General features: G+C 65.8%; 41 protein-coding genes and 7 pseudogenes (2 of these 48 cut by a window edge). 15 read left to right on the top strand and 33 right to left on the bottom strand.

Annotation, left to right across the window (positions count from 1 at the left end; translation table 11 throughout):
- Together ilvA and yiaY are read left to right on the top strand one after the other, a co-directional pair.
- Window positions 1–1,512, top strand: the 3' portion of a protein-coding gene (ilvA, locus tag GKC70_RS12730) for a threonine ammonia-lyase, biosynthetic (RefSeq protein ID WP_342648848.1). Its footprint begins 51 nt before the window's first position; 1,512 of the gene's 1,563 nt are visible here — the last part of the coding sequence; its start codon lies beyond the left edge, outside the window; its stop codon occupies window positions 1,510–1,512.
- Window positions 1,513–1,647: 135 nt separating this feature from the next.
- Window positions 1,648–2,796 carry an L-threonine dehydrogenase gene (yiaY, locus tag GKC70_RS12725; RefSeq protein WP_342648847.1) on the top strand — a complete coding sequence of 383 codons (1,149 nt, stop codon included), beginning with the start codon at window positions 1,648–1,650 and terminating at the stop codon, window positions 2,794–2,796.
- Between the two features lie 53 nt (window positions 2,797–2,849).
- Here the strand turns inward: yiaY and GKC70_RS12720 are convergent, their stop codons facing one another.
- From GKC70_RS12720 to GKC70_RS12630, 19 genes and pseudogenes are all read right to left on the bottom strand, one after another.
- Window positions 2,850–4,040 carry a hypothetical protein gene (locus tag GKC70_RS12720; protein WP_342648846.1) on the bottom strand — a complete coding sequence of 397 codons (1,191 nt, stop codon included), beginning with the start codon at window positions 4,038–4,040 and terminating at the stop codon, window positions 2,850–2,852.
- Between the two features lie 76 nt (window positions 4,041–4,116).
- Window positions 4,117–5,735 (bottom strand): annotated as a pseudogene (locus GKC70_RS12715) (NADP-dependent glyceraldehyde-3-phosphate dehydrogenase).
- 174 nt (window positions 5,736–5,909) lie between these two features.
- Window positions 5,910–9,737, bottom strand: a complete 3,828-nt coding sequence (locus GKC70_RS12710; protein WP_342648845.1) for a DUF6543 domain-containing protein — start codon at window positions 9,735–9,737, stop codon at window positions 5,910–5,912.
- A gap of 78 nt (window positions 9,738–9,815) precedes the next feature.
- Window positions 9,816–10,583 carry a ChbG/HpnK family deacetylase gene (locus GKC70_RS12705; protein ID WP_342648844.1) on the bottom strand — a complete coding sequence of 256 codons (768 nt, stop codon included), beginning with the start codon at window positions 10,581–10,583 and terminating at the stop codon, window positions 9,816–9,818.
- Window positions 10,555–11,697: a GNAT family N-acetyltransferase gene (locus GKC70_RS12700; RefSeq protein WP_317870668.1), complete on the bottom strand. Its 1,143-nt coding sequence runs from the start codon at window positions 11,695–11,697 to the stop codon at window positions 10,555–10,557. The genes GKC70_RS12705 and GKC70_RS12700 overlap by 29 nt, the downstream gene beginning before the upstream one ends.
- A gap of 3 nt (window positions 11,698–11,700) precedes the next feature.
- On the bottom strand, window positions 11,701–12,390 hold the full coding sequence (locus tag GKC70_RS12695; RefSeq protein ID WP_295485241.1) for an N-acetyltransferase: 690 nt from the start codon (window positions 12,388–12,390) through the stop codon (window positions 11,701–11,703).
- A 34-nt stretch (window positions 12,391–12,424) separates the two neighbouring features.
- A pseudogene (locus tag GKC70_RS12690) lies at window positions 12,425–14,334 on the bottom strand (hypothetical protein).
- Window positions 14,331–15,635, bottom strand: a complete 1,305-nt coding sequence (locus tag GKC70_RS12685; RefSeq protein WP_317870666.1) for an oligosaccharide flippase family protein — start codon at window positions 15,633–15,635, stop codon at window positions 14,331–14,333. The pseudogene GKC70_RS12690 and the gene GKC70_RS12685 overlap by 4 nt, the downstream one beginning before the upstream one ends.
- Window positions 15,632–16,642 carry a polysaccharide deacetylase family protein gene (locus tag GKC70_RS12680; protein WP_342648843.1) on the bottom strand — a complete coding sequence of 337 codons (1,011 nt, stop codon included), beginning with the start codon at window positions 16,640–16,642 and terminating at the stop codon, window positions 15,632–15,634. The genes GKC70_RS12685 and GKC70_RS12680 overlap by 4 nt, the downstream gene beginning before the upstream one ends.
- A gap of 9 nt (window positions 16,643–16,651) precedes the next feature.
- Window positions 16,652–17,788 (bottom strand): glycosyltransferase, encoded by a 1,137-nt coding sequence (locus GKC70_RS12675; protein WP_342648842.1) that lies wholly within the window; start codon window positions 17,786–17,788, stop codon window positions 16,652–16,654.
- Window positions 17,781–18,746 (bottom strand): glycosyltransferase, encoded by a 966-nt coding sequence (locus GKC70_RS12670; protein WP_342648841.1) that lies wholly within the window; start codon window positions 18,744–18,746, stop codon window positions 17,781–17,783. The genes GKC70_RS12675 and GKC70_RS12670 overlap by 8 nt, the downstream gene beginning before the upstream one ends.
- A pseudogene (locus GKC70_RS12665) lies at window positions 18,743–20,112 on the bottom strand (O-antigen ligase family protein). The gene GKC70_RS12670 and the pseudogene GKC70_RS12665 overlap by 4 nt, the downstream one beginning before the upstream one ends.
- Window positions 20,109–21,227, bottom strand: coding sequence for a glycosyltransferase family 4 protein (locus GKC70_RS12660; RefSeq protein ID WP_342648840.1), 1,119 nt, complete (start codon window positions 21,225–21,227; stop codon window positions 20,109–20,111). The pseudogene GKC70_RS12665 and the gene GKC70_RS12660 overlap by 4 nt, the downstream one beginning before the upstream one ends.
- Window positions 21,224–22,798 carry a lipopolysaccharide biosynthesis protein gene (locus GKC70_RS12655; protein WP_342648839.1) on the bottom strand — a complete coding sequence of 525 codons (1,575 nt, stop codon included), beginning with the start codon at window positions 22,796–22,798 and terminating at the stop codon, window positions 21,224–21,226. The genes GKC70_RS12660 and GKC70_RS12655 overlap by 4 nt, the downstream gene beginning before the upstream one ends.
- 17 nt (window positions 22,799–22,815) lie before the next feature.
- A complete protein-coding gene (locus tag GKC70_RS12650) occupies window positions 22,816–23,883 on the bottom strand; it encodes a polysaccharide biosynthesis/export family protein (protein WP_342648838.1) in 1,068 nt (355 codons plus the stop codon).
- Between the two features lie 13 nt (window positions 23,884–23,896).
- Window positions 23,897–24,544, bottom strand: coding sequence for a CpsD/CapB family tyrosine-protein kinase (locus GKC70_RS12645; protein ID WP_116888151.1), 648 nt, complete (start codon window positions 24,542–24,544; stop codon window positions 23,897–23,899).
- A 1-nt stretch (window position 24,545) separates the two neighbouring features.
- Window positions 24,546–25,292, bottom strand: a complete 747-nt coding sequence (locus tag GKC70_RS12640) for a sugar transferase (RefSeq protein WP_342648837.1) — start codon at window positions 25,290–25,292, stop codon at window positions 24,546–24,548.
- Entirely contained in the window at window positions 25,289–26,353 is a 1,065-nt protein-coding gene (locus GKC70_RS12635; RefSeq protein ID WP_295485221.1) for an NAD-dependent epimerase, read from the bottom strand. Before GKC70_RS12635 ends, GKC70_RS12640 begins: the two co-directional genes overlap by 4 nt.
- The gene (locus GKC70_RS12630) at window positions 26,350–27,714 is read right to left on the bottom strand and encodes a UDP-glucose/GDP-mannose dehydrogenase family protein (RefSeq protein WP_342648836.1); all 1,365 of its coding nucleotides are present in this window, start codon (window positions 27,712–27,714) and stop codon (window positions 26,350–26,352) included. Before GKC70_RS12630 ends, GKC70_RS12635 begins: the two co-directional genes overlap by 4 nt.
- Before the next feature lie 381 nt (window positions 27,715–28,095).
- Here GKC70_RS12630 and GKC70_RS12625 point away from each other — a divergent pair.
- Window positions 28,096–29,795 (top strand): annotated as a pseudogene (locus tag GKC70_RS12625) (sulfatase-like hydrolase/transferase).
- Between the two features lie 43 nt (window positions 29,796–29,838).
- Here the strand turns inward: GKC70_RS12625 and GKC70_RS12620 are convergent.
- On the bottom strand, window positions 29,839–31,158 hold the full coding sequence (locus GKC70_RS12620; protein WP_342648835.1) for an MFS transporter: 1,320 nt from the start codon (window positions 31,156–31,158) through the stop codon (window positions 29,839–29,841).
- 161 nt (window positions 31,159–31,319) lie between these two features.
- On the opposite strand from GKC70_RS12620, the pseudogene GKC70_RS12615 reads away from it, so the two are divergent.
- Window positions 31,320–32,416 (top strand): annotated as a pseudogene (locus tag GKC70_RS12615) (sugar diacid recognition domain-containing protein).
- Between the two features lie 122 nt (window positions 32,417–32,538).
- Window positions 32,539–33,680 (top strand): annotated as a pseudogene (locus GKC70_RS12610) (glycerate kinase).
- A 45-nt stretch (window positions 33,681–33,725) separates the two neighbouring features.
- Here GKC70_RS12610 and GKC70_RS12605 read toward each other — a convergent pair.
- A complete protein-coding gene (locus tag GKC70_RS12605) occupies window positions 33,726–35,870 on the bottom strand; it encodes a methyl-accepting chemotaxis protein (RefSeq protein ID WP_342648834.1) in 2,145 nt (714 codons plus the stop codon).
- A gap of 254 nt (window positions 35,871–36,124) precedes the next feature.
- Between GKC70_RS12605 and GKC70_RS12600 the strand changes: the two genes are divergently transcribed.
- Both GKC70_RS12600 and GKC70_RS12595 read left to right on the top strand, forming a co-directional pair.
- Window positions 36,125–37,444 carry a Na+/H+ antiporter NhaC family protein gene (locus GKC70_RS12600; protein WP_317870655.1) on the top strand — a complete coding sequence of 440 codons (1,320 nt, stop codon included), beginning with the start codon at window positions 36,125–36,127 and terminating at the stop codon, window positions 37,442–37,444.
- Window positions 37,445–37,559: 115 nt separating this feature from the next.
- A complete protein-coding gene (locus GKC70_RS12595; RefSeq protein ID WP_342648833.1) occupies window positions 37,560–38,180 on the top strand; it encodes a pentapeptide repeat-containing protein in 621 nt (206 codons plus the stop codon).
- A 703-nt stretch (window positions 38,181–38,883) separates the two neighbouring features.
- Here the strand turns inward: GKC70_RS12595 and GKC70_RS12590 are convergent.
- Genes GKC70_RS12590 through GKC70_RS12570 form a run of 5 tightly spaced genes read right to left on the bottom strand, consistent with a single transcriptional unit; the run spans window position 38,884 to window position 43,718 of the window.
- Window positions 38,884–39,795: a LysR family transcriptional regulator gene (locus GKC70_RS12590; protein WP_342648832.1), complete on the bottom strand. Its 912-nt coding sequence runs from the start codon at window positions 39,793–39,795 to the stop codon at window positions 38,884–38,886.
- Window positions 39,796–39,848: 53 nt separating this feature from the next.
- Complete coding sequence (locus GKC70_RS12585; protein ID WP_342648831.1) at window positions 39,849–40,817, bottom strand: lysylphosphatidylglycerol synthase domain-containing protein; 969 nt, start codon at window positions 40,815–40,817, stop codon at window positions 39,849–39,851.
- Window positions 40,817–42,022, bottom strand: a complete 1,206-nt coding sequence (clsB, locus tag GKC70_RS12580; protein WP_342648830.1) for a cardiolipin synthase ClsB — start codon at window positions 42,020–42,022, stop codon at window positions 40,817–40,819. Before clsB ends, GKC70_RS12585 begins: the two co-directional genes overlap by 1 nt.
- Window positions 42,019–42,804: an endonuclease/exonuclease/phosphatase family protein gene (locus GKC70_RS12575; RefSeq protein WP_295487223.1), complete on the bottom strand. Its 786-nt coding sequence runs from the start codon at window positions 42,802–42,804 to the stop codon at window positions 42,019–42,021. Before GKC70_RS12575 ends, clsB begins: the two co-directional genes overlap by 4 nt.
- Window positions 42,801–43,718, bottom strand: a complete 918-nt coding sequence (locus GKC70_RS12570; RefSeq protein ID WP_342648829.1) for a DUF72 domain-containing protein — start codon at window positions 43,716–43,718, stop codon at window positions 42,801–42,803. The genes GKC70_RS12575 and GKC70_RS12570 overlap by 4 nt, the downstream gene beginning before the upstream one ends.
- Window positions 43,719–43,921: 203 nt before the next feature.
- On the opposite strand from GKC70_RS12570, the gene GKC70_RS12565 reads away from it, so the two are divergent.
- Window positions 43,922–44,473 carry an ATP-dependent Clp protease proteolytic subunit gene (locus GKC70_RS12565; RefSeq protein WP_039577571.1) on the top strand — a complete coding sequence of 184 codons (552 nt, stop codon included), beginning with the start codon at window positions 43,922–43,924 and terminating at the stop codon, window positions 44,471–44,473.
- A gap of 9 nt (window positions 44,474–44,482) precedes the next feature.
- Here GKC70_RS12565 and GKC70_RS12560 read toward each other — a convergent pair whose 3' ends face one another.
- Window positions 44,483–48,625 (bottom strand): CheR family methyltransferase, encoded by a 4,143-nt coding sequence (locus GKC70_RS12560; RefSeq protein WP_342648828.1) that lies wholly within the window; start codon window positions 48,623–48,625, stop codon window positions 44,483–44,485.
- Window positions 48,626–48,959: 334 nt separating this feature from the next.
- On the opposite strand from GKC70_RS12560, the gene GKC70_RS12555 reads away from it, so the two are divergent.
- From GKC70_RS12555 to GKC70_RS12545, 3 genes are all read left to right on the top strand, one after another.
- On the top strand, window positions 48,960–49,175 hold the full coding sequence (locus tag GKC70_RS12555) for a general stress protein (RefSeq protein ID WP_304484950.1): 216 nt from the start codon (window positions 48,960–48,962) through the stop codon (window positions 49,173–49,175).
- 74 nt (window positions 49,176–49,249) lie between these two features.
- Window positions 49,250–50,473, top strand: a complete 1,224-nt coding sequence (locus GKC70_RS12550; protein ID WP_342648827.1) for a zinc-dependent alcohol dehydrogenase — start codon at window positions 49,250–49,252, stop codon at window positions 50,471–50,473.
- Window positions 50,474–50,568: 95 nt separating this feature from the next.
- Window positions 50,569–50,874: a DUF6555 family protein gene (locus tag GKC70_RS12545; RefSeq protein WP_052192032.1), complete on the top strand. Its 306-nt coding sequence runs from the start codon at window positions 50,569–50,571 to the stop codon at window positions 50,872–50,874.
- A 13-nt stretch (window positions 50,875–50,887) separates the two neighbouring features.
- On the opposite strand, the gene GKC70_RS12540 is transcribed toward GKC70_RS12545, so the two are convergent.
- Window positions 50,888–51,895, bottom strand: coding sequence for an aldo/keto reductase (locus tag GKC70_RS12540; protein WP_342648826.1), 1,008 nt, complete (start codon window positions 51,893–51,895; stop codon window positions 50,888–50,890).
- 158 nt (window positions 51,896–52,053) lie between these two features.
- On the opposite strand from GKC70_RS12540, the gene GKC70_RS12535 reads away from it, so the two are divergent.
- A complete protein-coding gene (locus GKC70_RS12535) occupies window positions 52,054–52,527 on the top strand; it encodes a YbjN domain-containing protein (protein WP_342648825.1) in 474 nt (157 codons plus the stop codon).
- 10 nt (window positions 52,528–52,537) lie between these two features.
- Here GKC70_RS12535 and alkB read toward each other — a convergent pair whose 3' ends face one another.
- Window positions 52,538–53,182 carry a DNA oxidative demethylase AlkB gene (gene alkB, locus GKC70_RS12530; RefSeq protein WP_342648824.1) on the bottom strand — a complete coding sequence of 215 codons (645 nt, stop codon included), beginning with the start codon at window positions 53,180–53,182 and terminating at the stop codon, window positions 52,538–52,540.
- A gap of 274 nt (window positions 53,183–53,456) precedes the next feature.
- Here alkB and GKC70_RS12525 point away from each other — a divergent pair, with 274 nt between their 5' ends.
- Together GKC70_RS12525 and GKC70_RS12520 are read left to right on the top strand one after the other, a co-directional pair.
- Window positions 53,457–54,065, top strand: coding sequence for an SCO family protein (locus GKC70_RS12525; protein WP_029614138.1), 609 nt, complete (start codon window positions 53,457–53,459; stop codon window positions 54,063–54,065).
- Window positions 54,066–54,548 carry a copper chaperone PCu(A)C gene (locus GKC70_RS12520; protein WP_342648823.1) on the top strand — a complete coding sequence of 161 codons (483 nt, stop codon included), beginning with the start codon at window positions 54,066–54,068 and terminating at the stop codon, window positions 54,546–54,548. It begins immediately after the preceding gene.
- Window positions 54,549–54,595: 47 nt separating this feature from the next.
- Here the strand turns inward: GKC70_RS12520 and GKC70_RS12515 are convergent, their stop codons facing one another.
- The 4 genes from GKC70_RS12515 to GKC70_RS12500 form a co-directional block, all read right to left on the bottom strand.
- Complete coding sequence (locus GKC70_RS12515; RefSeq protein ID WP_029614139.1) at window positions 54,596–54,823, bottom strand: hypothetical protein; 228 nt, start codon at window positions 54,821–54,823, stop codon at window positions 54,596–54,598.
- 64 nt (window positions 54,824–54,887) lie between these two features.
- Window positions 54,888–55,721 carry an AraC family transcriptional regulator gene (locus tag GKC70_RS12510; protein WP_342648822.1) on the bottom strand — a complete coding sequence of 278 codons (834 nt, stop codon included), beginning with the start codon at window positions 55,719–55,721 and terminating at the stop codon, window positions 54,888–54,890.
- Window positions 55,718–56,032, bottom strand: a complete 315-nt coding sequence (locus tag GKC70_RS12505) for an AzlD domain-containing protein (protein WP_029614140.1) — start codon at window positions 56,030–56,032, stop codon at window positions 55,718–55,720. Before GKC70_RS12505 ends, GKC70_RS12510 begins: the two co-directional genes overlap by 4 nt.
- A complete protein-coding gene (locus GKC70_RS12500; protein WP_342648821.1) occupies window positions 56,029–56,730 on the bottom strand; it encodes an AzlC family ABC transporter permease in 702 nt (233 codons plus the stop codon). Before GKC70_RS12500 ends, GKC70_RS12505 begins: the two co-directional genes overlap by 4 nt.
- A gap of 156 nt (window positions 56,731–56,886) precedes the next feature.
- Between GKC70_RS12500 and GKC70_RS12495 the strand changes: the two are divergent.
- A pseudogene (locus GKC70_RS12495) lies at window positions 56,887–57,671 on the top strand (hypothetical protein); it runs 77 nt beyond the window's last position.

The following is a 57,671-nucleotide window of genomic DNA, read 5'->3' as shown; positions in this document are numbered from 1 at the left end:
CTGTCGGAGCAGGTGCGGCGCATTCTTGCGGCGCCCGTGTACGACCTGGCCATCGAAACACCGCTGCAGCCCGCCCCGGCGCTCTCGACGCGTCTTGGCAATCAGGTGCTGCTCAAGCGCGAAGATTTGCAACCGACGTTCTCCTTCAAGATCCGCGGTGCCTACACGCGGTTGTCGCGCCTGTCCCAGGCCGAACGCGCGCGTGGCGTGATCACCGCCTCGGCCGGCAACCACGCCCAAGGCGTAGCCCTGGCGGCGGCGCACCTGGGCATGGTCGCGACCATCGTCATGCCCACCACCACGCCGGAGCTGAAAATCGCCGGTGTGCGCGCCCGGGGTGGTGACGTGGTGCTGCACGGCGACAGCTTCCCCCACGCCCTGGCTCACGCCTTGCGCCTGGCCGACGAGCAAGGCGCGACCTTCGTGCCGCCGTTCGACGACCCGGATGTGATCGCCGGGCAGGGCACCGTGGCCATGGAAATCCTGCGCCAGCAGCCGGGTGCGCTGGACGCGATCTTCGTGCCGGTCGGCGGCGGTGGGCTGATCGCGGGCATTGCCGCCTACGTCAAGTACCTGCGCCCGCAGGTCAAGGTGATCGGTGTCGAACCGCATGACGCCAACTGCCTGCAAGCGGCGTTGGCCGCCGGGCAGCGTGTGGTCCTGCCCCAGGTCGGCAGCTTTGCCGACGGCGTGGCGGTGGCCCAGGTCGGTGCCCATTGCTTCGAGTTGTGCCGGCATTTCGTCGACGAGGTGATCAGCGTCAGCAGCGACGAGCTGTGCGCCGCGATCAAGGACATCTACGACGACACCCGCTCGATCACCGAGCCGTCTGGTGCCCTGGCCGTGGCCGGGATCAAGAAATACGTGGCGCGCGAGGGTGCGCGCGGGCAGACCCTGGTGGCCATCGACTCCGGCGCCAACGTCAATTTCGACCGCCTGCGCCATGTGGCCGAGCGCGCCGAACTGGGCGAGCAGCGCGAGGCGGTGATCGCCGTCACCATCCCCGAGCGCCCCGGCAGTTTTCGGGCCTTCTGCCAGGCCCTGGGCCGGCGCCAGGTGACCGAATTCAACTACCGTTGCCAGCCCGGCAAGCCGGCCCGGCTGTTCGTCGGTGTGCAGACCCACCCACAGCGCGACCCGCGCACGGGGTTGCTCGACAGCCTGCGCGAGCAGGGCTACGAGGTGCTCGACCTCACCGACAACGAGTTGGCCAAGCTGCATGTGCGCCATACCGTAGGCGGGCATGCCGCGCCGCAGATCCAGGAGCGGGTGCTGCGCTTCGAGTTCCCCGAGCGCCCTGGCGCACTGCTGGGCTTTCTCGAACGGATGGGCCGGCGCTGGAACATCAGCCTGTTTCACTACCGCAACCACGGTGCAGCCCAGGCGCGGGTGCTGGCGGCGCTCCAGGTGCCGGACGATGAGCAGGCGACCCTGCCGCAGGCGCTGCAGGCCATGGGCTACGCCTATTGGGATGAGACCGACAACCCGGCCTACCGCCTGTTCCTGGGCTGACGCCAGCCGCTCATCGACGCTTCCCAGCGTCGATGACTGGGCAGTCACGGACATTGTCCTGGATCAACATCCGGGCGCGAAAAGCGGAGGATGCTCGCCGCCAGAGAGACAACAACCAGAGAGAGGAACTCGGCCGTGAGCAGCACATTCTTCATTCCAGCGGTGAACATCATGGGACTCGACTGCCTGGGCGAGGCCATGACGGCCATCGCCGGCTACGGCCTGCGCAAGGCGCTGATCGTCACCGACGCCGGCCTGGCCAAGGCCGGGGTGGCCTCGCGCATCGCCAGCCTGCTGGCCGAGCGCGACATCGACTCGACGATTTTCGACGGCGCCAAGCCCAACCCGAGCATTGCCAACGTCGAAGCCGGCCTGGCGCTGCTGCAACGCGAGCGCTGCGACTGCGTGATCTCCCTGGGTGGCGGCTCGCCGCACGACTGCGCCAAGGGCATCGCCCTGTGCGCCACCAACGGCGGCTACATCCGCGACTACGAAGGCGTGGACCGTTCGGCCAAGCCGCAACTGCCGCTGATCGCCATCAACACCACTGCCGGCACCGCCAGCGAGATGACCCGTTTCTGCATCATCACCGACGAAGCACGCCACGTGAAAATGGCCATCGTCGACCGCAACGTCACGCCGATGCTGTCGGTCAACGACCCCGCGCTGATGGTCGGCATGCCCAAGGGCCTGACTGCCGCCACCGGCATGGATGCGCTGACCCACGCCGTCGAAGCCTATGTATCGACCGCTGCCACGCCGATCACCGACGCCTGCGCGCTGAAGGCCGTCACCTTGATCAGCGACAACCTGCGCCAGGCGGTGAACGACGGCCAGGACCTGCAAGCGCGGGAAAACATGGCCTACGCCCAGTTCCTCGCCGGCATGGCGTTCAACAACGCCTCGCTGGGTTACGTGCACGCCATGGCCCACCAACTCGGTGGCTACTACGACCTGCCGCACGGGGTGTGCAACGCGGTGCTGCTGCCCCATGTGCAGCGCTTCAATGCGCAAGTCAGCGCAGCGCGTCTGCGTGACGTGGCCAAGGCGATGGGCGTGAAGGTGTGCGGCATGACCGAGGCGCAGGGCGCCGATGCCGCGATTTCAGCCATCGAGCAACTGTCGGTGGCGGTGGGCATTCCGGCGGGTCTCCAGGAACTGGGCGCCAAGCGTGAAGACGTGCCGGTGTTGGCCAGCAACGCGCTCAAGGACGCCTGCGGCCTGACCAACCCGCGCAGCGCCAGCCAGGCGGAGATCGAGGCGATTTTCGCCGCAGCATTCTGAGACGCTGTTTTCACTGGGGCCGCGTTGCGGCCCCTTTCTCACGGGCGGCCGGATCACCGCTCGCGCATGAAGAACCCTGCAACGTACTTGCGAAACGTCTCCGCGCTCTTGAAGTCGGCGTAGCGCTTGAAATGCTCCATCTCAGGCTCAGGCCCCACGGGCTCTTGCAGCAACGACACCGACAGCACCCGGTCCTGGTCGGACGTGAGCACCAGCTCGTCCATCACCTCGCCGCCGATCACCGGACGGCGCATCAGCACCTTCACACCTTTGCCCGCCATCCAGTCGATCAGCGACACCAGCGCCTTCAACGGCTCGCGCTCTTCATCCCGGTACACCGGAAACAGCTGCCCACGCGACAGCACTGGCACACTGGCGACGTGGATCAGTTCATAGAACTGGCTGCCGGCGGTGGCCGGTGAGTAGAGCGCCAGGGCCAGCAGCGGGCCGCCGGTTTTGCTGCCACCCCAGAGCAGGTGATGGCCTTGGAAATCGAAACCGTCCTCGCTGGCGGCGGTGAACACCTTGCGCCCGGCGATGCGCTCCACGCAGTCGAGCAGCAAGCCATGGCGGCGATGCTCGCCGAACAGGCTGGAATCGCGCAGACGCGCCTTGAGCCGCATCATCGACTTCATGTCCAGCCGCGTTTCCAAGTAGTTGCTCGCTGGCACGCGCGCCAGCAGCGGGTAGCGCGCAGCCACGCCACGCAGTTCAGCGAACTGCGCGGTCAGGTCCTTTTTCAGGTGGGTGGCGTAGACATTCAGTCCGCTGGCTTCGATCCAGCTCAGCAGCAACGACAGCAAGCGCTGTTGTTCGCGCCGCGGCGTGCCATCGCCCAGCGCAGTGCCACTGGCGGCGCTGTCCTGACGAAAATCGCCCAGCAGTCGCAGCGGCGTATCCGGCGCCAGCCAGGCCGCCGGCGCTACCTGAGGCTCGGCGTGGCCGCCCGATTCACGGGCCTCCTTGCTGAATGGGCAGCCTGGCGAATGCTCGGGCGTCTCGGGGTTGTTACGCAGAAACAGCGTGCCGCTATTGCCATTGAGGCTGACATTGAGCACCGGCAGCGCATCGCGCCGACAGTCGCACCCCAACCACTGGTTGGCGCTGCGCACCTTCATCAGCCACTGGTTGGCTTGCAGCAGCCGCGGCCCAACCAGGCTCCCCGTCACGAACCCCACCAGCAGTTCTTCTTCAGCCGCAGTGAGGCTGCGCATCGACGCCCCGTTCTTCTCGATGATTCGCATGAAGCAGCTCCAAGCTGTAAGCGGCAAGCGCCGAGCCAAGCCGCGACTCTAGCAGCTTGCCGCTGACAGCTCACCGCTAAAAGATGTAGTCGGTGGTGAGGAAGCTGGACTGGCGGTTGCGGATGATCTCGCTGATCAAGGTCTTGTTGGCGTCCTGGAACTTGGTGGCGACCAAGGTGCGGATCGAGAATACCCGCAGCGCATCGTGCACCGACAGGGTGCCTTCGGCGCTGTTCTTGCGTCCGTTGAACGGGTAGGTGTCCGGGCCGCGTTGGCACTGGGCGTTGAGGTTGATGCGCCCGACCTGGTTGGCGAAGGTGTCGACCAGCTCGCCGATGGTCTGCGGGTCGTTGCCGAACAGGCTCAACTGCTGGCCATAGTCGGAATCCAGCACGTAGTCGATCACGGTGTGCAGGTCGCGGTACGGCACCACGGGCACGACCGGACCGAACTGTTCTTCATGGTAGACACGCATGGCGGCGGTCACGGGATAGAGCAGGGCGGGATAGAAGAACGAGCCCCGGCTTTGGCCGCCGCCGGGGTTGATCACCTGCGCGCCGTGGGCCTTGGCATCGCTCACCAGGCCATTGAGGTAGTCGACCTTGCCCGGTTCGGGCAGCGGCGTCAGGGCCACGCCTGGCGCCCAGGGCATGCCGGGCTTGAGGGCGGCCAGCTTGTGCTGGAATTTTTCCAGGAAGGGCTCGACCACATCCTCGTGGACGAACAGGATCTTCAGCGCCGTGCAGCGCTGGCCGTTGAACGACAGCGCACCGGTCACGGCCTCGTCCACGGCGTTGTCCAGGTCCACCTGCGGCAGGACGATGCCGGGATTTTTCGCATCAAGGCCCAAGGCCGCACGCAAGCGGTGCGGTCGTGGGTGAAGTTTCTTCAGGTCGCTGGCGGCCTTGTGGGTGCCGATGAAGGCGAAGACATCGACCTTGCCGCTGGCCATCAGCGCGCTGACCGTCTCGCGGCCGCGACCGTAGATGACGTTGATCACCCCGGCGGGAAGCTGTCGCGGAAGGCTTCGAGCAGGGGGCGGATCAGCAGCACGCCGAACTTGGCGGGCTTGAACACCACGGTGTTGCCCATGATCAGCGCTGGAATCAGGGTGGTGAAGGTTTCGTTCAGCGGGTAGTTGTAGGGCCCCATGCACAGCGCCACGCCCAGTGGCGCACGGCGGATCTGGCCGAGGGTGCCCTGTTCGAGTTCGAAGCGGCTGGAGCGACGGTCCAGATCCTTCAAGGCATTGATGGTGTCGACGATGTAGTCGCAGGTGCGGTCGAACTCTTTTTCCGAGTCCTTAAGGTTCTTGCCGATCTCCCACATCAGCAGCTTGACCACCGCGCCGCGCTGCTCGCGCATGCGCGCCAGGAAGCCCTCGACATGCTGGATGCGCTCGGCCACGCGCATGTTCGGCCAGGCGCCGCGGCCTTTGTCGTAGGCCTGCACGGCGGCATCGAGCGCGGTAAGCGCAGTGTCGGCGTCAAGCAAGGGGGCGCTGCCGAGCACCACCTGGCGTTCGCCGTCGCCGTGCTTGAGCCAGACTGGACTGCGGACGGTGGCCAGTGGCCCCTGCCACTGCCTGAGTTCGCCGCCTACGAGGTAGTCGCGTTGTTCCAGCGGCTCGCCCAGGCGCCAGGCGTCGGGAATGTCTTCAGGGGCGGGGAAAAGTGCATCGAGCAGACGGTCCATGGTTATTGCGCCTCACGTAGCTGAGCGAATGAAACGTTTCAGCCGAGCATGCACCGGCTGCCACAAAGTTTCCAGTGTGGTCCAACATCGGTGAAGGCGCGCTGCTGGTGATCACGCGCGGGTGTTCGCGGCGCCGACCTGCTGCCCAGCACGGCAGCAGGTCGGCGTCTGCGATCAGCTTTGCTCGATCGGGCGGTCTAGCAGATTGATCGCCGGTTGGGCCAGGACCCGCCGTCGGTAGTACCGGTCCTGGTCCTGCCGTTCCAGGCGCCGCCAGGTCTCGGTGCGGGTGTGGGGCAGGCCGTCCAGGTAACGGTCGCTTTCGAGCAGTTCGCGCAGATCGCGGCGCCAGGCCAGTGGCAGCCGCGACCAAATGCCCTGCTGGGCATCGTCCGCTTCGGCCAGCAATTCCTCGTAGTCGCTGTCCGGCACCAGCAGGTCGATGCCTGTGGCGCTGTAGAAGGCGTCGATCTGTTCGGCAGCGACCGCGCTGAGGGTTTCGCTTTCCAGGCGCAGGGTGCGCGCGATTCGGTCAGGCAGGGCGAAGGCCGGCGGTAGCGTTTGCAGCGGATTGCGGGAAAAGTCCAGCAGCAGCGGATCGAGCACATGCTGCAAGCCCGTCGGCAGCGTCGACAGCAGGCAGTTGTCCATGTACAGCGTGCGGATCTGTACGTGGCGGGACAGGTCGGGGGCGCGGGTCAGCGGGCAGTCGGAGAAGTCCACCACGCGCAGGTTGAGGTAGCGGTCGAAGTCTGCTTGCTGAGCGGGGTCCCAGGTGATCGGATTGCGGTCCATTTCCAGCCAGACCAGCGCCTCTGGCCGGGTCAGCCGTGGCACGCGGGAGAAGCCGCAACCCCGTAGCTTCAGGCGTTGCAGCGCCGGAAAGCGTTGCAGCCAGTGCTCGGGCAGGCGGCTGAGGGCGGCGCTGTGGGTCAGGTCCAGCTCGGTGATGTGGCGAAAATCGTCCGGCAGGACCAGGCTTTCCAGGCTCGCGTTGTCCAGGCCGATGCCGGAAAGGTCCAGCACGTGCTGGGCAGTACCGTCGATCAGCCTGACGATCGAACTGCCGCGCTGGGCGTCGACGATGCGCTGCATGGCTCGCTGGCGCCGGGCCGAGGTGCCAGCCCAACTGCTCAGTTGCGCCTGCAGGTCGCGCAGGCGGGCCTCCAGGCGCGCCACTTCGATTTCAGGCACACGCAGCGCGGCCTGCCAGTCGCGCAGGGTCCGTTGGGCGTCTTCCAGGCTGGCCAACGGGTACAGCCGCCGCAAGCGTGAGGCCAGCGAGTGGTGGGAGAAATCGTCGGGTCGCTGCGGCGTCGGGTCCAGGCCGCCCAGCAGGCGTAGTCGACTGCGCCAACCTGGGTGCTCCGGGGCGAGCAGACGCTGCCTGAAGGTGCCTCGGGCAGCGCCGATCAGTGTGCGCAAGCGTACACGTAGCGCATCTGCACCGCCTTGGGCGAGCGTCGTGCCCAACTCCTGCGGCAGGGTCCACAGCAACGCTTGGAGCAGGTCGTGGCTGACCCTGCCCGGTGCTGGGCGTTCGCCCAGGTCGGCCTCATAGCCCGCCGCCGACTTGATCAGGCGCAGCCGGCGCGGTGCCAAAGGCACGCCGCACTCGCGCAGCAGCGCACCCTGCGGGCTGGCAGCGCGCAACTCCAGGCGCAGGTCCTGCGGCCAGTCCGGCAGGCGGGTGAGGCTGGCGAACAGCAGGCGCTCGCTGGATTCCCCCGCCAGGATGGGCAGGTGTAAACCTTCCAGGCCACGCGCCAGCGGCAGCTCGCAGCGCAGCCGGTCGAGTGCCTGTCGTAGCGACGGGGGCAGCGTATCGGTTCTGCGCCACAGGGCACGTTCTTCGGCCGGTAGGGTGTTCACCAGCCGCCGCGCCAGGGGTGTAGGCACATCGGGGTAGCGATCCAGCAGACGCGCGCAATCGGTATCGATGGTCACAGCGCCATAGCGCTCCGCGATGGCGTCTACCCAGGCCTGTGCCGTCTGGCCGGGCAGATCGGCTGCCACGTCTCGCGCGATCTTCAGGCGCTCCAGGGTGTCGGCCAGCAACGGCGGTGTTGGCAGGTTGTTGAGGTGGATCTCACGCAACGCAGTGCTGTTCAGCCCGGTAATGTCCAAGGCCATGAGCGCCTCGGCTTCGCTGATATCGGCCAAGGCTGGACCCAGCCGCTGTACCAGCTTGTGTACATCCCACGCCTGCGGCTGTTCATGCTCGACGCGCCAGGCGCCGTCGCCGTTGTGCTCCAACAAGGGGGCGTAGGCGTGCGCGTCGTCTGGGTGGACCAGGCGCCAACGTTGCAGGACCGGGTCCAGGCGCTGCTCGTACAACTGGCCATCGAGGCGGATGAAGTGGCGTCCCTGGTCGACGAACTGACCTCGGGCATTGGCGGTCAGCCCTTGCGGCAGTTCGACCTGACTGCGGTAGCCCGTTAGCTCGGGCAACCACAGGCGTTGCGTGCCATCGGCCAGCTCGACGGGCATCAAGCGTTCCATCAGCGGTGTGCTGGCGAGCTTGCCGGCCACGGCACCCGCAGCGCCGAGTCCGGCGATCAGCGCCAGGTTCAGGCCGGTGGTTTCCAGGTGCTGCAAGGCTTCTCGGCGATCGCCCACGCTCCAGGCCTGGTAACCGGTGTATACCTCGTCGAGCAACTGATACGCGGTGACCAGCAGCATCAGGCCGCCCACTGCCGGGACGAAGAATCCAGCGGCCATCAGCGCGTTGAGGCCCAGGCTCTGCCACAGCGCCAGGTGATGTTTACGCGCCTGCTCGTCGGCTTCGGCGGTGGGCACGGCGAGCAGGCGCGCTTCGGCTTTGAGCCGCGCCACATGGTCGTCGAAGAGGAAGTCGAACAGCGATGTGTCGATGCCCAGCACACGCAGGTGCAGATCGGCGTCGGCGGCCAGGCTCCAGGCCTGGTCCATGCCACTGTGCCCACTGTCGAGGTTCTGCTGTGCGCGGTCGAGCAAAGCGCCCCATTGGGCTTTGTTGACGTAGGCGCTGAACGCCTGGCGTGAGGCCGGTGCCAGCAAGGCCTGTTGCAGGTGCGTGCGCACCGCCTCGAGGCCGTCGAACTGACGCAGCATCGTTTCGTGACCGGGCAGGTAGAGCAGCAGTCCGGCATCGCCCGCATCGATCAGCAATGCCTCGTGCAGCCTCACACCGAACAGCTCCAGTTGCTGGCAGTTGATCCCGTGCTGTCCGTCGATCAGTCGCTGCACGGCGTCCCGTGCAGCGCCGCTGATCTGGTGCCGCACATGAGCCAGCTCGGCGCTGGCGCGCAGGCTGTGCTGGTACAGGGCAATGGCGGCGGGGCGAACCGCGGGTGCAGCGAAGTGGCTGTCCAAGTGCGCCTGATACTGCCCGCCCAGGTCGAGGCGTCGGCACGTGTCGGCGAAATCGGCGGGGGACAAGGGCAATGCCGTGATCTCGAACTGCTCGGAGTGCAACGGGATGTCCACCAGGGTTTCACTGTCGCCCAGGGTGGTTTTACCGATGACCGTGATCGGCCGGCATGTGGCATGGCCTTCGAGGGCCAGGGCGCTGTCAGCGCTGAAGCTGACGTCGGCGGCGAAATTATGCAGCGCCGCTTCCAGCAGCGAACGGCGCTCATGGGTGGTGACGTAGACGTCGTGGGTGAACAGATGATGCAGCCAGATCAGTTCCGTGCTGCGCAAAGGGGCCGCGAACTGGTGTTCCTCGCGCAGACGCTCGCCGAGTCGAGGTTCGGCGAAGGCGCTGATCTGCTCCAGGCCGGTCAACGCTTCGGCCAGTCGATGGCGCGCAGCGTCCAGTCGCGACTGGCTTGACAGCAGCGCTTCGCGCAAAGCAGGCGCTGCGTTGGCGAACCAGTCGGCCTCGGCGCCAGGTTCGCCCTGGGGCGGTGTGAGGCATGCGCCCAGGGCCTGCCAGTGGGCCGCGTGCAGCGTCGCGGCCCAGGCGGGCAGCCGGGCGGCGAGGAAGTGTTGGTGGGGATGGGTAGCGCTCGAAGGCATGGGCCGGTCTCCTGTTCGGGAAGGCCACAGGAGACGCCACGCCCAGCGACGCGCGGTGGTAGATAGAGGGCACCCGCCTCAGCGATCCCCCAGCCCGGCGTAGCCCACTCGCTCGACGCCTGACAGGTGCTGGTCCAGCAGTTGCACCAGCGATTCGCCCGGTGGCAGATAGGCGTCGCCGAAGTCATGCTTGTCCAGCGCACTGGGATGCGCCACCACCTCCAGCACGCCGTGGCTCGGCGCCAGACCGTGCTTGAGGTCCAGTGGCGTGCAGACATGGTCGGCGGTCACCGCGCACAGCTGTTTCAGGCGGCGGTTGAGCAGGGTCTTGAACACCCGCTTGAGCGGGCCGATGTTGGCGCCGATGTTGCGCGCCAGGCGCACTGGCACGCCCTGCTCGCGGGCGAAGCGCGCCACCACGTCGCCGACCGGCCAGATATTGTGCACGTGCTGGTGCGAATCCAGGTGGCTGGGCCTGACACCATGGGCCAGGCAGCGTTGCCACTGGGCATCGAGCTCCTGGCGCACGGCCTCGCGCTCACCGGGTGACAGGCGCAGGGTGCGCTGGCGCAGTTGCAGGTCGAACCCGCCCTGGGCATCGCACAGCCGCCGTTCGGCGCGAATCGCCCGGCTCAACGGCGAGCCATAGGTGAGGTTGACGTGCAGGCCGATGCGCCCGGCGAGCGTCGGTTGTTGCGCCAGTTCGCACGCCGCCTCGAAGGCCGGCATGTTGGCCATCAGCGTCGCCGAACTGATCAGCCCGGTCTGGAAGGCCCGGACGATGACGGCGTTGACTTCGTCGTCCAGGCCGAAATCGTCAGCGTTGACTATGACCCGCAATGGCATCGGCGCGCTCCTGTGCTGGGGGGGAAGGGGTGTCGGGTTTACGCCGGCGCTTGAGCCAGCGCCAGGCGCGCAGGGCCAGGCCCAAGGCGATGCCGTCGAGGCGCCAGCTGTAGCAGCTCAGGCGCCATTGCTCGAGTTGTCCGGTCTGGCGTTCGTGCAGTTGGTGGCTGGAGTTCTCCAGGCTCACCCGCGACGCGTCGACCCAGCTCCAGCCGTCGTCCAGGCCCCAGTGAATCCACTCTTCGAGCAGCACCCGGCCGCTGCCCAGGTCGCGCTGTTCGGGGACGAAGGCCAGGTTGTAGTCATACACCCGGCCCCGTTCGAGCAGGCCCAGGCGATAGCTGATGCAGCGCCCGTCCAGCTCCAGCAGCACCAAGCACACCAGGCCCTCGGCGGCCAGCGCCGTGAAGGCCTGGTACATCCATTGGCGGCGCAGGGGGCCACTGAAGATGCCCACCTCGTCATCGCCTTTCCAACTGGCCGCCTCGACGGCGCTCACCGCATCGAGCCAGTGCTCGATGTCAGCGCGCGTCGGCATGATCCGGCGTACCTGTGCGCCGCAGGCGGCGATGCGCTTGCGCGCACGGCGCAGCTTGTAACGCGGGTCGCCGCTGACTTCCTGGCGGTCGGCCTGGCTGATACGGTGCACCGGCACGCGGCAGGTCAGGCGGCGCTCGAAGGTCGAGCTGGCGGCGGCCCACTGTTGCAGCCAGTCGCTGTCGCCGTCGGGCACTTCGCTCAGTTGCAGCAGGGCGTGCGGCAGCCTGCCACGGATGGCCTTGAGTACCGCACCGGCGTGGCTGACCGGCAGGTCCAGCAGCAGGGCGATCCGGTCGCTCAGCGGATGGCCCAGGTGGCGCACCACCGGCACGTTCAACGGCCCCAGCGGCTGGCGTTCGCGTACCAGGGGCAGGCACAGGCACAGGCGTCCGTCCAAGTGGCCAAGCAACACCTGCAACTGCTGACCCGGCTGCAACGCCGCTTCGGCGGCGCGCAGCCAGCCCAGGTGATTGAAGGGCGTGCTGGCGGCCACGCGCTGACGCAGCGCTTCGTAGCCGGCCGCCGGAAAGCTCGGGGTGCACAGCGAGGCGCACCAACTCAATTGCAGGGCCACGGTTCAGGACGCCGTGGCCGTGGTGTGTTGCGCGGCGTGCTTGCGCAGCGGCGCCAGGCGCGAGTCGCGATAGCGGCTTTCGCGGAAGAACTTCCAGCGCCCGAACAGGCAATAGACATGCATGATGCGACCTTGCTCCTGATAGCCCATGCGCAGGTGCAGCTTGAGCGCCGGGATGTTGTGTTGTTCGCAGACGTCCACCACGGTCGTGCAGCCCTGCGCGGCCATGGCTTGCCACAGCGCCACCTGCAGGTCCACCGACAGTCGCGTGCCCCAGTAACGACGGATCAGTTCGCCGCCGAACTCGAAGAACTCGCCCGGGCCTACCGGGAACCAGCAGCCGTAGTAATGGCGGTCGTGGTAATGCCGGGCGCTGCCCCAGATGAAGGCGACCGCATCGCCTTCGTCGTCGAGGAACATCAGCCCGGTATGGCCTTCGCCGGCCAGTTCGCGCATGGTCTCGACGCGGTCGCCGAAATACCGGGCGAAAGCCCTGACGTTGGTCATGCTGATGTTTTCCAGGCGCAGTGGCGGGTAGGGCTTGAGCCGGTGCGGCGGCACGGGAGCCTGCAGGTCGCGCTGCATCCACAACAGTTCCCAATGATAGAAAACGTAGCGCCGCCAGGCGCTGGCCAGGGTGTTGCGCAGGCCCTTGCGCTGGATGCGTTCGCGGATCTTGCTCAGTGCACGCATGCTTCCTCCGGTGGGTGACGGCTCGTCCAGCGTCTTACGACGCGTTCCAGGTCAGGGCGAACAGCGTCTGCCCTGGCAGTTGAAAACTCAGGCGCCCCTGGCGGCAGTCGAAACGGCCGACGCGTGGGCGGTTGTCGGGGCCGAACAGCTCCAACTGCCCGCTGGGACAGCGCTCCAGGGACAGTTCGACCTGTTGCTGCCGGTCGGCCTTGTTTACCCCAGCAGGCTGCGCTGGCGACCGTCGGCCATGGCCAGGGCGTCGACCTCGAAGGCGTCGTTGTCCAAGGCCAGCACCTGGGTCAGCCAATGGCGCTGGATGAACTGTTGGGCCAGGCCCACCGGCTTGAGCTCGAAGCGCGTTTCACCGAGCACACGGACCATGCCCTTGGGCCACTGCGGCTCGTCGGCGACGTGAAACCAGTTGAGCATGTCCAGCAGGCCGTCGGACGAGGCGTTGATCACCACCGAGGCCCACCACAGGCCGGCGTAGTGGGTGTTCTGCTCGTAGGGGCTGAGGGTCGAGCCGCTGGACAGGTTGGTCTGGTCGATCAGTAGCGCCTTGCGCGGTCGACCCTGGGCGTCGAGGCCGACCAGGTCGGCGGCCTGGCGCACACTGTCGCGGTAGCTGCGGGTGGCCAGCAGATCGCGCACCATCCACTCATGCCAGGCCAGGGCGTCGATCTGCGCGCCCTGTTCCTCCAGCAGGCGGCGCGCCCAGTCCAGGCCGCGGCGCTGCTGACTGGCGCGGGTGAACGGCCCGCCGATCAGGCGCGAGGAGGCGGGCATGGCGATGCGCACGCCTGCTTCGCGAGCGCCAGGCCAGGCGCGCACGCGTGCGGCCATGGCGCTGAAGAAATCGCGGTAGCTGGCGTAGTCGCGATAGTTGAGGTTGGGCTCGTCGGCGAAGGCCAGGTAGTGCAGGCCCTTGCCGCCCAGCCGCGCGGTGGCGGCCAGCCAGGCCTGCAAACCGTCGTGGCTGGTGCGGTCGGCCGCCAGGTCGGCGCGCCGGCCGGTACCGGCCAGCAGGGTGATGTCCTGGCCGATGGCGAAACGCTCTTGATACAGGCGCCGCCAGGCGTCCTCGTAATCGGGCTGGCGCGCCAGCACGTCCATGAAACTGTAGTAGCCGGCCGCCTGCGGGCGCAGCGCATCGAGCACGGCGAAACTGGACGGCGGTGGCAGGACATAGGGCAGGTTCAGCCCCAGCAGCGGCGTGCGTCCGATCACCTTGGCCTGTAGGCGCAGGTGCACTTGACCGGGCAGGTCGGGCACGTCGCTCAGGTCCTCGGTGCGCTGGGCGAACAGGTTGGCGCTGCCGTCGAGCCAGAACGCCGTCTTACCGCGCCCTTGCAGGCGCAAGCGCCAGGTTTCGTCGCGGCGACTGCTCGGCAGCGCGTGCTGGTCGAACTGCCAGTAGGCCGGGTAAGGCTTGAGCGTCAGGTTCACCTGCTGGCCATCGCTCAGGCGCTGGGCCCAGAGGCCGCGCACGCCGCCGTGATACTTGCCGGCCAGGGTGGCCCGTTCGCCCGCCTTGACCCGGAAGTACAGGGTCACATCCGGCCCGACCTCGGCGCTGAAGTGCACCTTGGCCGGGGCGAACTGCGCGCCGGTGCTGTCCGCGTGCTCGGCCTGGTAATCGCGAAAACTGTAGCCCGGCACTTCCAGACGGTATGGTCCGGCGCCGGGCGTCAGCGGCCAGCGCTGCTCGCCACGCACCTCGGCGGCGACGATGCGGCGCTCGCCGCGCAGTTGCCCGTGGCCGTCGAGCAGGTACAGGTGCTCGCTGTTGGCATCGGCCTGCCAGGCTGGGCGCCAGCGCACCAGCAGGGTGTCTTCGGCGCTCGGTTGCAGGTACAGGCTGCCGTCGCGGATGTCGCCCCATTGCAGCTCGGCGGCCTGGAGCCATGGCGCACCCAGGACCATCAGCAGCAGCCAGCGCTTCATGCCGGCCTCCGTTGCAGCAACTGGCGCAATGGGATGCAGTCGCTGGGCAGCATGATCAGCGTGTGCCACAGCGGCACGCCGCTGAGCCGGCAGTACAGCACCAGCATGGCCAGGGTCACCGCCAGGTAGGCGATGGAGGACGCCGCGGCCGCGCCGACGATGCCCCAGTGAGGAATCAGCAGCAGGTTGAGCAGCAGGTTGAGCGCAGCGCCGGCCGCCATCATCAGCGACACCGCGCCAGGGCGGTTCTTGCCCAGCAGGTCCAGGCGCAGGATGCTCGCGTAGCACAGCCCCAGCAGGCCCGGCAGCAAGGCCAGCAGCGCCGGATAAGCCGGCTGGTAGGCGATGCCGAACAAGGTGACGATCAGCCAGTCGCCGATCAGCGCCATGCCCAGGCAGGCACCGAGCATCACCGTGGCGGTCAGGCGCAGGGCCAGCGGCGTCAGCTTTTCCATGCCGGCGTCCTGTTGCAGCAGGCGTTTCATCAGTGGCGTGGTGACCGCCTCGGGCACGATCAACAGCAGTTCGGCAGCGGCGCTGGCCATGGCGTAATGGCCCAGTGCGGTGCTGCCGAGCAGGGCGCCGATGAACAGGTAGTCGGCGCGCAGGATCAGTTGCTGACAGAGCAGGTCCGGGTGGCTCTTGGCGCTGTAGGCGAGCAGTTCGCGCTGGCCGCTGCGGTCCCAGCGCAGGCGCAAGGGATGCTGGCGGCGCAGCCACCACAGGCCGAGCACCAGCACCAGCGCGAGGCCGGCCAGCCAGCTGATCAGCGCCGCCTCGAGCGCCTGTTCGCGCCACATCCAGAACAGCCCGAGAAACAGCAGCAGCGGCGCCAGCGATTCGCTCAGGCGCAGCAGGTTGAAGGCGCCGACGTCGCCGCTGGCGTTGTGCAGGGTCAGCAGCCCGCTCTTGAGCACCGTCATCGGCACCGCCAGCAGCAACAGCCAGGCCAGCAGGCCCAGTTGCAGGGTGATGTCCAGCTCGCCGCCGAAGGTGCGCACCAGCGCCACGCAGGCCAAGGTCAGCAGGCCGGCCAGCAGGCAGCCGTAGATCAGCACCTGGGCCAGCAGCAGGCCCATGTCGCGCTGCTTGGCCGCCTGGTAGCCGAGGGCACTGTTCAAGCCGCCGCTGGTGGCGGCGCTGATCAGGTCGGGCAGGGTGCTGAGCAGGGCGAACAGGCCGCGCTCGCTGGGGCCGAGGATCCGCGCCAGCAACACATTGCGCAGCAGACGCAGGGCGATCATCGCCAGCTTGGTGCCCATGCTCAGCGCCAGGTGGCGCAGGTAGTGGTTGCGGCTCATGGGCGGCTGCCCCGGGCGATACGCCAGCCCAGCAGCGAAGGGTGGCTGGCGCTGCGCTGACTGACGCCGATGCGTGGCAGCGCCAGGGCATCGTCCTGGCCCTGGCAGATGCCGGGGCGGGTGCTCAGGGCGAAGGGGTAGTGGTGGGCGGCGATGCGCGCGCGTACGCGTGGGTCATGGTCGCCATTGGGGTAGCAGTACACCGGCAGCGGCTGGCGACAGCCTTGCTGCAAGGCGTGGTGGCTGCGCTGGATCTCCGCGTCCAGGCCGTTGTCGTCCAGGCCCGGCAGCAGCGCATGGCTGGCTCCGTGGGGGCCGAAGCGCACCAGGCCGGACGCTTCCAGTTGGCGTACTTGATGCCAGTCCATGGCCTGGGGCAGGGCGTCTGCGGGGCAGGCGTCGGTCAACTGCAGCAGGGTCGCTGAATCGAGGGTCTTGAGGCTTTGCAGGTAATGCGCCAGGGCCAGGCTGCGCGCGGGCGTCTGCTCGGCCAGCGCCGCAGCGGGCGGCAGCGGGCGGCCGAGATCGTGCAACGCGTCGATGAGGGCGCGTCGGGCGGGTTCGCCATGGCTGCCCCACAGGGTTTCGCCGACGCTCTCCCACCAGAAGCGCTGGCGGCTGCCGATGTAGTCGGTGGACAGGAAGATGCTCGCCGGGGTCTGGTACTGGTGCAGCAAGGCGAAGGCGTGGCTGGCGTTGTCGCGCCAGCCGTCATCGAAGGTCAGGGCGAGTTTAGGGCGCTGGTCGTCGCGTGGGCGGCCGTGAGGCTGCAGCAGGTCCATGAGCCCGACGCAGTCGAAGTGCCGTGGCAGCCAGCGCAGCAGGCGCTCGAAGGCGCGCGGGCCGACGCACAGCTCGTTGCGGTGAGGCAGCGCCGCACTGGCGTCATCGGCCAGCACCCGGTGCAGCATCAGGATCACCCCAGCGCCGCGCAATTCGGCGCGCCCTTGGGGCGATCTGAGGTAGAGCCAGCCACTGGCCTGTTTGATCCGGGTCTTGATCGGCATGTCCATCGCTCATCGATTCTGGTCGGGGTTCCACTGCGTGTAGCTGTGCCCGCGCAGGAATTGCCACAGGCCCACGCACATGCCGGCCAGGGTCACCAGTACGAACGCCGCCAGGCGCAGCACTTTGGGTGGGCGCGCCGCGGGGTACAGCAGGCCCGCCAGTGCCGCGCCGTAGCCCAGCACCTGCAGCGCGAGGGTCAGTTGGTAGAAGGGCGATTGGCCGATCAGGCACAGGTTGGCCAGCAGCAGCGGCAGCAGCAACACCGGCGCCAGGCGGCGGATCAGCTTGTGGCTGATCAGGGCGATGGCGTACAGGCCGTGGCGCAGGGGATTGAGCAGTTCGCGGCGCGCAGCCAGGCTCTGCAGACCGCCGACGGTGACCCGCTGGCGACGGCGGAACTGTTTGTCGGCCTCGTCGACGCCCTGGTCGAGGACGATCGCCTGCGCCACGTAGACGATGCGTTTGCCCGCCACCGGCGCACAGGTGCTGATGTGGAAGTCGTCGTTGACCTGCGGCGGGATCGGTTGGAACAGCGCGCGACGCAGGGCCAGCAGTGCGCCGTCGGCCGAAACCATGCAGCCGGTGCGGTTTTCCACCTGACGCACCCACGCCTCGTAGTGGCGGTACAGGCTGTCGCCCAGGCTCAGGCCTTTGCCGGGGTCGGGGATGATCATGTGCCCGGCGCTGGCACCTACGTCAGCATCGGCGAAGGGCGCCAGCAGCAGGCCCAGGGTGTTGCCGGCCCATTGATTGTCGGCATCGGTGAAGACCAGGATGTCGCCCCGACAGTGCGCCACCGCCGTGTTCAGCGCGCCGGGTTTGCCCAGGCGCGGCAGGTCGAGCACCTGCACCCGGGGGTCGTTCAAGGCCCGCGCCAGCGCCACGGTCTGGTCGCTGGACCCGTCGCTGGCCACCAGCACCTGCAACTCGGCGGCCTGGTAATCCTGGTTCAGCACGCTGTTGAGCTTGGCCTGGATATGGCGTTGCTCGTTGTGTGCGGCGATCACCACGCTGACCCGTTGCGCGGGCAGCGCTGCGCGCCTGCGCCTGGGGAACAACGGCGCGGCCAGGGACAGCAGCAGCGGATAGCCGACCCAGGCGTAGAGGGGCAGCGACAGGCACAGCCAGAAGATGAACTCAGCCACGGGCGGGCCTCCTTGCGCTGCGGTTGAGCAGACTGAGCACGAAGGCCGCACCGGCGATGTGCAGGCGCAGCCAGTGCAGAATAAAAAGTTGCAGGGTGAACAGCGCATCGCGCTGGCGCAGGCTCTGGCGCACCGCCAGGGCCACGGCGGGTAGGGCGCCGCCAAACAGCAACCCCAGGGCCAGGCCGGCGAACCCGCACAGCAGCGCCGAGAGCGCCAGCGCGTCGATCAACCAGACGCCCAGCGACAGCAGCGGAAAGCGCAGCAACCGTAGGCTGGCGCCGTGGCTGCGCAACAGTTGCAGGTGACTGCCCTGGCGCCACAGCTCCTTGCCCAGCCATTCGCCCCAACTGCCCTCGAAGCCCCAATGCAGCACCGCCGGTTGGCACACCAGGCGCAGCCGAGCCCCAGCCTCGTGCAGACGCAGGGTGAAGTCCTTGTCCTCACCGGTGCGCAGGGCCTCGTCGAAGCCGCCCACCTGGACGAACCAAGTGCGGCGCATCAGCAGGTTCGGCGTCGGCAGCCAGGTGCGCGACTGCACCGGCTGGCCGCCGCGCAGGGTACGGCGTTGCCAGGCGTGGGCGAACCACGGCGCCTGGCCTGGGGTCTCGCAGTCCAGGGCGAAGACGTCGCCGCGCTCCTGCTGTTGCAGGTCCATCAGCAAGGCCAGCCAGTTGGCGGGCACCTCGATGTCGGCGTCGACGAACGCCAGCCACTTGCCACGGCTGACCTCGGCGCCGCGGTTGCGCAGTGCGCCGATGGACACGCCCGGCAGGCTCAGCACCTGCGCGCCTTGGCGGCGGGCGATGGCCGGTCCGTTGTCGCGCGAACCGTTGTCGACCACGATCAGCTCGCACTCCAGCCCCGCGAAACGCGCGGCCTGGCGCGCGGCATCCAAGGTCCGGCCAATGTGCCGGGCTTCGTCGAACATGGGGATGACGATGCTGACCACACTCATGCCTTGGCCTCCGCCAGCTGGGGTTCACGGGCCTGGCGCAGCAGCACGCTGGACAGCGCCAGCATCATCCACAGGTACTTGTGGCTGGGCGCGCTGAGGAACATCAGGAACAGCCCGATGGCCAGCATGCACATGGTCAGGTGGGTCATCAGGTCGGCGCGCGCCACATCGCCCGTCGCGCGCCAGGCCGCGCGGGCCTGCCAGAAATTGCGCAGGGCCAGGGCGATCATGCCGACGAAGGCCAGTCCGGCCGGTACGCCGGTTTCGCTGAACAGCTCCAGATAGGTGTTGTGGGCGCGGCGGTAGAGGTCGGTGGTCTTGCTGTTCTCCGGGGCGAAGGCCTTGGAGAAGCCGGTGTCGGCGTAGTGCAGCGGGAAGGTGCCGGGGCCGGTGCCGAGCAATGGGCTGTGGCTGATCATGCGCTGGCCGACCACCAGGTAAGAGGAACGCCGCCCCAGGGACTCGTCCTGGTGCGCGTTGACCCCGGACTTGAGCAGCATCAGCGACTCGATGCGCTCGGCGTAGCCCGCCGGCATCAGCGCTGCGCCCAGCGGCAGCACCACGGCGATACCGAGCAGGGCGAAGCCCAGGTGTCGGGGCGGATGCGGGTGAGCTGTTCGCGGTAGTTGTAGAGCACGATGCCCAGGCTGATCAGCAGTACCACCAGTCCCGAGCGCGACTCGGTCTTGGTCATGCCCACCAGCAGCAGCACGCAGCAGCCAGCCCAGAACAGCTTGAGCAGGATCTGCCGGGTCTTGATCGTCAGCCACAGCCCCAGCGGCATGGCGATGGTGATCAGCAGGGCGAAGGCGTTGGGATCGAGCATGGCCGAGGCGCGGCCTTGCTCCTGGTATTTGGTGGAGAAGATGGCGAACAGGCAGGTGACGCAGACGCTGACGGTGATCAGTCTGGCCAGCATCGGCAGGTTGAGGTCACGGCCCACCAGCAAGGTGATGACGAACACGATCAGCCCCACCAGTAGTTCGCGCAGGTGCACCAGCGACAGGGCCAGGCTGTCGCTGGTCCACAGGCTCAGCAGGTACAGGGCCATGAACGGGAGAAGCAGGCGCCATTGATTGCTGCGCAGGCGCTCGCCCGGCAGTTGGCGCACCGCCAGTTGCAGGGTGAGGATCAGCACCAGGCCCAGGCCGATCAGCTTGGCCCCGGAGACCAGGCTGTCCTTGAGCAAACCTTCCAGCGGTACCAGCGCCGCGATGGCCAGCAGACCCCAGGCGGGCTTGCGGTACAGCACCAGCGCACCGGCCAGGCCGACCACGGCACCCGGGGCGAGGAAGGGATAGGGGCTGGCCAGCAAGCCGAGCGACAGCAGGGCCGCCAGGCCCACCAGCGACAGTGGCACGATCATGCGACGACCTCCTGGGTGGCACCCCGGTACACCAAGGCCCAGTGCTGGGCCAGGGTGGGCAGGTGATGGCGCTCGCGTTGTGTCTGGCGGGCGCGGGCGACCAGTTCCTCGGCCTGCTGCGGGTCGTCCAGCAGGGCGTGCAGGTGAGCGCCCAGTTCCTCGACCGCGAGCGGCGCGGCGAGCAGGCCGCTGCGCCCGTGCTCGATCACGTCTGGGATGCCGCCGACGCCGAACGCCACCACCGGTACGCCGTCCTGCATGGCTTCGAGCAGGATCATCGGTGTGCCTTCGGTGCGCGAGCTGATCACCAGGGCATCCAGGCGCTGCATCCAGGCCTGCATGTCGTGCTGGAAACCGGGCAGGGTGATGCGTTCGCCGAGCCCGGCTGCGTCGATGCGTGCCTGCAAAACGGTGCGCTCCGGGCCTTCGCCGAGCATCACCGCGTGCACGTGCGGCTGGCGTTGGCACAGCGGGATCAGCGCGTCGAGGAACAGGTCCGGGCCTTTCTCGCTGGACAGCCGGCCGACGTAGCCTGCCAGCCATTGACCCGTGCGTGCGCTGTGTCCATGCGCTTGGACCCGCTCCTGGGGCGCGCCCGCGCCGACGGGCTCCGGCAGGCCGTTGGGGATCACTTGAATCTTGCTGGCGGCCACCCCGGCCTGGCGGTGAAGGCGGGCGATGCTCTGGGCCACGCACACCACGGTGGTGACCGTCGGCGTGCGGCACAGTTGCAGACTCAGCCAGGTGTAGAAGCGCTGCTTGCGGCTGCGCGGGGTGAAGCCGTGCTGGGTGGTCACCAAGGGCAAGCGCCACACAGTGGCCGCCAGCCAGCCGAACAGCAGCCCCTTGAAGTTGTGGCTATTGAGCAACGGCCGGGCGCCGCGCTGCGCCGACACTACCCTGAGCACCTCGCCCAGGCCGTTGCACACTTGGCACTGGACACCGGCCTGGCGGAAGCGCGCCAGCAAGGCGTCCGGCGCGCCGAGGAACAGCACCTGGTGCCTGCCAGGGGTGGCCAGGCAGTGGTCCAGGAGCATGCGCTCGGCGCCGTAGAACCCGCCGCTGCCGAGCAGGTGCAGGATCGGCCGGCCAGCGGCGGGCAGGGCGGCGTTCAATGCCGCACCCAATGCAGCAGGCGCGGCAACGACCAGCCTTTATGCGGATTGGGTTGCGCCGGGTTCTGGTCGTTGATCACCAGCAGCACCGGCAGGTTCAGCGCCTGGCCGATCTGCGCCGGGTGCTTGAAGCGGTGGTCGAAGAACTCTTTGACGTAGACCAGGGCAATGGCCAGCAACAGCCCGGTGACCAGACCGAACGGAATGATCAGGCCCGGTTTGGGGAACGAGGCATTGGCCGGCTCGTAGGGCGCGCTGAGAATCCGCGCATTGGACTGGCTGCCGTCGAGCAGGCCCTGGCCACGGCTTTCCTCGTAGCGCTGTGCATAGGTGGAAAAGGCCTTGTGCAGGGCGTCGATCTCGGTGTCGAGCTGTCGGGTCTTGCTCTGGGTTTCACGCAGTTCGGTGATGCGCTGCTTGTAGTCGGCGATGCGCTGGATCTTCTGGTCGATCACCTGCTGGGTCACGGCCAGGTCCTGCTGGCGTTCGCGGATGCGGTTCTCGACGATCTTCAGAAATTGCGCGCGCAGTTGGGCGATCTGCTGGCGGGCGATGACCATTTGCTCGGCGCCGGGCTGGAACACCGTGGCGTCGCCGTTGTAGCGGGCCAGTTGGGTGGTCAGTTGCTCGCCCAGTTGCTTGATCTCACGGTCTTCGAAAGCGATGTTGTCGACCGTGGTGGTGAAGGTGTAGGGGAAGGCGTAATCGGCCATCTTCGCCTTGCTCGCCGAGGCCAGCGCCGTTTGCAGGTAGTCCAGCCACTGCTGGTTTTCCAACTGGCGATCACGTTGCAGGTTGAGCGCCTGTTCCTCGGTGTTGATCGCGTTGAGGCGGAAGGTGATTTCCTCTTTGGGATCGGACGAGGCCACGGCCGTCAGCAGGCCCAGGCGCTGGCCTTCGAGGTCATCCAGACGCGCCTGGTAGTGCAGTTTCTTCTGCTCGTAGAAGGTCTCGGGCAATTCGTTGGACTGCAGGTCCTGGCGGTTCTTCAGGAAGTTGTCCAGCAGACGTGCGACGAACAGGGTGCCGACATGGGCGTCGTCGGCGCTGTAGGTGATGGAGATGACGTTGGAGCCGGGCAGGGTTTCCACCTTCAGGTCCTTGACCGCCTGGTCGGTGAGGTCGTCGAGCTGGGTGTCGCGCTCGTCGGCCACGTTCTTGCCCAGCGCCCTTTGCAACGGCTCGATCACAGCATGGCGCAGCGGGTCGATCAGGGTCCGGCGCAGCAGGCCCGGCTCTACCGGATACTGGCCTTCCTGGCGCAACTGGCCGATGGTCTGGCGGATCAGCGTGGGCGAGCGCAGGATGTTGCTTTCGGTCTCCATGTCGGCCAGCGACGGCGGGATGAACTGGTCCGCCTGCTGCGCCAGGGACGAGCTGGTGTCGCTCTGCGACAGTTTCTTGGACTGGACGATGACCTCGGCGGTGATGTCGAAGCTCTGCTTGAGCACCAGCGGCAGGATCAGCGCGATCACCGCGAAGATCAGGAACACCCGTTTCACCAACTGGCGGTTGGCGAAGAAGATGCGGAAGAACTCGTGCACGTAGTTCTCTTTCGGTTGCGTGGTCATGGTGGCTCCGTCCCCGGTCATTGGCCTGATGCCGCGCCATTGGCGGTTGAACTGCGGCGGTCGTTGTTGTCCTTGTTGTCCAGTCGGTAGCCGAAGCTCACGCCGATACCCTGGAACAGGATCACGTCAGCCAGTTGGCGCGACAGCTCGCCGGCGCTGGCCAGGGCGGTCTTGGGCACGTAGAGCATGTCTTCGGGCTGCAGGTAGGCGATGCTCTGGCTCTTGCCCGACAGGGCCTGGTCGACGTCGTACTGGTAAGCCTGCACGGTGTTGCCGGTGCGGCGCATGATCATCACCGAGCCGAGCTTGGCCTTGATCGTCGGGCCGCGGGCCAGGGTCAGCGCTTCGAGCACCGACACCGGACGGCGGATCTCGAACGCCCCAGGCTGGCCGACTTCGCCGAGCACGTAGATTTCGTTGGCGGCCGTGGACTTGAGCAGCACATCCACGCTCATGCGTCCCGGCAACTGCGCGTAGCGCTCGTTGAGGTAGTCGCGCAACTGATTGACGGTCATGCCTTGCAGCGGCACCGAGCCGATTTCCGGGAAGGTCGCGCGGCCGTCGTTGCCCACGGTGATGTCGCGGCTCATGCCGGTGCCCGGATGGGTGAGGGCGTTCTTCAGGTTGATCTCGTCGGTCATGGGGCTGAGCACCCGTACCGTCACCTGGTCGCGGTTGGGCTTGAATACGCGCTTGTCGTTGTAGGCCTGGCGAATGGCGTTCTCGGCGTCGCTCGGGGTCAGGCCTTCAACGCGCACCGAGGTGTTGGTCGAGGGCAGGGTGATGCTGCCGTCGGGCTGCACCAGTTGCTGGCCGTTTAGGCTGCTGGCGGCCATGAAACTCAGGTCCAGGGTGTCACCGGACTGGATGCGGTAGACCCCGGCGGTGCGGTTACTGACATGGAAGATTACTTCCAGCACGTCCTGCGGGCGCAGCACCTGTTCGCGCCGGGCCACCTCGGTGGCCTGATTCTCGGTCGGCGGGGCAGTGAGGATCTGCACCGGCATCTGCCGGCCCTGCGGGCTGCTGCAACCGGCCAGGGCCAGTACGCACAGGGCAATCGTGGGGTATCTCAGGGCGATCATCGTGTGCGTCCTCTCAGAGGTGGTCGTACAGCCACTTGGGCATGTAGTACTTGCGTTGGTTGAACACGCTGCCGATCAGCCGCGCGCCGGCCTGGCCCAGGCGCTGGGCGGCGGCCTGGGCCACTTCGAAGCGGGTATCCTCGGCGCGCACCACCAGGATCACGCCGTCCACCAGCGGACCGAGGGTCAGGCTGTCGGCGCTGGCGTAGATCGCCTCGCCATCGATCACCACGAAGCGGTACTGGGCGGCGAACTGGCGCAGCAGCACGCGCACTCGCTCCGGGTCCAGGCGTTGGCGGCCGCGCTTGAAGGTGCCTGCCGGCAGTACGTCGAACGGCTGATCGGCCAGGTGCACCACGCAGTCCTGGGCCAGCGGCGGGGTGTCCAGGTCGAATTGCAGGTCGCTGTAGCCGCGCAGTTTGCCCAGCCCCAGTTGCTGGCTGAGGCTGGCGTTGCTGGCGCTGGCGTCGACCAGCAGCACGGCACCGGCGCTCATCTGCGCCAGTTGGCTGGCGAAGGCCAGGGCGCTGGTGCTGGTGCCGGTACCGGTGTTGGCGGCGGTCAGCAGCAGGGTGCGCTGGTCGAGGTCCAGGACGGTGGCGGTGAGGTTGGTCTCGCTCGGGTTGGCGATACGCAGGCTTCTAGAAGTGGAACCGTCCATCTCAACTTGCTCCATGGCCAGTGAATACCTTGAACGGGGTCTTGAGCAGGATCTTCAGGTCCAGCATCAGGCTCTGTTCGTTGATGTAGTTCAGGTCCAGCTCGACGCGCTGGTCGAAATCGATGTCGCTGCGACCGGAGATCTGCCAGAGGCCGGTCATGCCGGGGTAGATCGCCAGCCGCGCCAGGTGGTTGTCCTTGTAGCGGTAGGTGTTGAACGAGGTGGGGCGCGGGCCGACCAGGCGCATGTCGCCAGTGACCACGTTGATCAGGTTGGGCAACTCGTCCAGGCTGCTGCGGCGCAGCCAACTGCCCACGGGGGTGATGCGCGGGTCTTTGTCGATCTTGAAGTCGATGGCGTCGGCGCCGTGCTTGTTCAGGTGGCGCACCGAGTCTTTCAAGGCCTCGGCATTGGCGACCATGGTGCGGAACTTGAACATGCCGAACAGGCGACCGCGGTAGCCGGTGCGTTGCTGCACGAAGAACACCGGGCCTGGGCTGGAGCGCTTGACCAGCAGCGCCAGCACCAGCAACAGGGGCGACAAGACCAGCAGCAGCAGCAGCGCGGCCACGCACGACAACACGCGGTTGGTGCGCGACAAGGTCCACGGGCGCCCGCCGATGCGGCCGGTGATCCAGCCCCGGCCTTGCATGTGGATGGCCGCATCGATGCGCTGGCGGTGCGCCGGATCCATGCGTTTGTCCTGGTACAGCGCCTGTAGCGGGGCGCTCTTCGGTTGTCCTGTCATATCACCCTCCGTTGTTGCGACAGCTCATCAGCAGGTTCGCCGTCTGCCGCGGCGTTCGAGTAGTAGGCCTGGAACCAGGCGACGAAGCGCCCCAGGCCTTCGTCGAGGCTGACCTGGGGGGTAAAACCGGTGACCCGGGCCAGGGCGCTGGCATCGGCGCAGGTGGCCAGGACATCGCCCGGCTGCAGCGGCAGCAGCTCGATCACCGCGCTGCGCTGCAGGTGCTGCTCCAGCAGGGCCAGGTAGTCGAGCAGTTCCACCGGGCGTTGGCCGCCGATGTTGAACAGCCGCCAAGGCGCCTGGCTGCTGGCCGCGTCCGGGGCGAAGGCGTCCCACTGCGGGTCGGCGTGGGGCGGATGGGGCATCAGCCGCACCAGGCTTTCGACGATGTCGTCGATGTAGGTGAAGTCGCGCTGATGGCGGCCATGGTTGAACAACTGGATCGGTCGCCCTTCGCTGATCGCCCGGGCGAACTGCATCGGCGACATGTCCGGGCGGCCCCAGGGGCCGTACACGGTGAAGAAACGCAGGCCGCTGCTGGGAATGCCGAACAGGTGGCTGTAGCTGTGCGCCATGGCCTCGTTGGCCTTCTTGGTCGCGGCGTACAGCGACAGCGGGTGATCGACGCCGTCCTCGACCCGATACGGCGTACGCTGGTTGGCGCCGTAGACCGAGCTGGACGAGGCGTACAGCAAGTGCTGCACCGGATTGCGCCGGCAGCCTTCGAGGATGTTGAGAAAGCCGGCCAGGTTGCTGTCCAGGTAGGCCTGGGGGTTTTTCAGCGAGTAGCGCACGCCGGCCTGGGCGGCCAAGTGGATCACCACGTCTGGGCGCTGCTCGGCGAACAGCCGCGCCACGGCATCGCGGTCGGCCAGGTCCAGGCGGTGCAGCGGGAAGTCGCCCGCCTGCTGCTGCACCCACTGCACGCGGGCATGCTTGAGCGCCGGATCGTAGTAGTCGTTGAAGTTGTCCAGCCCCAGTACCTGGTGGCCGTCGCGCAGCAGGCGCAGGCAGGTGTGCGCACCGATGAAGCCGGCAGCGCCGGTGACCAGCACTTTCATGGCGCGCTGACCTGCCAGTCGGCCTGCTCCGGCGCGACCTGGCGCAGGCCGATGCCGCTGTAATGCAGGCCGTGGGCGGCGACCTGGTCGGGGTTGTAGAGGTTGCGGCCGTCGATGATCACGCGGCTGCGCAGCTTGTTGGCCAGCAGCGCGAAGTCGACCACGCGAAAGTTCTTCCATTCGGTGCAGATCACCAGGGCATCGGCGTCCTGCAGGGTGTCGTCGCGGGTGGCGCACAGTTGCAGGTCGTCCCGGTAGCCGTACAGGCGCCGGCATTCGTCCATCGCTTCAGGGTCGTAGGCGCGCACCGTGGCGCCTTCGGCCCACAGCGCTTCCATCAGGTAGCGGCTGGGCGCTTCGCGCATGTCGTCGGTGTTGGGCTTGAAGGCCAGCCCCCACAGGGCGATGGACTTGCCGGCCAGGCCGCCCAGGCGCTGCTTGAGCTTGGCGAACAGGATGCGCCGCTGGTGATCGTTGATGTCGTTGACGCTTTGCAGCAGGCGCAGTGGCATGCCGCTGTGCTCGGCGGTGTGCAGCAGGGCCTTGATGTCCTTGGGGAAGCACGAGCCACCGAAGCCGCAGCCGGGGTAGATGAAGTGGTAGCCGATGCGCGGGTCGGAACCGATGCCACGGCGCACCGCCTCGATGTCGGCGCCCAGGTGCTCGCTGAGGTTGGCTAGCTCATTCATGAAACTGATACGGGTGGCGAGCATGGCGTTGGCGGCGTACTTGGTCAGCTCGGCGCTGCGGTTGTCCATGAACATCAGCTTTTCATGGTTGCGGCAGAACGGCGCGTAGAGCTCGGCGAGCTGCGCATGGGCCAGCGGGTCGCGGGTGCCGACGATGATTCGGTCCGGGCGCATGCAGTCGGCCAGGGCGCTGCCTTCCTTGAGAAATTCCGGGTTGGAGACCACCCGCACGTGAAGGTGGTCCTTGCCCAGGCTGTGCAGGCGTTCGCGGGCCAAGTTCATGACCTGGTCGGCGGTGCCCACCGGCACGGTTGATTTGACGATCAGGGTGCGGTCGGCGTCCATCAGTTCGGCGATCTGCCGGGTGACGTCGAGCACGTGGCTCAGATCGGCCGAGCCGTCCTCGTCGGGCGGGGTGCCGACGGCGATGAAGATCAGCTCGGCGTGGCTGACCGCGTCGCTGGCCTGGGTGCTGAACAGCAGGCGGCCTTCGCGGATGTTGTCTTCCAGCAGCGAGGACAGGCCCGGCTCGCTGATCGGTGGGACGCCTTGGCGCAGTTGGTTGATCTTGTGGGCATCGACGTCCACGCACAGGACCCGGTGACCCACGTCGGCCAGTGCCGCCGCTTGTACCAGGCCTACGTAACCTGTGCCAAAAACGCTCACGTCCATGTCGGCTTTCCTCATGAGAATGAGTAAGGGGGGTGAAACAGTGTGTTGTCGGTATAGCGCACCCTAACAGAAATGCGTCAAAGCAATGGCATGTTTCGTCAAACTTACAAGCGCTAATGATAAGGCCACTTGCCACCAACCCCTTGTCTGACGCGGCTTTGGACTGAAAATAGAGAAAAAGGAGGTGAAACGTTTAGCCGATGAACGGTTGCAGGCCGCGAATATCAAGGGTTTCGTCGATAGAAAGAGAAATGCGAAGGATTTTTTTCAGGCCGGAATATGGCGTCAGGATATCGACGGAAAATTGACTTTTTCATGTTGAGATTTGTTTCAACAGTGCTACGGTTGGCAAAATCACCCCGTCATCGGAGCGTTGGGATCATGCGCGGATGGATCAAGTTGGCCCTGCTGCTGGCCTACCTGGCGAGTTTTCATGGGTATTACGCCGAGCGTGTCGACGCGCTGGGGCTGGGCGTACCGCTGGTGCTGTACTTGGGGCTGGCGACGCTGTTGACGGCGGGTCTGTTGCTGTCGGCGTGGATCCGTCAGGCCTGGCTGCGCTGGCCGTTGGCGCTGGCATTCGCGGTCGGTGGGCTATTTTTCGACGCCTACCTGCGGATCACCGATTCGTACCTGACCTACAGCGCGTTCGTCTCGATGGTGTATGCCGGCGGCTTCGTCCAGGAGGCACTGGAGCAGTACCACTATGCGATCACCCTGGCGGCCGCCAGCTCGGTGTTGGTGCTGCTGGGCGTCGGACTGCGGCCTGGGCCGACGCCGCGCCTGCCGCAGTGGCTGCCGATCGGCGCGCCGCTGCTGGCGCTGGCGCTGCTGATCGGCATGCTGTTCGTGCGTGCCGGCGAGGGTGCCCGTGGGCTGCCGGTGATGTACACGCCGCTGGCGTACCTGAGCCTGTTCGGCTACGAAGCCTTGCACGACCGGGTGGGACCGCGCGAGCCGGTAACGCTGGCGCAGTCGAGCGCGCCGCTGGCGCGTGACATCGTGCTGGTGATCGACGAAAGCATTTCCGGCAACTACCTGGACCTGAACACACCGACAGGCGTGCCCAGTCATCTGCTGCAGACATACCCCGGCGTGGACATCGTCAATTTCGGCTATGCCGCCTCGGCCGCCAATTGCAGCGCCGATACCAACGTCACCCTGCGCTATGGCGGCACCCGTGAGGACTACCTGCGCATCAACTCGACGCAGCCGTCGATCTGGCAGTACGCCAAGCGTGCGGGCATGGGCACGGTGTACATCGATGCGCAGCGCACCGGTGGCAATCTGCAGAACCTGATGACCGACACCGAGAAGCAGGACATCGACCGTTTCATCCAGTTCGACACCACGCCAGTGGTCGACCGCGACATGGCCGCGTTGCAGCAGTTGATCGGCCTGCTGGGCGACGGCAAGCCACAGTTGATCGTGATCAACAAGCTCGGCGCGCACTTCCCGGTGCACGACAAATACCCCGACGCGTTCATGGCTTATCAGCCGGCGCTGCCACGCGGGCGCTTCCAGGACGTAGCCGATACCGGGTCGCGCGAAGGCTTCAGCGGCACCGCGCAGGACTGGGTGCTATACCGCAACGCCTATCGCAATACCCTGGGCTGGAACGTCGGCGAATTCTTCCGCCGCCTGTTCGCCCAGGCCGACCTGAGCCAGGCCGTGCTGATCTACACCTCCGATCATGGCCAAGACCTGCACGAGCGCGGCAATCCCGGGCTCAACACCCATTGCGACAGCGATCCGGTGATGGAGGAGGGCCTGGTGCCGCTGGTGGTCATCCAGGGGCAGGGGTCAAGGCGCTGGACTGGCAGGCGTACCTGGCACAGAACCGCAACGCTTCAAGCCATTACAACCTGTTCCCGACCTTGCTCAAGCTGATGGGTTATGACGCCTCGGCGGTGGCGGGTGCGTATGGCCAGGCGCTGGATGTGCCGACCCACGACCCGTTCACCTTCAACGCCCGCTACAACGCACGCCTGGGCGGCAAGCCGGATTTCCGGCACATCGACCTGAGCCGGATCGTGGTGCCGCCGCCGCATGAAGCCGAGGAGGTGAATGTCGCGCGTTGAGTGAGTCAGTCCCCGCCGCCCAAAGGCGGGCGGGGATTCGGGCTCAAGACGCCTGGGCATTCCCTGCGCGCGACACGCGCAAGGCCACCACGCTGCCGACCACGATCAAGCCGGCCAGCGAGTACAGCGCGGCGTCGGTGGAGCCGGTCTGGTCCTTGATGAAGCCGACCAGGTAGGGGCTGAGGAAGCCTGCCATCTGGCCGACCGAGTTGATGATCGCCAGGCCCGCCACGGCCGCGCTGGCGCTGAGCAGCGCCGTGGGCATCGGCCAGAACATCGGCAGGCCGGTGAGCGCGCCCATGGTGGCGATCGACAGACCGAGGATGGCAATCGCGGGGTTGCCCGCGAAATTCACCGCGATCAACAGGCCCAGGGCGCCCATCAGCATGGGCACCACCAAGTGCCAGCGGCGCTCGTTGCGCAGGTCGGCCGAGCGCCCCACCAGGATCATGAACACCCCGGCCAGCAGGTAGGGGATTGCGCTCAGCCAGCCGATGAGCAGCGGGCTGTCGAAGCCCAGGCTCTTGATGATCGACGGCAGCCAGAAGTTGATCGCGTAGACGCCGCTCTGGATGCAGAAATAGACGAAACCGAAGGTCCAGATCAGTGGGTTGGTCAGCACCGCCAGCACGCTGTCGCCGGTCGTGGACGGTTTGCTGGCGGCATCACGGGCGAGGTCGCGGGCGATCAGTTGGCGCTGCGCTTCGCTGAGCCACGTGGCTTTCTGATAACCGTCGCTGAGCAGGAACACCGCGAGGATGCCCAGCGCCACGGTGGGCAGGCCCTGGATCAGGAACATCCATTGCCAACCGGCCAGGCCGTGTTGACCGGCGGCGAAATGATCGAGGATCCAGCCGGAGAAGGGTCCGCCGAGCAGTCCCGAGACCGGAATCGCCGACATGAACAGGGCCATGATGCGACCGCGACGGTCCGCCGGGAACCAGCGCGACAGGTACAGCACCACGCCGGGGAAGAAGCCGGCTTCGGCTGCGCCGGTGAACAGGCGCAGCACGTAGAACTCCATGGGCGTGGTGACGAACAGCAGGCAGGTCGACAGGCTGCCCCAGGCGATCATCATCACCGCGATCCAGCGCCGCGGGCCGAAGCGGTTGAGCGCCAGGTTGCTGGGCAGGCCGCAGAGCACGTAGCCGATGAAGAAGATGCCGGCGCCCAGGCCATAGATGGTCTCGCTGAATTTCAGCGCGTCGAGCATCTGCAGCTTGGCGAAACCGACGTTGACGCGGTCCAGGTAGTTGAACAGGTAGCAGATGAAAATGAACGGGATCAGTCGCAGGGTGATGCGCCGGTAGAGCGCATCGCGGCTGGCGTCGTGGCCTTGGTCAGGGGCTGGGCTGTATGCCATGATGAAATTCTCTGTTGTTATGATTGTCACTGCGGCGCCTGTACCGACGCTCGCCCGAACGAGTCTCGGCGAGCCAGGCGCTGCTGTCTTTGTGCGTCTGCACAGCGCCGGGCGCCGGCGATTGTGCCGCACAACGAAGTCTGCCACTGCAAGGAACCCACATGTTCGAACTTGACCACGAGCTGGCCCAGGACATCGTCGACCGGGCGATGGCGATCCTGCCCTGCAACGTCAACGTCATGGACAGCCAGGGCCTGATTCTCGGCAGCGGCGAGCCGGAGCGCATCAACACCCGCCACGAAGGGGCGCAACTGGTGCTAGCCAACGGACGCATCGTCGAGCTCGACGGCGAGGCGGCCAAGTGCCTCAAAGGTGTGCAGCCGGGCGTGAACCTGCCGCTGATGCTCGATGAGCGGTTGATCGGCGTGCTGGGGCTGACCGGCGATCCACAGCACCTGCGCACCTACGCCGAACTGGTGCGCATGACCGCCGAAATGCTGCTGGCGCAACGTAACCAGCAGGTCGAGCAACAGTGGCGACGTCAGCGCTGCGACGACCTGCTGGCCTTGCTGCTGGGCGGTAGCGGCGAGTCGCCCCGACTGGTCGACGAAGCCCGGCAATTGGGGCTCAAGCCGCAGTTGCCGCGTATCCCGTGTCTGTTCGAGTTGGGAGCCGGGCCGCCGGCCGAGTTGTTGTCGGCCTGGCTGAGCAGTCGCTATCCCGACAGTTGGTGCGTCAGCCCGGCGCGCCAATCGCTGTTGTGGTGTCGGCCAGCCTCGGTGGCGCTGGATGAGGCGCGCCTGCTCGAACGCTTGCAGCGTCACGGTTGGCAGGTGCAGCGTCTGGCCTTGGGCGGTGTGGCGCAGAGTCTCGACCAACTGCGCCGGGGCTATCGCCGCGTGCGCGACCTGTTGGCCTATGGTCGCGAGGTGGTGCCTGGCGAGCGTTTGCTGAGCCTGTCGCGGTATCGCCTGCCGGCGCTGCTGTGGCGCCATCGCCATGACGATGCGCTGGACGAGTTGCTCGAGCCGCTGCGGCGCATTGCCGTCAAGGACGCCAGCGGCCAGTTGCTGGCCACCCTGCGCGCCTGGTGCGCCCATGATGGGCAGAGCCAGACCTGCGCCGATGCCCTGGGCATCCACCGCAACAGCCTGCGCTACCGGCTCGAACGCATCGCCGAGCTGAGTGAGGTCGACCCCTGCGCCTGGACGGCATGTTGAGCCTATACCTCGGCTTGCAGTTGCTGCCGGCCGAGTAGCGCCAACGGCCTGATACTCACGGTCATTTGCCCAAACCCGGCCAGGCGCTTTTGTGCAGCGGACAGAAGCCGCGCCGATCGGCAACTGTCAGCATGCCCTGCAACAGGACAGGAGAATCCCCATGAAAATCGTCATCGCCCCCGATTCGTTCAAGGACAGCCTCGATGCCGCCGGCGTCGCCCGGGCCATCAGCGCTGGGCTGGCCAAGGTGTGGCCTCAGGCCGAGCGCATCGAGTGCCCGATGGCCGACGGCGGCGAGGGTACCTTGGAGGCAATCGTCGCGGCCACCCAGGGCGAATTGCGCCGGCAAATGGTGCGCGGCCCCTTGGGGGCGCCGGTGGAGGCGAGCTGGGGCTGGCTGGCGCAGGAGCGCACGGCGGTCATCGAGATGGCCCAGGCCAGCGGGATACAGTGCATCCCAGCGCCGAGCGCGACGCCTGTCGCAGCAGCACCTGGGGCACCGGCGAACTGGTGGCGGCGGCGCTGGCGGCAGGGGCCCGACGCATCGTCCTGGCGATCGGCGGCAGCGCCACCAACGATGCGGGCAGCGGCATGCTGCGCGCGCTCGGCCTGCGCCTGCTGGACGCCGACGGTCAGGCGCTGGCCGAGGGTGGGCTGGCATTGACCGCTCTGGCGCGAATCGACGCCAGCGATCTCGACCCGCGGCTGGGCGAAGTGCACTTCGAGGTGGCGGCCGATGTCGACAATCCGCTGTGCGGCGCCCATGGCGCGTCGGCGGTGTTCGGCCCGCAGAAGGGCGCCTCACCCGAGCAGGTGCAGGCACTGGATCAGGCGCTGGGGCACTTTGCCGACCATTGCGCGCAGTTGCTCGGCGAGGACCTGCGTGATTTCCCCGGCTGCGGCGCGGCCGGCGGCATGGGCTTCGCGGCCAAGGCGTTCATGGGCGCGCGGTTCCGTCCTGGGGTCGAGGTGGTGGCCGAGTTGGCGGGGCTGGAGACAGTGGTGCAGGGCGCCGACCTGGTGATCACCGGCGAGGGGCGCTTCGACGCCCAGACCCTGCGCGGCAAGACCCCGTTGGGCGTGGCGCGAGTCGCCAAACGCCACGCCGTGCCGGTGGTGGTGATCGCCGGCACCCTGGGCGAAGGGTTCGAAGCGCTGTACGCCCACGGCATCGACGCGGCATTCGCCCTGGCCAGCGGCCCGACCAGCCTGGAGCGCGCCTGCAGCGAGGCGGGCGTGCTGCTCGAGGCGCGGGCCGAGGCCATCGCGCGCTTGTGGCAGGTGGCGCGCAGCCGCGACTAACCCTTTCCGCACGTCGGCGCGCCCTGTTCAGGCGCGCCTGGGCACTCACACGCGGAACTGATCCATCAACGCCTGCTGCTGGTTGGCCAGGCTGTTCAGCGACTGGCTGACCCGTGCCGATTCGTTGGCCTGGCCCGACAGCGACTCGGTCACGTCACGGATGGTCGCCACGTTGCCGGTGATTTCCTCGGCCACCGCGCTTTGCTCCTCGGCGGCCGAGGCGATCTGCAGGTTCATGTCGCTGATCACCGTGACCGCCTCGCCGATACGGCGCAGGGCGCCGACTGCATGGCCGACCTGTTCGACGCCGCCTTGGGCCTGGCGGTGGCTGCTGTCCATGGCACCGACCACCTCGCGGGTGCCCGCTTGCAGCGACTCGATCACCTGGCGGGTTTCCTCCACCGACTCCTGAGTCCGTCGGGCCAGGTTGCGCACTTCGTCAGCGACCACCGCGAAGCCGCGCCCGGCCTCGCCGGCGCGGGCGGCTTCGATGGCCGCGTTGAGCGCCAGCAGGTTGGTCTGCTCGGCGATCGAGCGGATCACCTCCAGCACCGAGCCGATCTTCTCGCTGTTCTGTGCCAGGCCCTCGACCTGAGACATGGCGTTGCTCATGTCGGTCGCCAGGGCACCGATGCTGTCGGTGGTGCGGTCGATCACCGCCAGACCTTCACGGGTGGCCTGATCGGCCTCGCGGGCCGCCTGCGCCGCCTGGGCCGCGCTGCGGGCGACGTCCTGGGCGGTGGCGCTCATCTCCTGGGAGGCGGTGGCCACCTGATCGACCTGGCGGTATTGCTGCTCCATGCCGGCGCTGGTCTGGCTGGCGATGGCCGCCGACTGATCGGCGGTGCCGCGTGCGTCCTGCACCGAGCGTTTGACCTCGGCAATGGTCGGTTGCAGCTTGTCGAGGAAGCGGTTGAACCAGCCGGCCAGTAGGCCCAGTTCGTCACGTTTGTCGTAGGTCAGGCGGCGGGTCAGGTCGCCTTCGCCGCTGGCGATGTCTTCGAGCATCGCGGCGACGCCGAGAATCGGTCGGGTCACGCCACGCGCCATCAACCACACCGCCAGCAGCCCGGCCAGGGCGGCGCCCACGCCCAGGGCCAGTTCGAGCAGGGTGCCGCTGGTGTTGAGGGCATCGAGCTCTTGCTTGAGGGCGTCGGCCGGGCCAGTGAGGGCACTTTGCGGCGCGTCGAGCAGCACGCCCCACGGCCTGCCGCCGGGAATCGGGGCGAAGGCCGCCAGCACTTTCAGGCGCTTCTCGCCCTGCAGCACTTGCAGTTTGCCTTCGGCCAGCTTGCTGACCAGCTCTGCGCCCTGGCGCGTGTCGACCTGGTCGAAGCGCTTGGCCAACTCGCTGGCGTCGGCACTGTAGCCGGCCAGCAGCCCGGCGGGGCTGAGAATACCGACCCGGGTGCGGCCCTCGTACAGCTCGCGGCTGGCGTTTTCGGTCAGCGCCTGCAGACTGTTGAGGTTGGTGTCGATGGACAGGGTGGCGATCACTTTACCGTCGACCGATAGCGGGAAGACGATGCTGGTCATCAGCACTTGCTGCCCGGCGATTTCGTAGAAGTAGGGCTCGACGATGCAGACCTTGCCAGTGCTGCGCGGGCAGGTCCACCAGGTGTTGGCCGGCTCGCCGCTGGGGCCGGTGGTGGTGTCGGCCATGTCGTGTTCGGGCAGGGCCATGGAGGTCAGTTGGCCGGCCTTGGGCTGCGACCAGTACAGGGCGAAGCGGCCGGTCTCGTTGCTGCCCAGCTCGGCCTGGCCGCCGAACAGGCTGTCCTTGCCGTCGAGCGCGTTGGGCTCGAAGGTGAGCGACAGGCCGAGCAGATCGGGGTTGGCCTGCAGCGCGGCACGCACCTGGGCGGTGAGATCCTGGCGCAGGTCATAGGCGTCGATGAAGCGCTTTTGCGCCTGCTCGCGCAGGAACAGCACCTGGCGGGCGAAGCCTGCGCCGTACTGGTAGGCGTCCATGAACTGACGGCGGATGCGTTGTGCCTGCACTTCGCCCTGAGCTTCGATATGGGCCTGGGCCGACTCGGTGAGCATCTGCGTACTGCTCGCCTTGACCAGCGCCGAGCTGTGCTGCATGCGGTACAGCGACAGGCCGACGAGCAGGGTGACGATGCTGGCCAGGCACAGCCCGGCGAGCAGGGTGATCTTCCATTGGATGGACAGTTGACGCAGCGGCATGGTGAATCATCCCTTATAGGAACAGAGCGGGGGTCGCCGGATATGTCGGCGTGGACGCTGGTTTCTTTACGTGAATATTCGATGACGTGGGCGTGCTTGGCGTAAATGCCCTGGGTCGGCAGTTTTGACATCCCTGGTCGAGTGCTTCAGAGTGTGCGCCCTCCAGAACCACACCCCCTGTTCCGGCCACTGCCTCGCGCAGTCTGTCGCCGGACGCTGGTTTTTCGTCTGTCGTCAACGAGGTATTGCACACCATGAATGCAGTGATTGCCGCGGTCGGGATCATGCTGATACTGAGCCTGTCCCGCGTGCATGTGGTCATCGCGCTGATCGTCGGCGCCCTGGCCGGTGGACTGGTCGGCGGCCTGGGCATCGAGGGCACGCTCGCCGCGTTCAATGGCGGCCTGGGCGGCGGCGCGCCGGTGGCGCTGTCGTATGCGCTGCTGGGCGCCTTTGCCGTGGCCATCGCCAAGTCGGGGCTGGCCCATGCCCTGGCCGACCGCGCCTTGGCGATGATCGACCGCCAGGGCCATGACCACAGCGGTCGGCTGAAGTGGCTGCTGATTGGCCTGATGTTGGTGGTGGCGGTGGCGTCGCAGAACGTGCTGCCGATCCACATCGCCTTCATCCCGCTGCTGGTGCCGCCGCTACTGTACGTGCTGACGCGCCTGCGCATCGACCGTCGGTTGATCGCCTGTGTGATCACCTTCGGGCTGATTACGCCTTACATTTTTCTGCCGGTTGGGTTCGGCAACATCTTCCTCAATCAGATTCTGCTGGCCAACGTCAGCCGTGCGGGCGTGGATGTCAGCGGGATCAACGTCACCCATGCCATGGCACTGCCAGCGGCGGGCATGTTGGTCGGTCTGCTGCTGGCGGTGTTCGTCAGCTACCGGCGCAAGCGTGACTATGACCTGGCGCGGATCGAAGAGGTGGAGCAGGTCAGCGTGCGCTACAACCCGGTGACCTTGCTGGTGGCGGGGGTAGCCATCGCGGCGGCGTTCATCGTTCAGCTGTGGCTGGACTCGATGATCATTGGAGCGATGGTGGGGTTCCTGATCTTCTCGCTGTCGGGGATCGTGCGTTGGAAGGACACTGACGATCTATTCACCGAAGGCATGAAGATGATGGCGATGATCGGCTTCATCATGATCGCTGCTTCCGGGTTTGCCGAGGTGATGAAAGCGACGGGTGAGGTGAAGAGCCTGGTCGAGACGGCGGCGCAGTGGATCGACCATAGCAAGGGCATTGGCGCCTTGTTGATGCTGCTGGTGGGGTTGCTGGTGACCATGGGAATTGGGTCGTCGTTTTCCACAGTGCCGATTCTGGCGGCGATCTTCGTGCCGCTGTGTGTGCAACTGGGGTTCGATCCGTTGGCTACCGTGTGTATTGTCGGGACGGCGGGGGCCTTGGGCGATGCGGGGTCGCCGGCTTCCGATTCTACGTTGGGGCCGACTTCGGGGTTGAATGTGGACGGGCAGCATCATCATATCTGGGACACGGTGGTGCCTACGTTCATTCACTACAACTTGCCGTTGCTAGGCTTTGGGTGGGTGGCGGCGATGGTGCTCTAGGGGATAGCTTGTAGCTTGTAGCTTGTAGCTTGTAGCTTGTGGCTTTCAGCTTGTCCCTTGAACTGAAGCAGCAGGTCGCTATGATGTTTCGATTGAGCGTTTATGGGCTTGTTGTGTGAATCAGGTAAAAGACAAGTGGCGCAATCGTGAGTACCTGGACAGTGTGGCTGGCTGTGTTGATTCGATTGTGGCGGGGCGGGCAGTTATTGAGCATGTTGATCTCTCGGGAATTGTTATTGGTCCGGGCGCTGTATTGAACCAGTTAAAGGCTGTCAATCTCTTTGAGTCAGAACTACGTGGGGTTGATCTGTCTGGCTCGAAAATATCGGGGAGTCTGAGTGACAGCGTGTTTGTGGGTGTCAACTTTGAGCGCGCATCCTTAGATAGGGCACTGATGTGTAATGTCGAAATGAAAGGTTGTGATTTCTCGAAGAGCAGGCTCGTGATCAACATGGATGATGCTGTCTGTGAGGACACCGCCTTTTTTCGCGCCAGATTCTTGGGTGGGGGATCTGGGGTGGAGTATGGCGGGCGTCGGGTGACATTCGTAGGGTGTGATTTTACCGAGGCGGTGTTCGACAGGGTTGAGTTTAGGGCTTCTAAGTTTGTTGAATGCACGTTTACTGGGGCGGCATTCAAGCGATGCGACTTTCGCGGGGTTAAGTTTCAAGGTGGGACTTTGCCGTTTGCTCACCAGTTTGAATCTATGGAAGTACCTGACGTGGGTTTGCGCTGAATCAGTCGAGGGGGGGCGATTTTTTGGGCTTATCCGTTTGCGGTGGTGAGGCTTAGTCACCGTTTCGCCTTTACGGCGACCCTCTTTTTTTCTTGGAAAAAAGAGGGGCAAAAACCGCTTGCTCCCGCATCCGGCCCCTTCGCTGCGCTGCGGGGTTCCCTCGCGCCGGTGGCACTCCGGGGGTACCGCGCTTAGGGCCATCCATGGCCCCAAGCGCTTGACGGGCATCCATGCCCGTCAACCCCCTCCATGCCACCTCTGCTCGGCCTCCTGAGGTCGCGATGGGCGGCGTCTGAACTGGCGCGCGCTTAGAAGCAGGGCGGTGGGGCAGATGTTCTGGAGCGCTGCGCGATCAAATCGCCGTTGCCGTTGCCGTTGATCTTGCTCTTGGTGCGCGGTAGCTCGAACACCGCCAACCGCGACCTCAGGAGGCCGAGCAGAGGCGTTGCGCAGGGAGGTGACGGGCATGGATGCTCGTCAAGCGCTTGGGGCCAGGACGGCCCCTAAGCGCGGTCCTCCCGGAGCGACGCCGGCGCGAGGGGACCCCTGCGCGCAGCGCAGGGGCCGTATGCGGGAGCAAGCGGTTTTTGCCCCTCTTTTTTCCAAGAAAAAAAGAGGGTCGCCGTAAAGGCGAAAAGGTGACTAAAAATCAACAAAAATTCAAAGACTTAACCAAATCCCCAAATCCCCAAATCCTAAATCATCAACCCTCCCGCCGATACATCCGACACTCCGCCAACAACGCCAGCAAATTCGGCTCCCGCTCACGCGCCTTCAAAAACACCACCCCAATATCCTGCTGCAACTGATACCGCTCGCGCAGCGCAATCAACCTCACCCGATTCTCATACACCGCCGCAATCCGCCCTGGCAACAACGCATACCCCACCCCCGAACTGACCATGCTCAGCAGCGTGAAGATGTCGTTCACCTGCATCGCCACCTTCGGCTCGAACCCCGCCTGGCCGAACACCCGCGCCCCGTCCCGGTGAGTCGCAAACCCCTGCGTCAGGGTGATGAACGTCGAGTCGGCCAAGTCCGCCAGATCCACCTCGTCCTGCTCGGCGAACGGCGAATCGCTTGGCACGGCCAGGAAGATATCGTCGGAAAACAAGGCCAGGTGCGCGCAGGCTGGGTCCTCGATGCTCTCGTCGAGCGCCACCAGAATTGCATCGAGTTCGTGATTTTTCAGGCGATGCAGCAAATCCACGTTCGAGCCCAAGGTGAGATCGATATTCAGCTCACTGCGTCGCAGCTTCAGCCCCATCACCAGCTTCGGTACGGTCTTGACCGTCAGCGAGTACAACGCACCGAGCCGAAAGCGCTCGGCATAGAAACCGGCTGCCTCGCGGGTCTGGCGCACCATCTGCTCGGCGTCCTGCAGCAACTGGCGGGCCTTTTTCTCCAGCACATAAGCGCTTTCCAATGGGATCAACTGGCGACCCTCGTGCTTGAACAGCGGGCAGCGCAGCGCGTTTTCCAGCGAATGAATGGCGCGGTGCACGCTCACCGCGCTGGTCGACAGCTCACTCGCCGCACGGCCCAAGCTGCCGCTGCGCATGAAGGCCAGGAACGTCTCCAGCTTCTTGAGGGTCAGTTCTTCGTCGATCAACATGCACGGCGCTCGTTATCCGGGAGCGCCGATCATGCCACAGCCTGGGCGGACGATCAGCGCGGGTCCGCTTCTTGCGGCCGGTTCCGATCCTGTTGGCGCAACGCCTTGGCGCGTTTTTCCAGCACCACGTAAGCGATCAACGCGAGCAACAGCGGAATCAGGTAGTACAGCGTGCGATAGCCCAACAACGCGGCGACCAGCGTACCCTGGCTCAATTGCCCGTGAAGCAGCGCCAGGAACACCGTTTCCAACACCCCCAGGCCAGCAGGAATGTGCGCGACCACCCCAGCGATGCAGCTGATCAGCAACACACCCAGGATCGACGGATAAAACAGCGCGTGCGGCAGCAACAGATAGATCAGCGCCGCCATCAACGCCCAGTTGCTCGCGCCCAGAGCCACTTGGCACAGCGCCAGGCGCCAGGATGGCAAGGTGATTTCGTGCCCACGAATATGCCAGGTGCGGCGCTTGGCGAACGCGCAGGCGAACAGGTAGGCGAGGGCGACGGCCACCATGGCCACGCCGATCAGTTGCAGACCGCTGGCGCCGACCGCCCAGCCCTCCGGCAACTTCACCAGGCGCAGGGCGAACACGCTGCCGGCCAGCAGCAGGTAGCCCATCCAGTTGGTCAGCAAGCCCAGCGTGAGGATCCGGGTGATGGTGGCGGTGTCCAGGCCCAGCCGGCCGTACAGCCGATAACGCAAGGCCACACCGCCTACCCAAGTGGTGAAATTGAGGTTGAAGGCATAGCACACGAAGGCCACCGGCAGCACTTGTCGGGCAGGCAGGCGGTGTCCGGTGTAGGCGCGCCCGAGCAGGTCGTAGCTGGCGAATACCAGGTAGCTGGTGAGCGCCAGCAACAGGCCCAGCGCCAGGGTTGCCGTGCTGTAGGCCAGCAGCGACTGGCGCACCTCGTCCCAGTCCAGATTGCGCGCCAGGGTATAGAGCAGGGTGGGTATGAGGATGATGAAGCACAGGGTCAGCACCCGCTTGCCCCAGACCTTCCATGACTTCTCGGCCATCAGACGTTGCCCTCGTGCAGCTCACCCTGTTCCTGAACCGAAGGCAGGACCGACTTCAAGCGCTGCCGATGAGCCGGGAACAGGCCAGCGATGCGCGGAAAATAGCGAGTGAAGTGAAAGCCCAGGAAGATCAGCGGCGCTCGCCACCAGTAGCCACGAATCATGCGTTCCAGGGTGACTGGCTTGCACTGCTCGCCGGCCAGCTCACTCAGGTGCTGGTACAACTGCTGGTTGAATGCGCGGTCGCGGATCATCAGGTTGGCTTCCAGGTTCAGCGACAGGCTCAAGGGGTCGAGGTTGCTGGAGCCGACGGTGGACCACTGCTCGTCCACCAGCGCGACCTTGCCGTGCAGCGGACGTCGACAGTATTCGTGAATGCGCACATCGTCGCGCAGCAGGTAGTTGTACAGCAGCCGCGAGATGGCTCGCACCCAGCGCATGTCCGGTTGGCCTTGCAGGATCAACGTCACCTGCACGCCGCGTCGGGCGGCATTGCGCAGCTCGCGCAGGAGTCGGTAGCCGGGGAAGAAGTAGGCGTTGGCCACCACGATGCGCCGCTCGGCCTGGCGGAACATCTGCAGGTACTGGTCCTCGATGTCGGTGCGGTGACGGACATTGTCACGCTGCACCAGCGTGGCTTGCGCAGCGCCGGTGGGCGCGGTCACCGGCTCGACGGTGTCGGCGCGGTCCAGGACCGGGGCCATCAGGCGACGGCTGCTGGTATGAACCTGGGCCACCACCGGCCCGGTGACCTCCACGGCGTAGTCCTGCTTGGCCATGGGACCGAAGTCGCCCAAGTGATCGGCGCTGTAGTTGATGCCGCCGACGAACGCCCGCTGGCCATCGATGACCACGATCTTGCGGTGCAGCCGCCTAAACAGATTGGTTCGCATACCCGCCAGCATCGGCTGCGGGTCGAAGGCATGGAAGTGCACGCCGGCTTCGACCATCGAGGTGACGAAGCCGTCGGGCAGCTCGCCAGCGCCATAGCCATCGGCTACCACTTCGACCCGCACCCCGCGCTGGGCGGCGTCGATCAATGTCTGGCGTAACTGCTGGCCGACCTTGTCGTCGTAGATGATGAAGGTCTCCAGAAGGATTTCCGTGCGCGCGGCCGCCATCGCCTCGAATACACGCGGGTAGTACTGCTCGCCGTTGATCAGCAGCTCGACATGGTTGCCGTCGACCCAGGATGGTTGCTTCAAAGGTTCACCTCCGCTGCGAGCGGTGCGTGGTCGGAGAGGTGCGACCAGGGGTATTTGGAAAGCACCTGCGCCTGGCTGGGCATGGCGTTGCGCAGGTAGATGCGGTCCAGGCGCAGCGCCGGCCAGCGGGCCGGGAAGCTGCGCGCCGGAGTGCCGAAGCGTTCGCCGAAGGCTTCGACCAGGTGCTGGCTGAGCACGTCGTCGGCTTTCAGGCGCCAATCGTTGAAGTCGCCAGCGACGATTACAGGCGCACTGGCCGGCAGGCTGTCGAGCAGTTCCAGCAGCAACTCGACCTGACGCTGGCGATGCGCTTCGCGCAGGCCCAGGTGCACACAGATGGCGTGAACCTGGTCGTGCCCAGGCACGTCGAGGCGGCAGTGCAGCAAACCGCGTTCCTCGTTGCCCTTGATCGACACATCGAGGTTGCGATGGTCGAGAATCGGGAATTTCGACAGCAGTGCGTTGCCGTGGTCGCCGTGCGGATAGACCGCATTGCGGCCATAAGCGAACTGCGGCCACATGCTGTCGGCGAGGAATTCGTACTGCGGCGTCTGCGGCCAGCCCGGATGCCGCTGGGCATGCGCGTGATGGCTGCCATGCACCTCTTGCAGGAACACCAGGTCGGCTCCGGTAGCGCGCACCGCTTCACGCAGCTCTGGCAGGATGAAGCGGCGGTTGAACGGCGCGAAGCCCTTGTGCACGTTGAGCGTCAGCACGTTCAGGCGACGCACGGCGGCGCGGGTGTCGACGGCTGGGCTGGGCTGGGTCAGCGGCTCGATCACAGCGGCACCTCCGTTTCCACGCCGGGCTCGGTGACCAACTCGCCGTCCAGTCCCAGCTTGCTCAGCAGGCGTCGCGCATCGAAGGGGGCGTGCACTTTCTGGTCATTGTCGAAGTAGCAGTACACGTCGCGACTCGTCCGTTTGCGCGGTGGCTTGTCCAGTACGCAGTGCGCATCGGCCGGCTGCTCGCCACGGCTCCAGGCCTGGATGCGCAGGCGCCAGTGGCGCAGCGCCCGTGCGGTGTAACCGCTGCTGTACAGCTCGACATCGCCATGCAGGCGCAAATAGACGAAATCGGCGGTAAGGTCTTCGACGCACGGCCACTTGCCTGCACTGTCGGCGACCACCAGGGCCACCTTGTGCTTGCGCAGCAGCGTGATGAACGCCTCGCACAGAAAGCTCTCATGGCGGATCTCGATGGCGTGACGCAGCGGTGCGTTGCCTTTGATGGCCACGCCGCCGTTGTCTTCGAAGCGTTCGCTGCAGTGCCGTGCGCAGTCGCGCGCGGCTTTGCGGTCGCGCGGCAGATGCTCGAGGAAGTGGCTGAAGCGCGCCTCGTCGAATTTCAGGTTAGGCGGGAACTGCCAGAGAATGGGACCCAGCTTGTCGCCCAGCAGTAATAGGCCGGAGGCGAAGAAGTTGGCCATGGCTTCGTCGATGTCCTTGAGCCGGCGCACGTGGGTGATGTAGCGCGGTGCCTTGACCGAGAACACGAAGTCTTCGGGCGTCTCGTCGCGCCATTGCCGGTAACGTTCCGGGGTTTGCAGCGCGTAGAACGAGCCGTTGATCTCGATGCTGTTCACTGCACGCGAGGCGAATGCCAGCTCGTCGTCCTGACGCAGACCTGAGGGGTAGAAGTCCTTGCGCCACGGAGCATAGCGCCAGCCAGAAATGCCGATGCGAATGTCGCTCACGGGGTCTCCTTGGAATCGGTCGATACAGAGTGTGCGACTGAAACGAAGGGGTGGGGGTTCCGAATGGATGATCAGCGCGCGCTGGACGGTGCAGCGCCGGTCAGCGACGGTCGCCGAGCGGTGGTCGCGGGGAACTTTGCCGCGGCGCACGATTCCACCGAGAGCCGGATGCCCGAGGCGCCCGGACCACTCTGGAGGTGTTCATGGCCCGACATATCATCCACTTCACCGGCCCGATCAATTCCTCGACCTGCGGCAACTTGATCAACACCTGCTCGCGCGCTGTCCAGCAAGGTGCCGAGGCGCTGCAGATCAACATCGCGACCATGGGCGGGGAGTGCAGCTACGGTTTTACGCTGTACAACTTCCTTCTGGCTCAACCGATACCGGTGCACACCCACAATCTCGGCACCGTCGAGTCGATGGGCAACATCCTGTTCCTGGCAGGCAGCCGGCGTACCGCCTGCCGCTACAGCAAGTTCCTGTTCCACCCGTTTCACTGGACGCTGCATGGCTCGGTGGACCATTCGCGCATGGCCGAATACGCCATGAGCCTGGACTACGACCTGAGGCTGTACGCCGAAATCGTCGCCGAACGCACGCAGGGATCGCGCGAAGACCTGGACGTCACCCGCTACCTGATGGCGTACCCGCGTATCCTTGGCCCCGCCGAGGCGCTGGCCAGCGGGATGATCCACGCCATCGACGAATTGCCGCTGGCCGGTGACGTGGTGCAGTGGAGCGTGCATGCCTGAGGCCAGGCCTCAGTAAGGCACCGACCCACTCAACGACTCGATCACCTCGATCAGTTCGTCGTAACCCACCGGCTTGTTCAGGTGGCGGTCGAAGCCCGACTGCCGCGACTTGTGCTGATCGGCACTGGCGCCGTAGCCGGTCAAGGCAATGGCCGGTGTGCTGCGCAGGTGTTCCAGGCTGCGCAGGGCCTTGATCAAGGCATGGCCATCCATGCCCGGCATGCCGATGTCCGAGAGGATGATGTCGTAGCGGTCCTGCCCGGCCGCCTCCAGCGCCTTGCGCGGATCGCTGTAGGCGTGCACCACGGCGCTTTCCATCTCCAGCAATTGCTGCATCACGTCCAGCACCTCGATCGAGTCGTCCACCAACAGCACGCAGATGCCATGCAGACGGCCCTCGGTCTGTTGCGGCGGGGCGTCGGCGCGCTCGTCCTGGCGTGCTGCGCTGAGCGGTAGACGTACGCTGAAGACGCAGCCCTGGCCTAGGCCCGGCGACTGCGCGCGCACCGTGCCGTCATGCGCTTCGACCAGTTGGCGGACCAACGACAAGCCGATGCCCAGTCCTTCGCGGTTGTGGCTGGTGGCGGCAGGGGCGGCCTGGCTGAACAGGTCGAAAATCTTTTCCAGGCTGTCCTCGCGCAGGCCTACTCCTTGGTCGATGACTTGCAGCAGGGCCTGGTCGTCTTCGCGGCTGAGCAGCAGATGAATCTCGCCGCCGTCGGGGCTGAATTTCAGGGCGTTGTTCAGCAAGTTCCAGATGATCTGCTCCAGCCGCGTACTGTCGCCTTCGATGTACAGCGGCTGACCATCGGCCGGCACGCTCAGGCGTACCGTGCAGTTGTGCTGTTCGCTCGACACCACCGCATGAATACCCAGCAGGATCGCGGTGAGATCGACCGATTCGGTCCGCAACTTGAGCTTGCCGGTACGGATACGTGCCACATCGAGCAGATCGTCGATGATCCGGGCCTGGCTCGACACCGCTTCGCAGATGGTGCTGACCGCCTTGCTCGCGGTGCCTGCACCTTTGATCACGGGCAGGCGGCGGAGGATTTCGGCGTTGAGCTGGATGAGGTTCAGCGGATGCTTGAGCTCGTGGGACATCACCGCGAAGAACTCGTCCTTCAGGTGGCTGGAGGTTTGCGACTCGGCCAATTGTTTGCTCTGCTCATCGTGCAGGCGTTTGTGGCCGGTGAGGTCGCGGGCGATCTTGACGTAGCCGCGCAGGCTGCTGCCCTTGAGCAGCGAAACCTCGCCGCTGCAATAGAAACGGCTGCCGTCCTTGCGCACGTGCCAGCGTTCGTCCTGGCCGCGCCCATTGACCCGGGCACTGTGCAGTTCGCGCTCGGGCACGCTGCCCTGGCGATCCTCCTCGGTGAAGATCAACTCGTAGTGTCGTCCCAGGACTTCTTCCTTGGTATAGCCGAAAATCAGGGTAGCGCCGGTGTTCCAGTCGCTGATCGAGCCCTGCTCGTCGAGCAGGATGATGGCAAAGTCATGGGTGCTTTCGGCCACCAGGCGCATGCGTTCCTCGCCCAGGCGCAGGCGTTCTTCGGTGGCGCGGCTCTTGCTGATGTCGATGAAGGTCAACACCGTGCCGTCGATTTTCTGCTCGCTGGAGCGGTAGGCCAGCAGCCGGGTGAAGTACCAGTGCTGGTCCTGGCCGCTGATCTCGCGCTCGATGCTGGTGCCGCCCTGCGCCACGGCGCGGGCGTCGTCGGCCAGCTCCGGGTAGTTCAGGCGGTGGGTGATGTCGAGCAGCGAGCGGCCGGTGTCGACCGGCAGCATGTTGAAGATGTCGGTGGCGCGCGGGGTGAACCAGCGGATGCACAGGTTGCGGTCGACGAACACCGTGGCGATGTCGGTGGAGGCGATCAGGTTGCTCAGGTAGTCGTTGACCTTGTCGGTTTCCTCGACTTTGTTCTTGAGTTCGTAGTTGACCGTCAGCAATTCCTCGTTGATCGACTGCAACTCTTCCTTGCTGGTTTCCAGTTCTTCGCTGGCCGAGCGTAGCTCCTCGTTGATGGCCTGCATCTCTTCATTGGAGGCGGTCAGTTCCTCGCTGGAAATCTCCGATTGCTCGATGGTTTCCTGCAACTGCAAGCGCGTGCGCTGCAGTTCACGCTCCAGGTTGGTCAGCACCATGCTGTCGGTCTGGCGGATGCCGCCGGCCAGGGCAATGGAAGGGTCTGGGGCGCGTTCCTCGAAGACCACCAGCAGGCACTCGCTGACGCTGGGGTCGTCCTTGTGCGGGTGGACGACGATTTCCACCTGGATTCGCTCGTCGTCTTCGCCCAATTCGACCGGGCGCGAAGTGACTGCCTGGGAGCCCTGGCGTGCCTGGAACAGGGTGCTGCGCAAGGCCAGACGCAGGCTGGGCAGCACCAGATTGATCAGGTTGCGGCTCGGCTCGCCGCCGGTCAGTTGCAGAAAGCGACCGACGCCGTCGCTCATGTGCAGGATCATGCCTTCGCCATCGACGATCAGGCTGGGTGGGCTGCGCCGGGCCAGGGCGCGGTGATGGACTTCGGCGTAGGACGGCTTGCGCGCAGCGCGCGTCTTGACCGGGGTGCCCGGGGTGGCGGGCGGCAGGTCGGCGCCGGTCAGCCGGCGTCCGGAGTGGCGCAGGCCACTGGGCATTTCGCGGGCGCGGAAGATGCGGTTGCGCTTGTCCACCGGGGCGAACAGCTCGCCGGCCAGGTCTGCCGACTCGGAGGATCCGAGGAACAGGTAACCGCCGGGGCGCAGGGCGAAGTGGAACATCTGCAGAATGTCGCGCTGCACCTCACGGTCGAGGTAGATCAGCAGATTGCGGCACACCACCAGGTCGATCTGCGAGAACGGCGGGTCGGACAACAGGTTGTGCCGAGCGAACAGCACCTGCTCGCGCACCTCCTTGCGCACCCGGTAGTGCTGGTCTTCCTTGCTGAAGAACTGGCGTAGCCGCCCGGGCGGCACATCGGTGACGATCGCTTCGGAATAGTTGCCGCTGCGCGCTTGCGTGATGGCGCGCCCGTCCAGGTCGGTGGCGAACACCTGGACCTTGGCCTCGCGCTTCTCCAGGGCCAGTTGCTCGCTGACCAGCATGGCCAGGCTGTAGGCTTCTTCGCCGGTGGAGCAGCCTGCGGACCAGACGCGAATGTCGGCGGGGCCTTCGCCGCTTTCGCCGTCGCTGACCAACTCGGGCAACACATGCCGCTCGAGGGCTTCGAAGGCTTCGCGGTCGCGGAAGAAGTTGGTCACGCCGATGAGCATGTCGGCCAGCAACTCATCGGACTCCTCCGGATGCTGCTCCAGGTAACGGTAGTAGCCGGGCAGGTCGGTCTGCGCGGTCACGTGCAGGCGCCGTTCGATGCGACGCAACACGGTGGCGCGCTTGTAGTGCTGGAAGTCATGGCCGGTGTTGGCGCGCAGCAGCAGGAGGATTTCCTCGAGCAGCGGTTCGGCCTGCTGCGGGTCGCCCTCGCGGATGCCCAGCGGCGGCGGCATGTTCTGCTCGTCCACTTCCGGCAGGCGCACTTGCTTGGCCTTGAGCCAGATTTCCATCAACTTCTGGGCCATATCGGCTGCCGGCATGACGAAGTCCACCAGGCCGGTGGCGATGGCGGCGCGGGGCATGCTGTCGTGCAGGGCGTCGTCTGGTGTTTGCACCAGGGTCACGCCGCCCTGTTCCTTGATCCGCGACAGGCCCACTGCACCATCGGCGCCCGTGCCCGAAAGCACCACGCAGAAGGCATGGTCCTTGTGCACGTCGGCCAGGTCGCGGAAGAACAGGTCAATGGCCACATGGTCGCCACGACGGCGATTGGCCGGGCTGACGCGCAGATAGCCGTCGTTGGTGGAAAGCCGGCTGGCCGGTGAGATCACGTAGACGTGGTTGCGCTCGATCGGCACTGGCGCTGTCACCTGGCGCACGGGCATTCGCGTTACGCCCTGAATGATATGGTCCGCCATGCTCTGATGGTCCGGGGACAGGTGCAGTACCACCACGAATGCCATGCCGCAGTCGGCAGGCATCTGTTCGAAGAAGGTACAGATGGCCTCGATGCCGCCGGCCGATGCGCCGATGCCCACCACCGGAAAATCGAGGTGACTGGGCATCAGTTTGCGATTGATCGGTGAGGCGGTGGACTGGTTGGGAGACGACGTCATGGCACGGCCTTGTACAGGGCGAGAGGACCACCCAGAGAGGGGAATCGGACAGGGTGAGGGAGTATAGGCTTCGCAGCGTCGAGGGCGAAAGCGGTGGCTAAGGCTCGCCTCTCCGGGATTGGGACTTGGACTTGAGGCGCGCAGGAAAGTGCTGGTATAGCGGCAATATTCATCGTGGCATGCAGAACGGCCAATACTGGGGCGCTAAAGTCAGGCCCCGGCGCCTTTAGCGCCGCCGGTCAGAGATTCATCAAAACGATGGAGCGCGGTGTCAGGCGACTGTCGGAACCAGGGTAGGACCGGCTGGCCACAGAATCCTGACAGGAGACATGACATGGCACATGAACATGAGCAGGACCGCCCAAGCAAGCGCGGCGGCACCCGGCAGACCAATCCGGGCAATTTCGCCAATGACCCCGAGCGCGCATCGCGAGCTGGTCAAAAGGGCGGACAGAACTCTGGCGGCAACTTTGCCAACGACCGCGAGCGTGCCTCCGAGGCCGGGCGTAGGGGCGGGCAGAATAGCCGCGGCGGCGCACGCGATGCTTGATGGCTAGACTCTGAACAGGCCCGGTCATCCCTTTGCCTGGGCCAGTGGCAATCCTCAGCCCTGGAGAGCGAATCATGCGTGCATTGACCTATCACGGCGCCGGTGATGTGCGGGTAGACACGGTGGCCGATCCCATTCTGCAAGACCCCGACGACCTGATTCTACGCGTGACCGCGACCGCGATCTGCGGCTCGGACCTGCACCTTTATCGCGGCAAGATTCCCATGGTCGAGCAAGGCGATATCCTCGGGCACGAGTTCATGGGCATCGTCGAGGAAGTCGGCAGCGGCGTGACGGCGGTGCAGCGCGGGGACCGGGTGGTGATTCCCTTCGTGATCGCCTGCGGTGGTTGTTTCTTCTGCCAGCACGAATTGTTCGCGGCGTGCGAGACCACCAACACGGGTCGCGGCGCCATCCTCAACAAGAAGGCCATCCCGCCGGGGGCGGCGTTGTTCGGCTACAGCCATTTGTATGGCGGCATCGCGGGTGGGCAGGCCGATTACGTTCGGGTGCCGAAGGCCAACGTCGGCCCGTTCAAGGTGCCGGGGCATCTGGCTGACGACAAGGTGCTGTTTCTCTCCGACATCCTGCCGACGGCCTGGCAGGCGGTGGTCAATGCCGACGTGGGCGAAGGCTCTTCATTGGCCATCTACGGGGCCGGCCCGGTCGGCCTACTGTCGGCGGCGTGCGCACGCATGCTGGGCGTGGAACGCATCTTCATGGTCGACAGCTGCGGTTATCGGCTCGATTACGCCCGCCAGGCTTACGGTGTGATTCCCATTGATTTCTCCCACGATGACGATCCGGCCGACACCATCATCCGCCAGACCGCTGGCATGCGCGGGGTGGACGCGGTGATCGACGCAGTAGGCTTCGAGGCCAAGGGCAGCGCTACTGAGTCGGTACTCACCGCCTTGAAGATCGAAGGCAGCAGCGGCAAGGCGCTGCGCCAGAGTATTGCTGCCGTGCGGCGCGGCGGAGTGGTGAGCGTGCCGGGGGTGTATGCCGGTTTCGTCCATGGTTTCCTGTTCGGCGACGCCTTCGACAAGGGCCTGACCTTCAAGATGGGGCAGACCCATGTCCAGCGCTATTTGCCCGAGTTGCTGGAGCATATCGAGGCGGGGCGGTTAAATCCGGAGGCGATCGTCACCCATCGCCTGGCGCTGGAGGACGCTGCGCGTGGCTATGAGCTGTTCGACGAGATGCAGGAGCGCTGCCGCAAGGTGATCCTGCAGCCCGGTGCGGTGCCGGATCCCGAGATCGAGGCCGTGCGCCGAAGCTTGGCGGGGCAGGACTGAACGCACTGTTTATCCATTTGTTCGACAATTTTCTGAATCTTCGCGATGAAGCCCGATCAATCTAGGGTCATCCATGGAGAACAGGAGGCCCAGAAATGCCAGCTCCACAGTTGTACGTCATCGAATACAAGCAGCATGGGCAGCTGCGCAGCTTCATCATTCGATCGGAGCGCATGGACAATGCCGAGGCTTGGCATTGGGCCAGTTGCGATGCGGGGGTGGGCATCATTCCCAAGTTCGGGCGAGAGAAGATCAAGAAAGTCAGCCGGCCCATGGCTGAACGCTACGGCATTACCGATGTGACCTGGCGGTTGTCCGGAAGCGGTGCCGGACGCAACGGCAGCGACAGCCCGCAACGCACCGAGCCGCTGTCTGGCGGCGAGATGCGTGTGCTGGTGTGATCACCGGGTTAAGTCAGCGCGGCAGCCGCCCGCTGACGAAATGCGCGACATCGTTGAATCCCGGGGTCGAAGCATGTCCTGGGGTGACCAGTGAATCGACGAAGGCTTCGTCTTCAGTGCTGATCTGGACCTCCAGCGCGCCGGCGTAGGTTTGCCACTGCGCCTCGGTGCGCGGGCCGACGATGGCCGAGCTGATCAATTGGTTGTTGAGTACCCAGGCAATGGCGAATTCGACCATGCCGACCCCTTTGGCCTGGGTGTACGCGTGGATCTTCTGGGCGATGGCCAGCGATTCCTGCCGCCATTCCACCTCCAAGATGCGTTTGTCCTGACGCGCCGCACGGCTGCCTTGCTCAGGTGTGGCGCCCGGTGCGTACTTGCCGCTGAGCACGCCGCGCGCCAGCGGGCTGAAGGGCACCACGCCCAAGCCATGGTAGGCGGCTGCCGTGAGCTGCTCGGGCTCGGCCTGGCGGTTGACGATGTTGTACAGCGGTTGGCTGACCACCGGTTTGGCCACACCCAGGCGCTCGGCCAGGTTGCAGATCTCGGCGATGCGCCAGCCGCGGAAGTTGGACACGCCCCAGTAGCGGATCTTGCCTTGCTGCAGCAGGTCCCCCATGGCGCGCACGGTTTCCTCCAGCGGCACCTGGTGGTCCTCGCGGTGCAGGTAGTAGATGTCCAGGTAATCGGTGTTCATGCGCGTGAGCGTGGCGTGCAGGGCATTGAACAGGTGCTTGCGTGACAGACCGCTACGGTTGGGCAGTCCGTCGACCGGACCATAGCCGCCTTTGGAGGCGACCACCCAGTCCTGACGATGATGCGCCACCGCCTGGCCGACGATTTCCTCGGAGCGTCCGGCGTTGTACACATCGGCGGTGTCGATGAAGTTGATGCCCTGGTCCCAGGCCTGGCCGATGATCTTCAGCGCAGTCGGGGTGTCGGTCTGTTCGCCGAACATCATGCTGCCCAGGGTCAGGGCGGAAACGTGCAGGCCGGAGCGGCCGAGGGGGCGGTAGCGCATGCTGAAGGTCCTTGCATCGGGGGAGGGGATCGGTCCGTTTTACACACAACGCCGTGGCTTTTAAAGGCTGAGCGCGCGTGCCTGGGTGTCGTCCTGGCCAATCAGGAGCGCTGTGCTACTACTTGATAGCGACGTAGTAATGATGAGGAAGCGTGTGCATGACGGATGTGACCCTTATTGAAACCGTGAGCGTAGAGTCGCTGACCGAGCTGCTGCAGGATGCCGGCTGTCGGGTCAACCGCAACGAGCAGAGCGCTGTGGTGCAGTTGCTCAGCGCCAGTCAGGGCGTGGGCTATGCGGTGCGCTTCGGCAACCGCGCGCCAGGCAAGGACGGCGAATTTCTCGACTTTACCTTCAGTTGTGCGCTGCGCATCCAGGGCGACCTGCCGGACGGCTTGGCTGAACGCTGGAATGCGAGCCGGCGGTTCGCCCGGTTGTCGCTACAAGGTGAATTTCTGGTGATGGAAATGGATGTCGTGGTGGCCGATGGCGTCACCCCGAAGCATCTGCTCGGTAGCCTGCTGCTGTGGGATCGGGTGTTGCAGGAGTTCATCGTTTATCTGCGCGACTACGGGCGTAATAACCCGGTACAGGCCGCGCAGTCGGTCAGCGACGACACGACTGCGGTCTGAAGGCTGTGCTTCAGCCGGCCCTGCGCAAGGTCAGGTTGATGCGTCGCTCGCCCATTCGTTCATGGCGTCCCGGCTTGATCGGCAACACGCCATGAAATCGCAGCCGGTCCTCGCCGCCCCAGACCAGGACATCGCCATGATTGAGCGGCACCTGTTGCGGGCGGTCGCTGCGCTGATGGCCGCCGAACAGGAACGTGGCTGGCAGGCCCAGTGAAATCGACACGATCGGCTGGGCGAAGTCGCGTTCGTCACGGTCCTGGTGCAGGGTCAGCCGGGTGCCGGGCAGGTAGTGGTTGATCAGGCAGGCGTCGGCTACAAAGCCGTCGAAGCCGGCTGCGGCGGCTGCCTGGGTTGCCAGGGACGATAACGTCTCGGGCAGCCTCGGCCAGGGTCGATCAGTGCGCGGGTCGGTGCGGCTGTAGCGGTAGCCGCGCTCATCGCTGACCCAGCCGAACGTGCCGCAGTTGCTCAAGGCCACGGCCATGTGCAGCCCGCCGGGGGTGCGCATGTGCCTGAAGGGGGCCGCGCGCAACACCGGGCGCAGCGCGTCGAGCAACGCTTCGATCTGCGGCAGGGCGAAGCCGGGGAGCAATACGGTGTGGCTGGCCAAGCGCTGGGGCTGCTGGCCGAACAGGTCGAGGTCGGACTGGATCATGGCGCTCACGGGCGGGGACAGGCGCTCAGTTTAGCGTCCTGGCCGGGCAGCGCCCATGCCCTCCGGTCGTCCGTAAGCCTTCGCCGCACTGATCTCTAGCAACAAAGTGTTACTCTTTCAAGCCCTGCGACAACAGGCCGCAGCCCGTAAATACGGGGCTGCGGGGCAATCGCCGTGTCGTCGTGTGGCCGCTGACGGGGTGTCATGCCAGAATGCCGCGGTTTTCGACCGGTCCTGCGCGAGGACCGGCGCCTCTCCTGTAAAGGATGGTTCTATGACTGATCTACTGACTCGGCGCGCGGTCGTCGCTGGGATGGGTGTACTGGGGCTCGGTCTGCTGGCCGGCTGCAGCCCGGCCCGTGGCCTGGACTTCAAGTACGGCAAGAACATGAGCAATGAGATTCTCGGGCGCAAGTTCAAGCTCAAGGACCCCCAGGGCAACGAGCGGACCTTGTCGAGCTTCTACGGCTCGATGCCGATGATCTTCTTCGGTTTCACCCAGTGCCCGGCTGTGTGTCCGACCGCGCTGGCACGCGCAGCGCAGATCCGCCAACAGCTCAAGGGCCGTGATCGCGATCTGTTCCGGGTGGTGTTCATCACCCTGGATCCGGAGCGTGACACCCCGGAGGTGCTCGACGCCTACGTCAAGGCGTTCGATCCTTCATTCGTCGCCCTGACCGGCACGCCGGAAGAGATCGATGCTGTTGCCCGGGAGTTCAAGGTGTTCTACGAGAAGATCCCGACCGGCGACACGTACACCATTTCCCACTCGTCCACCAGCTACGTCTACGATACCCGTGGCACCCTGCGCTTGAGTCTCGGCCATTCCCTGAACGCCAAGGAATGCGTCGAAGACCTGCGTACATTGATGGAGATCTGCTGAATGTCGATGAAACCGATCAAGCGCGGCCTGGCCGCATTCGCCCTGCTGGGCCTGACCCTGCCGGCGTTGGCCGACACCAGCGTCAAGGACGCCTGGGTACGTGCCAGCGTCCCTCACCAGCAATCGACCGGGGCGTTCATGACCCTTACGGCGACGACCGACAGCAAGCTGGTCGGTGTCGCGTCACCCGTGGCCAAGACTGTGCAAGTGCACGAGATGACCATGCAAGGCGACGTGATGGGCATGCGTGAGGTGAAGGCCGTGGATCTGCCGGCCGGCAAACCGGTGACTCTGGACCCGAACGGTTACCACGTGATGCTGATGGGCCTCAAGGACCAGGTCAAGGAAGGCCAGCAGGTGCCGCTGACCCTGACCATCGAAGATGCGCAGGGCCAGAAGCAAATCCTGGACGTCCAAGCCCCGGTCAAGCCATTGACTGCCGACCTGAGCGGCGGTCACGACCATATGCACATGAAGCACTGATCGCCTTGATACCCGTTGGCCGCCCATCAGCCAACGGGTTGCAGGGATCAACTGCGAAAGCGCGGCAGTGGTCGGTCGACGGTGAGCGAGGTCAGCGTGCGCCGCACCTGGGCTTCGTCGGCCTCAAGCGCCTTGAGGCTGGCGCGGATCTTACCCGCCGCCGGGACATCGCCCTGCCGGTCGATCCAGTCGGCGATCTGTTTGCAGGCGCTGCTCAGGCAGGCCTGGCGCTGGTTCATCAAGTTGATGAGGGTGGTGAGTTCGCGTTCAGACATGACTGCATCCTCCATTCAGCCCCAATCAGTGTAGCAGCGCCTGGCCATCTCGCCGGGTGCGCGCTCAGCGCTGCACACAGGCCAGACGGTAGGCTCCGGGCGTGACGCCATAGGCTTGCTTGAACTGACGGTTGAGGTGGCTCTGGTCGGCGAAGCCTAGGGTAAAGGCCACCTCCAGTGCCGGCAGGCCGCGACGCAGCAGTTCCCTGGCCCGGGCCAGGCGCCGTTGTTTGAGCCAAGCATGGGGCGGCAGTCCAGTGGCCTGGCGAAACACGCGGGCGAAATGGAAAGGCGAGAGGTTGACGGCCGCTGCCAGGCTCTCCAGGGAAGGAGGATTGGCCAATTGGCTTTCCAGCAGTTCCCGCGCCCGCGCCACCGCCAGCGGCTCGTGGCCCGGTGCAGCAGGTTCGGCGCCGTGGCCATGGCGCTGCACCAGTCCCAGCACGGCTTCGCGCCAGGCCGTTTGCTGCTGCAGTGCGCTGGCGCCCTGTTCAGAAAGGCGATGCAGTTGGCTCAGGGCGGCTGCCAGCAGCGGATCCTGGACCACGCTCTGGCGAAAATGCGGCAGGCCACCGCGCCTGAGTTCGAGCTCGTCGAGCACCCCAGTGACCCGTTGGTGCTCGGGGTAGAACGCTCGGTAACGCCAACCGGCCTCGTGGGCCTTCGCGCCGGTGTGCAACTCGTCAGGATTGATCAGCACCACGCTGCCGACCGGCGCCAGATGGTCGCTGCCACGGTGCCAGAAGCACTGCGCGCCGGACTCGATCACCGTGAACACGTAGCCTTCGTGCACATGGGGTGCGAAGCGCTGCTGCACGTAGCGGGCGTGCAGCATCTCGACATCGCCGAGCGCAGGCGCCTGCCACAGGTGGATCTGTTCGCGCAGGGGCGTGCTCATGCCAGCCAACTGCGCAGAAGGATGAAGAGCAACATGCTCGCCAGCATGCTCAGCAGTACGCTGCGGGTCAACAGAACGAGTGCGATGGCCACCAAAGCGCCCAGCAGGTACGGGTTCAGCGGGTCCAGGTCGAGCTGATGGCCGGGCAGGAAAATGATCGGCCCACAGATTGCGGTGAGCATGCCCGGTACGGCGAATCCGAGGAACTGGCGCACGTTGGAGCTCAACCGCAGCGGCAGTCGCGGTTCGAGGAACACGTAGCGGTTGAGAAACACCAGCAGCCCCATGGCGACGATCAGTAACCAGATCATGGGCGGCTCCTTGTCAACTTCTGGCACACGAAGCCCGCCGCCATGCCTAACAGGCCGGCCAGGACCAAGGCGGTTTCCCAGTGCCAGGTGCTGAACAGCACCGAGCAGAACAGCGACACCGCCACGCACACCAAGGTCGGCAGATTGCTCACGCGGGGTGCGATCAGCGCGACGAAGGTGGCGACGATGGAGAAGTCCAGGCCCAACCGATCCAGGTGCGGGATGCTCTGACCGAGCATGATGCCGGCCAGGGTGAACAGGTTCCAGGCCACATAGAAGGTGAGTCCTACGCCCAAGGCGTACCAGCGGTCGAACTGTTGACGGTCGTGATGGCTGGTCAGAGCGAACAGTTCATCGGTGAGCAGAAAACCCAGGCCCAGCCGCCAGCGCGTCGGCAGGCCACAGATCACCGGCCGCATGGACAGCCCGTAGAGCAGGTGCTGCGAGGTGAGCAGCAGGGTCGTCAACAGGATCGATAGCACGCCGGCGCCGCTCTTGAGCATGCCGATCGCTACCAGTTGTGCGGCGCCGGCAAAGACGATGGCTGACAGACCCTGGCCTTGCCAGGCGCTGAGGTCGGCTTCGATGGCCATGGAGCCGGCCAGCAGGCCCCAAGGCGCCACGGCCAGGGACAGTGGGACGATGGCGAGGCTGCCTTGGACGAACGCCTGGCGGTGATGCAGTGCAGGGCTGGACATGGTGACTTCGAACGTAGGGCAGGGGTAGCCAGCATGCCAGAGCCAAGGCGGCAAGGCTTGAACGATCTTGCTGCCTGGGCGCTGGCCCGGGCCGAGCTGATGACATTTTTTTCACATCCCCTTGTTAGGATCGCCGCGACCTCAAAGGAGCGATCGATGATTCAAGTGTTGCGCACCCGCGCGGTAAAACTGACCTGGGCGGCCACGGCAGGCGTTGTCGTCAGTGCTTTGGGTTTCTTCGCCTGGCAGAGCTTCTATCCCGTCCAGGCCGCCGATGGTTGGCAGGTTCAGGTGCTGCACGACGACCTGGACAAGGCCGCGTCGCTGCTGCCGCTGGCCGATGGCAGTCTGCTGGTCAGCCGTGAGCTGGACGACGGCAAAGGCAGCATTCTCAAGATCACCCTCAAGGCGAGCGTCAGGTCCTGATTGATGGGCTGTCCAAGCCTGACGGCATGACAGCGGTGGAGGGCGGCTGGGTGTTCAGCCAGGAGGGGGGCTGGCGCCGGTCAACCTGTCCCGCGAGGGTCAGCTCACAGCCCTGTTCGAAGGCGAGAACGTGCAGGGGCTGTGGAACGAGGGCAGCCACCTCTACGCCATCGAGGACCGCAAAGGCGAAGGTCGCCTGATGCGCTACGACTGGAGCACTGGCCAGGTGCAGGTGCTGCGCGCGGCGCTCACCGAAGGCGAGGGCCTTACCCGCTGTGAAGGTGGTCGTCTGCTTTATACCGAAAAAGCGGCCGGGCGCATTCGCGCATTGGGTGACAAGGGCGAGGATCCGGTGGTGGCCGAGGGCCTGCGCCATCCAACCTTCCTGTTTTGCGACCAACGCGGATTGTGGATCAGCGAAGACTCGACCCACCGCGCCCGATTGCTGCGCATCGATGCCGATGGTCAGCAGCACACCGTCCTGTCGTTCCTCAAGGCGCCACAGTCGATCGTGC

This window comes from Pseudomonas sp. REB1044 (genome assembly GCF_038813925.1).
GTDB classification, from domain to species: Bacteria; Pseudomonadota; Gammaproteobacteria; order Pseudomonadales; family Pseudomonadaceae; genus Aquipseudomonas; species Aquipseudomonas boreofloridensis.
Note: the sequence above shows the minus strand (reverse complement) of the source record. Positions and strands in the feature narration are given on the sequence as shown.

Bases quoted from the DNA above. Each gene is read 5' to 3' on its own strand.
- GKC70_RS12505 (WP_029614140.1), bottom strand. From the start codon at position 56,032: ATGATCTGGTTACTGATCGTCGCCATGGGGCTGCTGGTGTTTCTCAAC.
- GKC70_RS12655 (WP_342648839.1), bottom strand. From the start codon at position 22,798: ATGACCACGCAACCGAAAGAGAACTACGTGCACGAGTTCTTCCGCATC.
- GKC70_RS12585 (WP_342648831.1), bottom strand. From the start codon at position 40,817: ATGGCCGAGAAGTCATGGAAGGTCTGGGGCAAGCGGGTGCTGACCCTG.
- GKC70_RS12525 (WP_029614138.1), top strand. From the start codon at position 53,457: ATGACTGATCTACTGACTCGGCGCGCGGTCGTCGCTGGGATGGGTGTA.
- GKC70_RS12515 (WP_029614139.1), bottom strand. From the start codon at position 54,823: ATGTCTGAACGCGAACTCACCACCCTCATCAACTTGATGAACCAGCGC.
- GKC70_RS12565 (WP_039577571.1), top strand. From the start codon at position 43,922: ATGGCCCGACATATCATCCACTTCACCGGCCCGATCAATTCCTCGACC.
- GKC70_RS12560 (WP_342648828.1), bottom strand. From the start codon at position 48,625: ATGACGTCGTCTCCCAACCAGTCCACCGCCTCACCGATCAATCGCAAA.
- GKC70_RS12520 (WP_342648823.1), top strand. From the start codon at position 54,066: ATGTCGATGAAACCGATCAAGCGCGGCCTGGCCGCATTCGCCCTGCTG.
- GKC70_RS12645 (WP_116888151.1), bottom strand. From the start codon at position 24,544: ATGGACGGTTCCACTTCTAGAAGCCTGCGTATCGCCAACCCGAGCGAG.
- GKC70_RS12680 (WP_342648843.1), bottom strand. From the start codon at position 16,642: ATGCCGATCAAGACCCGGATCAAACAGGCCAGTGGCTGGCTCTACCTC.
- GKC70_RS12640 (WP_342648837.1), bottom strand. From the start codon at position 25,292: ATGACAGGACAACCGAAGAGCGCCCCGCTACAGGCGCTGTACCAGGAC.
- GKC70_RS12590 (WP_342648832.1), bottom strand. From the start codon at position 39,795: ATGTTGATCGACGAAGAACTGACCCTCAAGAAGCTGGAGACGTTCCTG.
- GKC70_RS12670 (WP_342648841.1), bottom strand. From the start codon at position 18,746: ATGAGTGTGGTCAGCATCGTCATCCCCATGTTCGACGAAGCCCGGCAC.
- GKC70_RS12600 (WP_317870655.1), top strand. From the start codon at position 36,125: ATGAATGCAGTGATTGCCGCGGTCGGGATCATGCTGATACTGAGCCTG.
- GKC70_RS12555 (WP_304484950.1), top strand. From the start codon at position 48,960: ATGGCACATGAACATGAGCAGGACCGCCCAAGCAAGCGCGGCGGCACC.
- GKC70_RS12650 (WP_342648838.1), bottom strand. From the start codon at position 23,883: ATGATCGCCCTGAGATACCCCACGATTGCCCTGTGCGTACTGGCCCTG.
- GKC70_RS12510 (WP_342648822.1), bottom strand. From the start codon at position 55,721: ATGAGCACGCCCCTGCGCGAACAGATCCACCTGTGGCAGGCGCCTGCG.
- GKC70_RS12705 (WP_342648844.1), bottom strand. From the start codon at position 10,583: ATGCCATTGCGGGTCATAGTCAACGCTGACGATTTCGGCCTGGACGAC.
- GKC70_RS12710 (WP_342648845.1), bottom strand. From the start codon at position 9,737: ATGCCTTCGAGCGCTACCCATCCCCACCAACACTTCCTCGCCGCCCGG.
- GKC70_RS12720 (WP_342648846.1), bottom strand. From the start codon at position 4,040: ATGCGAATCATCGAGAAGAACGGGGCGTCGATGCGCAGCCTCACTGCG.
- GKC70_RS12545 (WP_052192032.1), top strand. From the start codon at position 50,569: ATGCCAGCTCCACAGTTGTACGTCATCGAATACAAGCAGCATGGGCAG.
- GKC70_RS12605 (WP_342648834.1), bottom strand. From the start codon at position 35,870: ATGCCGCTGCGTCAACTGTCCATCCAATGGAAGATCACCCTGCTCGCC.
- GKC70_RS12550 (WP_342648827.1), top strand. From the start codon at position 49,250: ATGCGTGCATTGACCTATCACGGCGCCGGTGATGTGCGGGTAGACACG.
- GKC70_RS12500 (WP_342648821.1), bottom strand. From the start codon at position 56,730: ATGTCCAGCCCTGCACTGCATCACCGCCAGGCGTTCGTCCAAGGCAGC.
- GKC70_RS12535 (WP_342648825.1), top strand. From the start codon at position 52,054: ATGACGGATGTGACCCTTATTGAAACCGTGAGCGTAGAGTCGCTGACC.
- GKC70_RS12635 (WP_295485221.1), bottom strand. From the start codon at position 26,353: ATGAAAGTGCTGGTCACCGGCGCTGCCGGCTTCATCGGTGCGCACACC.
- GKC70_RS12540 (WP_342648826.1), bottom strand. From the start codon at position 51,895: ATGCGCTACCGCCCCCTCGGCCGCTCCGGCCTGCACGTTTCCGCCCTG.
- GKC70_RS12695 (WP_295485241.1), bottom strand. From the start codon at position 12,390: ATGCGTGCACTGAGCAAGATCCGCGAACGCATCCAGCGCAAGGGCCTG.
- alkB (WP_342648824.1), bottom strand. From the start codon at position 53,182: ATGATCCAGTCCGACCTCGACCTGTTCGGCCAGCAGCCCCAGCGCTTG.
- GKC70_RS12685 (WP_317870666.1), bottom strand. From the start codon at position 15,635: ATGAGCCGCAACCACTACCTGCGCCACCTGGCGCTGAGCATGGGCACC.
- GKC70_RS12630 (WP_342648836.1), bottom strand. From the start codon at position 27,714: ATGGACGTGAGCGTTTTTGGCACAGGTTACGTAGGCCTGGTACAAGCG.
- GKC70_RS12620 (WP_342648835.1), bottom strand. From the start codon at position 31,158: ATGGCATACAGCCCAGCCCCTGACCAAGGCCACGACGCCAGCCGCGAT.